This is a genomic window from Nocardiopsis sp. NPDC055879, assembly GCF_053615935.1.
Window position 1 is genome coordinate 107,058 of the sequence record NZ_JBSHCT010000010.1, and the last position, 57,671, is coordinate 164,728.

General features: G+C 69.0%; 48 protein-coding genes (1 of these 48 only partly in view). 22 read left to right on the forward strand and 26 right to left on the reverse strand.

Annotation, left to right across the window (positions count from 1 at the left end):
- Nucleotides 1–102: 102 nt before the first annotated feature.
- The gene (locus ACWGKS_RS13950; protein WP_358506856.1) at nt 103–1,107 is read right to left on the reverse strand and encodes a glycerophosphodiester phosphodiesterase family protein; all 1,005 of its coding nucleotides are present in this window, start codon (nt 1,105–1,107) and stop codon (nt 103–105) included.
- A gap of 98 nt (nt 1,108–1,205) precedes the next feature.
- On the reverse strand, nt 1,206–2,327 hold the full coding sequence (serC, locus tag ACWGKS_RS13955) for a phosphoserine transaminase (protein WP_358506858.1): 1,122 nt from the start codon (nt 2,325–2,327) through the stop codon (nt 1,206–1,208).
- A 223-nt stretch (nt 2,328–2,550) separates the two neighbouring features.
- Between serC and ACWGKS_RS13960 the strand changes: the two genes are divergently transcribed.
- From ACWGKS_RS13960 to ACWGKS_RS13980, 5 genes are all read left to right on the forward strand, one after another.
- A complete protein-coding gene (locus tag ACWGKS_RS13960) occupies nt 2,551–6,279 on the forward strand; it encodes a type 1 periplasmic-binding domain-containing protein (RefSeq protein ID WP_358506860.1) in 3,729 nt (1,242 codons plus the stop codon).
- Between the two features lie 87 nt (nt 6,280–6,366).
- Entirely contained in the window at nt 6,367–7,020 is a 654-nt protein-coding gene (pdxH, locus tag ACWGKS_RS13965; protein ID WP_358506862.1) for a pyridoxamine 5'-phosphate oxidase, read from the forward strand.
- Nucleotides 7,021–7,401: 381 nt separating this feature from the next.
- On the forward strand, nt 7,402–8,100 hold the full coding sequence (locus tag ACWGKS_RS13970) for a metal-dependent transcriptional regulator (protein WP_358506864.1): 699 nt from the start codon (nt 7,402–7,404) through the stop codon (nt 8,098–8,100).
- A gap of 152 nt (nt 8,101–8,252) precedes the next feature.
- Nucleotides 8,253–10,556, forward strand: coding sequence for an ATP-binding SpoIIE family protein phosphatase (locus ACWGKS_RS13975; protein ID WP_358506866.1), 2,304 nt, complete (start codon nt 8,253–8,255; stop codon nt 10,554–10,556).
- 394 nt (nt 10,557–10,950) lie between these two features.
- On the forward strand, nt 10,951–11,682 hold the full coding sequence (locus tag ACWGKS_RS13980) for an NPP1 family protein (RefSeq protein ID WP_358506868.1): 732 nt from the start codon (nt 10,951–10,953) through the stop codon (nt 11,680–11,682).
- Between the two features lie 129 nt (nt 11,683–11,811).
- On the opposite strand, the gene ACWGKS_RS13985 is transcribed toward ACWGKS_RS13980, so the two are convergent.
- Together ACWGKS_RS13985 and ACWGKS_RS13990 are read right to left on the reverse strand one after the other, a co-directional pair.
- Nucleotides 11,812–11,979, reverse strand: coding sequence for a hypothetical protein (locus ACWGKS_RS13985; protein WP_358506870.1), 168 nt, complete (start codon nt 11,977–11,979; stop codon nt 11,812–11,814).
- A 241-nt stretch (nt 11,980–12,220) separates the two neighbouring features.
- Entirely contained in the window at nt 12,221–13,363 is a 1,143-nt protein-coding gene (locus ACWGKS_RS13990) for an acyl-CoA dehydrogenase family protein (protein ID WP_358506872.1), read from the reverse strand.
- A gap of 206 nt (nt 13,364–13,569) precedes the next feature.
- On the opposite strand from ACWGKS_RS13990, the gene ACWGKS_RS13995 reads away from it, so the two are divergent.
- The 3 genes from ACWGKS_RS13995 to ACWGKS_RS14005 all read left to right on the forward strand — a co-directional run bounded on the left by ACWGKS_RS13995 (nt 13,570) and on the right by ACWGKS_RS14005 (nt 17,201).
- Nucleotides 13,570–15,624, forward strand: a complete 2,055-nt coding sequence (locus ACWGKS_RS13995; protein WP_358506873.1) for an MDR family MFS transporter — start codon at nt 13,570–13,572, stop codon at nt 15,622–15,624.
- 105 nt (nt 15,625–15,729) lie between these two features.
- Nucleotides 15,730–16,872, forward strand: coding sequence for an acetyl-CoA C-acetyltransferase (locus tag ACWGKS_RS14000; RefSeq protein ID WP_358506875.1), 1,143 nt, complete (start codon nt 15,730–15,732; stop codon nt 16,870–16,872).
- A 104-nt stretch (nt 16,873–16,976) separates the two neighbouring features.
- On the forward strand, nt 16,977–17,201 hold the full coding sequence (locus ACWGKS_RS14005) for a hypothetical protein (protein ID WP_358506877.1): 225 nt from the start codon (nt 16,977–16,979) through the stop codon (nt 17,199–17,201).
- Between the two features lie 106 nt (nt 17,202–17,307).
- On the opposite strand, the gene ACWGKS_RS14010 is transcribed toward ACWGKS_RS14005, so the two are convergent.
- A complete protein-coding gene (locus tag ACWGKS_RS14010; RefSeq protein ID WP_358506879.1) occupies nt 17,308–18,555 on the reverse strand; it encodes a winged helix-turn-helix domain-containing protein in 1,248 nt (415 codons plus the stop codon).
- A gap of 260 nt (nt 18,556–18,815) precedes the next feature.
- Here ACWGKS_RS14010 and ACWGKS_RS14015 point away from each other — a divergent pair, with 260 nt between their 5' ends.
- Nucleotides 18,816–19,640 carry an exodeoxyribonuclease III gene (locus tag ACWGKS_RS14015; protein WP_358506881.1) on the forward strand — a complete coding sequence of 275 codons (825 nt, stop codon included), beginning with the start codon at nt 18,816–18,818 and terminating at the stop codon, nt 19,638–19,640.
- Complete coding sequence (locus ACWGKS_RS14020) at nt 19,637–20,554, forward strand: ribokinase (protein WP_452522783.1); 918 nt, start codon at nt 19,637–19,639, stop codon at nt 20,552–20,554. The genes ACWGKS_RS14015 and ACWGKS_RS14020 overlap by 4 nt, the downstream gene beginning before the upstream one ends.
- Nucleotides 20,555–20,625: 71 nt before the next feature.
- Here the strand turns inward: ACWGKS_RS14020 and ACWGKS_RS14025 are convergent, their stop codons facing one another.
- Complete coding sequence (locus ACWGKS_RS14025) at nt 20,626–21,228, reverse strand: YceI family protein (RefSeq protein WP_358506885.1); 603 nt, start codon at nt 21,226–21,228, stop codon at nt 20,626–20,628.
- 287 nt (nt 21,229–21,515) lie between these two features.
- Nucleotides 21,516–23,261 carry an arginine--tRNA ligase gene (gene argS, locus ACWGKS_RS14030; protein ID WP_452522785.1) on the reverse strand — a complete coding sequence of 582 codons (1,746 nt, stop codon included), beginning with the start codon at nt 23,259–23,261 and terminating at the stop codon, nt 21,516–21,518.
- 110 nt (nt 23,262–23,371) lie between these two features.
- Here argS and ACWGKS_RS14035 point away from each other — a divergent pair, with 110 nt between their 5' ends.
- Nucleotides 23,372–23,812: a protein-tyrosine phosphatase family protein gene (locus tag ACWGKS_RS14035; RefSeq protein WP_358506889.1), complete on the forward strand. Its 441-nt coding sequence runs from the start codon at nt 23,372–23,374 to the stop codon at nt 23,810–23,812.
- A gap of 25 nt (nt 23,813–23,837) precedes the next feature.
- Here the strand turns inward: ACWGKS_RS14035 and plsX are convergent, their stop codons facing one another.
- Complete coding sequence (plsX, locus tag ACWGKS_RS14040; RefSeq protein WP_358506891.1) at nt 23,838–24,911, reverse strand: phosphate acyltransferase PlsX; 1,074 nt, start codon at nt 24,909–24,911, stop codon at nt 23,838–23,840.
- Between the two features lie 307 nt (nt 24,912–25,218).
- Between plsX and ACWGKS_RS14045 the strand changes: the two genes are divergently transcribed.
- Entirely contained in the window at nt 25,219–26,580 is a 1,362-nt protein-coding gene (locus ACWGKS_RS14045; RefSeq protein WP_358506893.1) for a KamA family radical SAM protein, read from the forward strand.
- A gap of 292 nt (nt 26,581–26,872) precedes the next feature.
- On the opposite strand, the gene ACWGKS_RS14050 is transcribed toward ACWGKS_RS14045, so the two are convergent.
- Nucleotides 26,873–27,106, reverse strand: a complete 234-nt coding sequence (locus ACWGKS_RS14050) for a DUF397 domain-containing protein (protein WP_358506895.1) — start codon at nt 27,104–27,106, stop codon at nt 26,873–26,875.
- A gap of 375 nt (nt 27,107–27,481) precedes the next feature.
- Complete coding sequence (locus ACWGKS_RS14055) at nt 27,482–28,408, reverse strand: helix-turn-helix domain-containing protein (RefSeq protein ID WP_358506897.1); 927 nt, start codon at nt 28,406–28,408, stop codon at nt 27,482–27,484.
- Between the two features lie 286 nt (nt 28,409–28,694).
- Between ACWGKS_RS14055 and ACWGKS_RS14060 the strand changes: the two genes are divergently transcribed.
- Both ACWGKS_RS14060 and ACWGKS_RS14065 read left to right on the forward strand, forming a co-directional pair.
- Complete coding sequence (locus tag ACWGKS_RS14060) at nt 28,695–29,225, forward strand: ATP-binding protein (protein WP_358506898.1); 531 nt, start codon at nt 28,695–28,697, stop codon at nt 29,223–29,225.
- Nucleotides 29,226–29,400: 175 nt separating this feature from the next.
- Complete coding sequence (locus tag ACWGKS_RS14065; protein WP_358506900.1) at nt 29,401–29,760, forward strand: STAS domain-containing protein; 360 nt, start codon at nt 29,401–29,403, stop codon at nt 29,758–29,760.
- 73 nt (nt 29,761–29,833) lie between these two features.
- Here ACWGKS_RS14065 and glmS read toward each other — a convergent pair whose 3' ends face one another.
- Nucleotides 29,834–31,687 (reverse strand): glutamine--fructose-6-phosphate transaminase (isomerizing), encoded by a 1,854-nt coding sequence (glmS, locus tag ACWGKS_RS14070; protein WP_452455498.1) that lies wholly within the window; start codon nt 31,685–31,687, stop codon nt 29,834–29,836.
- Nucleotides 31,688–32,020: 333 nt separating this feature from the next.
- On the opposite strand from glmS, the gene coaA reads away from it, so the two are divergent.
- From coaA to ACWGKS_RS14085, 3 genes are all read left to right on the forward strand, one after another.
- Entirely contained in the window at nt 32,021–32,926 is a 906-nt protein-coding gene (gene coaA, locus ACWGKS_RS14075; protein ID WP_358507052.1) for a type I pantothenate kinase, read from the forward strand.
- A gap of 198 nt (nt 32,927–33,124) precedes the next feature.
- Nucleotides 33,125–35,284: a HelD family protein gene (locus tag ACWGKS_RS14080; protein ID WP_358506904.1), complete on the forward strand. Its 2,160-nt coding sequence runs from the start codon at nt 33,125–33,127 to the stop codon at nt 35,282–35,284.
- Nucleotides 35,285–35,404: 120 nt separating this feature from the next.
- Complete coding sequence (locus ACWGKS_RS14085) at nt 35,405–37,060, forward strand: hypothetical protein (RefSeq protein WP_358507054.1); 1,656 nt, start codon at nt 35,405–35,407, stop codon at nt 37,058–37,060.
- Between the two features lie 7 nt (nt 37,061–37,067).
- Here ACWGKS_RS14085 and ACWGKS_RS14090 read toward each other — a convergent pair whose 3' ends face one another.
- Nucleotides 37,068–37,796 carry a DUF998 domain-containing protein gene (locus tag ACWGKS_RS14090; protein ID WP_452455500.1) on the reverse strand — a complete coding sequence of 243 codons (729 nt, stop codon included), beginning with the start codon at nt 37,794–37,796 and terminating at the stop codon, nt 37,068–37,070.
- 232 nt (nt 37,797–38,028) lie between these two features.
- On the opposite strand from ACWGKS_RS14090, the gene ACWGKS_RS14095 reads away from it, so the two are divergent.
- The gene (locus tag ACWGKS_RS14095) at nt 38,029–38,931 is read left to right on the forward strand and encodes a universal stress protein (RefSeq protein WP_358506907.1); all 903 of its coding nucleotides are present in this window, start codon (nt 38,029–38,031) and stop codon (nt 38,929–38,931) included.
- A gap of 349 nt (nt 38,932–39,280) precedes the next feature.
- A complete protein-coding gene (locus tag ACWGKS_RS14100; RefSeq protein ID WP_358507056.1) occupies nt 39,281–41,089 on the forward strand; it encodes a phosphoenolpyruvate carboxykinase (GTP) in 1,809 nt (602 codons plus the stop codon).
- Between the two features lie 94 nt (nt 41,090–41,183).
- Here the strand turns inward: ACWGKS_RS14100 and ACWGKS_RS14105 are convergent, their stop codons facing one another.
- A complete protein-coding gene (locus ACWGKS_RS14105; protein ID WP_358506909.1) occupies nt 41,184–41,726 on the reverse strand; it encodes a hypothetical protein in 543 nt (180 codons plus the stop codon).
- A 199-nt stretch (nt 41,727–41,925) separates the two neighbouring features.
- On the opposite strand from ACWGKS_RS14105, the gene ACWGKS_RS14110 reads away from it, so the two are divergent.
- Nucleotides 41,926–42,699 carry a bestrophin-like domain gene (locus ACWGKS_RS14110; protein ID WP_452522790.1) on the forward strand — a complete coding sequence of 258 codons (774 nt, stop codon included), beginning with the start codon at nt 41,926–41,928 and terminating at the stop codon, nt 42,697–42,699.
- 5 nt (nt 42,700–42,704) lie between these two features.
- On the opposite strand, the gene ACWGKS_RS14115 is transcribed toward ACWGKS_RS14110, so the two are convergent.
- The 13 genes from ACWGKS_RS14115 to ACWGKS_RS14175 all read right to left on the reverse strand — a co-directional run bounded on the left by ACWGKS_RS14115 (nt 42,705) and on the right by ACWGKS_RS14175 (nt 56,294).
- Complete coding sequence (locus ACWGKS_RS14115; RefSeq protein ID WP_358506913.1) at nt 42,705–43,328, reverse strand: hypothetical protein; 624 nt, start codon at nt 43,326–43,328, stop codon at nt 42,705–42,707.
- Between the two features lie 77 nt (nt 43,329–43,405).
- On the reverse strand, nt 43,406–45,061 hold the full coding sequence (locus ACWGKS_RS14120; RefSeq protein ID WP_452522792.1) for a sodium/solute symporter: 1,656 nt from the start codon (nt 45,059–45,061) through the stop codon (nt 43,406–43,408).
- Nucleotides 45,058–45,483, reverse strand: a complete 426-nt coding sequence (locus tag ACWGKS_RS14125; protein ID WP_358506916.1) for a hypothetical protein — start codon at nt 45,481–45,483, stop codon at nt 45,058–45,060. The genes ACWGKS_RS14120 and ACWGKS_RS14125 overlap by 4 nt, the downstream gene beginning before the upstream one ends.
- On the reverse strand, nt 45,484–46,272 hold the full coding sequence (locus ACWGKS_RS14130; RefSeq protein ID WP_358506918.1) for a LytR/AlgR family response regulator transcription factor: 789 nt from the start codon (nt 46,270–46,272) through the stop codon (nt 45,484–45,486).
- Nucleotides 46,269–47,285: a sensor histidine kinase gene (locus tag ACWGKS_RS14135; protein ID WP_358506919.1), complete on the reverse strand. Its 1,017-nt coding sequence runs from the start codon at nt 47,283–47,285 to the stop codon at nt 46,269–46,271. The genes ACWGKS_RS14130 and ACWGKS_RS14135 overlap by 4 nt, the downstream gene beginning before the upstream one ends.
- Nucleotides 47,286–47,555: 270 nt before the next feature.
- Nucleotides 47,556–49,253 (reverse strand): solute symporter family protein, encoded by a 1,698-nt coding sequence (locus ACWGKS_RS14140; RefSeq protein ID WP_452522795.1) that lies wholly within the window; start codon nt 49,251–49,253, stop codon nt 47,556–47,558.
- A complete protein-coding gene (locus ACWGKS_RS14145; protein ID WP_358506923.1) occupies nt 49,250–49,657 on the reverse strand; it encodes a DUF485 domain-containing protein in 408 nt (135 codons plus the stop codon). The genes ACWGKS_RS14140 and ACWGKS_RS14145 overlap by 4 nt, the downstream gene beginning before the upstream one ends.
- 355 nt (nt 49,658–50,012) lie before the next feature.
- Nucleotides 50,013–50,819 (reverse strand): HAD family hydrolase, encoded by an 807-nt coding sequence (locus ACWGKS_RS14150; RefSeq protein WP_358506925.1) that lies wholly within the window; start codon nt 50,817–50,819, stop codon nt 50,013–50,015.
- Nucleotides 50,820–50,886: 67 nt separating this feature from the next.
- Nucleotides 50,887–51,780, reverse strand: a complete 894-nt coding sequence (locus ACWGKS_RS14155) for an STM4011 family radical SAM protein (protein WP_358507058.1) — start codon at nt 51,778–51,780, stop codon at nt 50,887–50,889.
- A 44-nt stretch (nt 51,781–51,824) separates the two neighbouring features.
- A complete protein-coding gene (locus tag ACWGKS_RS14160) occupies nt 51,825–53,159 on the reverse strand; it encodes an STM4012 family radical SAM protein (protein ID WP_358507060.1) in 1,335 nt (444 codons plus the stop codon).
- 11 nt (nt 53,160–53,170) lie between these two features.
- Nucleotides 53,171–54,019, reverse strand: a complete 849-nt coding sequence (locus ACWGKS_RS14165; RefSeq protein ID WP_358507062.1) for an STM4013/SEN3800 family hydrolase — start codon at nt 54,017–54,019, stop codon at nt 53,171–53,173.
- Between the two features lie 44 nt (nt 54,020–54,063).
- Nucleotides 54,064–55,227, reverse strand: coding sequence for an STM4014 family protein (locus tag ACWGKS_RS14170; RefSeq protein WP_358506927.1), 1,164 nt, complete (start codon nt 55,225–55,227; stop codon nt 54,064–54,066).
- Complete coding sequence (locus tag ACWGKS_RS14175) at nt 55,224–56,294, reverse strand: STM4015 family protein (protein WP_452522798.1); 1,071 nt, start codon at nt 56,292–56,294, stop codon at nt 55,224–55,226. The genes ACWGKS_RS14170 and ACWGKS_RS14175 overlap by 4 nt, the downstream gene beginning before the upstream one ends.
- 177 nt (nt 56,295–56,471) lie before the next feature.
- Between ACWGKS_RS14175 and ACWGKS_RS14180 the strand changes: the two genes are divergently transcribed.
- Both ACWGKS_RS14180 and ACWGKS_RS14185 read left to right on the forward strand, forming a co-directional pair.
- Nucleotides 56,472–57,263 carry a class I SAM-dependent methyltransferase gene (locus ACWGKS_RS14180; RefSeq protein ID WP_452522800.1) on the forward strand — a complete coding sequence of 264 codons (792 nt, stop codon included), beginning with the start codon at nt 56,472–56,474 and terminating at the stop codon, nt 57,261–57,263.
- Between the two features lie 129 nt (nt 57,264–57,392).
- Nucleotides 57,393–57,671, forward strand: partial view of a phospholipase D-like domain-containing protein gene (locus tag ACWGKS_RS14185; protein ID WP_358506932.1) — the 5' portion only. Its footprint extends 960 nt past the window's final position; 279 of the gene's 1,239 nt are visible here — the first part of the coding sequence; its start codon is at nt 57,393–57,395; the stop codon falls past the right edge of the window.

A 57,671-nucleotide genomic window follows, 5' to 3' on the forward strand; every position in this document is an offset into this window, starting at 1 on the left:
CCCCAACCGGCATCGGTGTTTTTGACTTTGTGGTCGACTCCGGCGCCGGAGTCGACCACAAGTACAAGACCACGGGGGATCAGGGCCCGGTGCCGGGACGGTCTAGTCGGTCGGCTGGGGGTCCAGGAAGTGCTCTCGACACAAGAAGGCGTGCCGAGAGAAATCACTGAACACGCCGTCCACGCCGACCTCGAAGAACGCCTCGTACTCGGCGGCGAAACCCCCGTAGTCCTTGGGGTCACCGTCCGAACGCAGGTCGGTGGGCAGGAAGTGGTTCTCGCTGCGGAAAGTGAACGGGTGCACCAGCAGCCCGGCCTCGTGGGCGTCGTCGACCAGGGTGGTGGGCTGACCCAGCGAACCGTCCTCGTTGGTGGTGATGACCAGGCTCTTGTGCGGTCCGATGGCGTGCGCGAACGTCGCCACCTCGGCCAACCCCTCCGGCGTCGTGTAGTGCAGCCAGTGCTCCTCGGTGCCCATCAGGTACACCAGCGGCAGCCCGGTCTCGGCGAGCTTGCGCAGGCTCTCGGCCTCGAAGGACTGGAGGAACACCGGGACCCGGGGCTCCTCGCCGACCAACTCCGCCTCACGCAGCGCCGCGATCAGCTTCGGCTCCAGGTCCAGACCCTGCTCGACGTGGTGGGCGGGGTGCTTGGTCTCGGGGTAGATCCCGACCGGGCGACCCAGCTCCTGGGTGAGGGTCAGGGCCAGCTCGATGACCTCCTGGAGCGTGGGGATCTCGTAGGTGCCGTCCATCACCGCGTTGTCCGGCCGCACCTTCGCCATACGCTCGATCGCGCGCAGGGTCTTGATCTCGGCCAGGGTGAAGTCCTGGGCGAAGAACCCCTCCACCGTGCGCCCGTCGATGGTCCGGGTGACCCTCCGATCGGCGAACTCGGGACGGCCGGCCACGTCCGTGGTCTCGCCGATCTCCTGTTCGTGCCGGCAGATCAGGTGGCCGTCCTTGGTGGCGACCAGGTCCATCTCGATGAAGTCGCCGCCGTGCCTGGCCGCCAGCTCATAGGAGGCCAGGGTGTGCTCGGGCCGGTGACCCGAGGCTCCCCGGTGCGAAATGATCTTGATGGGGATTTCTTGCTTGTTCCTGCGCACAGTCGAACCGTCCTGAGAAACGATGAGCGGTAGTAAGAGGAGGAGGCCGACCCACGCACGGCGGGTCGGCTTCCATTCTCCAAGGTCGTCGGACCGGGTCAGGACAGCTTGGTCAGCACGTGGTCGATGCACTCGGTGAGTGCGTTGACGTCGCTGGGCTCCACGGCCGGGAACATCGCCACACGCAGCTGGTTACGGCCGAGCTTGCGGTAGGGCTCGGTGTCCACGACGCCGTTGGCGCGCAGCACCTCGGCGATCCTGGCGGCGTCGACGTCCTCGGAGAAGTCGATGGTGCCGACCACCTGGGAACGCTGGGCCGGGTCCGCCACGAAGGGCGAGGTGACCGAGGTGCGGTCCGCCCAGTTGTAGAGGATCGAGGAGGACTCGTGGGTGCGCGCCACGGTCCACTTCAGCCCACCCTGCTCGTTCATCCACTCCAGCTGCTCGGCCAGGAGCAGCAGGGTGGCCACGGCCGGGGTGTTGTAGGTCTGGTCCTTGGCGGAGTTGGAGATCGCGGTGGGCAGGGAGAAGAACTCGGGGACGTAGCGTCCGCTCGCGGCGATCTCCTCGACCCGGGCCAGGGCCTTGGGCGACATGATCGCGATCCACAGCCCACCGTCGGCGGCGAAGCTCTTCTGTGGGGCGAAGTAGTAGACGTCGGTCTCGGCGATGTCCACCGGCAGACCACCCGCGCCACTGGTGGCGTCCACGAGCACGAGGGCGTCCTCGTCGGCGCCGGCCACACGCTTGATCGGCGCGGCCACACCGGTCGAGGTCTCGTTGTGGGTGAGGGCGTACACGTCCACGCCGGCCTCGGCGACGGCCTCGCCGTGGGTGCCGGGGGCGGTGCTGATGATCGTGGGCTCCGCCAACCACGGAGCGCCCTGGGCGACCTTGGCGAACTTGCTCGAGAACTCACCGAAGGACAGGTGCTGCGACTTGGAGCGCAGCAGTCCGTGCGCGGCGATGTCCCAGAAGGCGGTGGTGCCGCCGTTGCCCAGGACCACCTCGTAGCCGTCGGGCAGGGAGAACAGGCCGCGCACCCCGGCACGGACCCGACCCACGAGGGACTTCACCGGCTTCTTGCGGTGGGAGGTGCCCATGTAATGGGAACCGGAGGCGGCGAGGGCGTCGAGTTGCGCGGCTCGGACTTTGGACGGGCCGCTCCCGAAACGACCGTCGGCGGGCAGCAGGTTCGCGGGAATCTGAATCTCGGTCACACCGCACAGCGTAGTGGTGGACCCGGTGACGCCGCCGGTCAGGGCGGCGATTGGTCGCGTGAAATCACGTGAACGTCGGTAGGTGCCTTCACACGATTGTTCGGTGTCCGGTATTGGACAGCGACGATTTCGCTTCGCCCGGTGAAAAACCGTTCACCTTGTTGTCTAATGGGGCGCTTCCCAGGGGTGATGAGCGATACGAACGGTGGAAGGGAGGCGCTTCGTGACGGACCGGAACGGCAGCGATCGATCGGATGGCACGCCCCGGAGGGCCGGTGACCTGCCCGGTTTCCTTCAGGTCTTCGAGGCGTTGAGGTCACGTCCGCGATGGGGCCTGCATCGAAGGCTGCGTCGTATGGAGGCCCGCGTCGCCCATCGGCGCCCCGCCGGCAAGGGCAAGGTCCAACGCGGCGATCTGGCCGAACCCCCGCCCGTGCTCGACCTGGTGCTGGACGACGCCACCGATCACGCCGAGGTCCGGCGCATGCTCGTCCAACAGTGCGCCGTAGATCCCGTTTGGCTTCTCCCACCTCGGTCCACCGAGAAGCCGGAGGAGACCAGGGAGCCGGGAAAGGCGCGAATGGCCGACCCCGCCCACGATCCGCGTGAATGGTTCAAGGATCAAGGAACGCGTCCCCTGGGTCCCCAGGCCCGCCCCGAACTGGCCGACACCGTGCCGCGCGGCCTGCCCCGGGGGCGCTACGAGGCACTCGACTCCGACACCGACGTCACCACCGACGAGCTCTACGACTACATCGAACACCTGGTGAACGACGGGTTCGCCTGGAAGGACTCCCCACCGAAACCGAAGAGGGGTCGCAGACCTCCACCTCCGCCACGTCTGCCGCGTCTGAACTCCCTGCTGTGGCTGCGCCGCTGCGATCTCATCGAGATCAGGAGCAGGGCGAGCGGTGACCGATCCGAGAAGACCCCCGAACACGGCCGTCTGGAGAACACCAGCCAGGGGCAGACCGCGGTCATCAACGGGTTGCGCGAGGCTCGCCTGAACTACGCGATCCAGTATCGGGCGGACCTCCTGGACCGCGTCGAACAGGCCGGACACGGTTCGAGCGAGGAAGAACCACCCTCGCGTGGCGAGATCTTCAGCGCCACCGCGCTCGTCCACTGGCGCAGACTCGCGCGGGTCGCCGCCGTCACCTCACGTTGGGTCACACGGATCTCGGGCAAGGCCACCTTCGGGCTGGCGGACGAGAAGATCCTCACCCCGCTGGCCTTCATCGTCTCGCTCGTCGTCACCGCCACCCCCTTCGCCTTCGTGGGTCTGGCCGCCCAGCAGCTCGGTGAGATCGTGTCACTGCTGACCGGCGTGTTCCTGGCGGTCGTGTACCTGCTCACCGTTTTCTTCTTCTTCCTGCCGTGGCGCCCCTACCGGTGGCTCAACCACCACCGGTACGTCATGGACCCGGTCGAGGACGACTCCCGGCAAGCACAGGAACCCGCGCCCGAGGGCCAGGGAAGGGTCGGGCGGCACCGCGCACGCGGTGTGCACCTGCTCAACGAGCTCCACCACCCCCAACGCAACAAGGGGCGGATCGGCGGCGCCGATCCGCGGAAGGGGGCCCACCCACCCGGCACCCATCGCATCGCGGTGAACGCGCTACTCGACGACCTCCACCAGGTCTACGGCGCGAACCGAAGTCGCGGGCGGGCCCGTGCCTCCCGCCCCGTCCTCGTCTACGACCAGCGGGGCCTGGGCCGCGTGGGCCGCTACCTCATCCGATTGATCGAGGACGAACGGCTGCGGCGCGCTCTGCCCGACCCCCTGCTGCTGGTGCAGATCCGGGATCGTGACGGGGAGAAGCCGCTGATCGGCGGTGAGATCGCCGTCGCCAGGTACAAGAATCTGCCGGAGTTCGACGGGACCGACTCGGTCCCCAAGGAGATCCGTGGCTGGCACCGTGAACGCCACCTGTCCGGCGCGCTCGGCGCCCGACGCACCCTTACCCTGCACGTCGCCGGGCGGCCACCGGAGTCGCGGGAGAGGAGCTGGCGGACCGAACCCACGTGGGTGATGACCCGCCCCGTCAAGGCCGCTGCGGTGAGCACGGGCGCGGTCGCGGTGACCGGCTTCCTCGTACTGGCCGGTCTGGTCCTGATCCCGGAGCAAGCACAGGCGCTCCATCCGTGTATCGATGAGGGGTCCTGGGTGCCCCAGGGCATTACCAGGGTCAAGGGCAAGGATCGGAAGGAATGCTATGGGGTGACCTTCGGCGACTTCGTATTCGACGAACGGCTGCGGGAGGTCACCGAGCTGATCGGGGACCAGAACGACGCGGTGGACGACTCGGGGAAGCCCTACGTGACGATCGCCTATGTCGGGGAACTGAGCGCTGCGGATTCCAAGGACGCTAAGTACGTCGAGGACGTTAAGGCCTTCAAGAAGGACACCAAGGACTCCGAGGACTCCTCTCCGGTCGAAAACGACGGCTCCGAGCTGGCAGGGGTCCAGGGCGAACTGCTTGGTCTCGCCTACCAGCAGGAACTACAAAACGATGAACGGGGAAAGGATCGGCCCAACATCAAAATCCTCCTCGGCAACGTGGGGGAGGACTGGACGTACTCCAAGGAGACGGCCAAGGAGATCGTCGATATGGCGAAGGATGAGAGCCTCGCCATGGATCGACCGATCGCCGCCATCGGCTTCGGGCACAGCGTGGTCAACAACAGCTTGGCCATCAGGGAGGTCGGCAAAGCGTCCCTGACGATGATGGGGACCACCGCCACCTTCGACGACGTCGCTCGTTCCGGGGCCGGAGGGCACAATCGCTTCTTCTTTCCGGTGGCGCCGTCCAACAGTCGCATCGCGGCGCAGGCCGCCCAATGGGCCTTAGAGGGTGTCTCTTGGACCGACCCCGAGGGGGCGGAACACGGCCTACCCGAGCATAAGACGGCCGTGGCGCTCGCTGACGCCGAGACCGACGCCAAAAATAATGAGCACGAACAGTACGGTCGGCACTTGGCGCAGGAGTTCATGGAGGCCTTCGTCAAGGGCAGTGAGACAAAAGACGGTGAGATAAATGGAGAGGCCTGGCGCAGCTCGGAGGTCCTCGACTCCGACGAGTACGACAGCCAGGGGGTTCTGCTTTACCAGGACAAAACGACCCTCCGCGAACAACTGAGGGGAATCTGCTCGGATGACCCGCCCGACCTGATCTACTACGCCGGTCGCTCGGAGGACTTCTCCGGGTTCTACAACGCACTCATTCATTCCAAGGGAGCGAAGTGCAGCAGCGGTGAAGTGACCATCCTCGGTGGTGACGACATATCCAAGCACCTCTCCGACGAGGAGCAGACCATCGAGGATTCTGCCGAAACCCATCCGGTCTTCTACACGCCGCTGGCACCCAGCGGCCCCTGGGGAACCGAAGAGGAAGAGGAAGGTCTCAGCGGTAGCGGCCAGGGCTTCTACTCCGCTATGAGTCGACTCGTGTGCGAGCACTACGGGAGAGGGTCCCAGCAGGACTGCGCCGATAAGGAGTTGTGGGATAAGAATCTGCTGCCCGCGGACTGGTTGCCCTCCATTGCCCACGCGGCCATCGGCAACGACGCCCTCCTGGTTATCGCCGACGCCCTGCCTCCCACCGGACCGACCAAGGGGGAACCGGCGAACGACGGGTTGCGGCAGCGGCTCGGTCTCGACCAGCAGCCCTTTCTGCGCACCGATGACGACTACGAGGAGAAGCGGGACGAACTGTACGGCCAGGTCGAGGAGTTCGAAGGGCTAACCGGGGTCTCCGGGTACATCAACTTCGACAACGACAACGACGGCAACTGGCTCGGCGGGCGCATGGTCCAACTGGTGCTCGTCGGCCCCAGGGTCACCGACCAGACCGGCGACGTGCAACGTCAGCACGTCCTCCAACGCTGCGGTACGCGCAATTCCACCACCGTCGAGCCGGGCCCGCAGTGCCTGCCGGTGGACGTGGGGTGATGACGGGCGGCGGGGGAGGACCCGTGGACACGCGGGAGGCGGGGGGCGGCCGGCGCCGCCCGGCCCCGACGCGAGATCATGCCGGGTGTGGACCACCAGAACCCCGCCGAGCTGCGGAAACCGTACATGGGTGAGCCCTTGCGTCGATCGGATCTGGCGGAATCGCCGATGGCCCAGTTCCACCTGTGGTTCGACCAGGCCTGCGAGGCGGGTCTGGCCGAACCCAACGCCATGGTGCTGTCGTCGGTGGAACCGTCGGGCCTTCCCCGGTCGCGCACGGTGCTCATGAAGGGCTATGACGGCTCGGGACTGCGCTTCTTCACCAACTACACCTCGCGCAAGGGTCGTGCCCTGGCCGCCGATCCGCGGGCGTCGGTGGTGTTCCCCTGGCACGCGATCCGCCGCCAGGTGCTGTTCGCGGGTGTGGTGGAACGCCTCGACGACGAGGAGAACGACCGCTACTTCGCGTCCCGACCACGCGGCTCCCAGCTGGGCGCCTGGGCGAGTGAACGGCAATCGCGGCCGGTCGCCGATCGCGAGGAGTTGGATCACCTGTTCCACGAGTTCGACTCGGTGTGGGGCGAGGACGAGGCCATCCCGCGGCCCGAGTACTGGGGCGGGTATCGGCTGATCCCGCAGGAGGTGGAATTCTGGCAGGGTGGTCCGGACCGCATGCACGACCGGTTCCGCTACCTGCTCGGCGCGGACGGGGAATGGACGATCGACCGCCTCGCTCCCTAAGGGAACCGGGTGGCCGGGCCGCTACGGGGTGATGTTGGTCGCTTCGTACATGAGTTCGGGAGTCGTCGAGTCACGATTCGGGACGTGGGCAGGGGTCTTAAGTAGTTCATTTTTCAACCGAATGGCCTGCACACCTGTGACCTCGGTCCCTTGCGTCACATGAGTCTCACGGGTCGTTCGTGTCCGCATCGTGAGACGAAGGGGAAAATCAGGCTCGGCGCGCCAGGATATGCTTGGTGCATCGGTGGTCGCTCCAGCGGTACCTCGGACGTCCCGGTCCCACCCGGCCCCAGGGAATCACGTGGTCCCGGCCTGTGTTGAGAGAGACCTGCCGTGCTTGTCGTGACCGCGCGACGAGCACAGAGCCTTGGGAGGGGAGTCTTGACCGCACACGGGCTGATCGACACCACGGAGATGTATCTCCGTACGGTCTTCGAGCTCGAGGAAGAGGGCATCGTCCCGCTTCGAGCGCGTATCGCCGAGCGCCTGCACCAGAGCGGACCAACGGTGAGCCAGACGGTCGCCCGTATGGAGCGCGACGGACTGCTGCGGGTCGAGAACGACCGTCACCTGGTGATGACCGAGGAGGGGCGCAGGCTGGCCACCCACGTCATGCGCAAGCACCGGCTCGCCGAGCGCCTTCTGGTCGACGTCATCGGGCTGCCCTGGGAGGACGTCCACATCGAGGCCTGTCGCTGGGAGCACGTCATCTCCGAGGAGGTCGAGAAGCGCCTGGTGACGCTGCTCAACGCCCCCTCGGTGTGCCCGCACGGCAACCCGATCCCCGGCCTCGACGAGCTGGGCCTGGAGGGGTACGCCCCCGAACCGTTCACCGACGACTCCATCGTGCCGATGGTGGACGCGGCCTCGAACACGGACACCACCGTCACCGTGCGTCGCATCAGTGAACAGCTCCAGCCGGACGCCGACATCATGCTCACCTTGCGCGAATCCGGGGTACAACCCGGACAGGAAGTGGTCCTTCGGGCTTCGGACGGCGGAGTGCGGATCATCGGCGAGGACGGTCACAGCGACCTCCCCGCGGATGTTGCCGGGCACATCTTCGTCGCCAAGCCGTGAAACGTCCGTACACGTTGATTGGTTGTTCATCGGGATTGTCTCATTGCGCTGCGGGAACGTTGACGGTGTTGCTACGCTCGCCCCAAGGTGCGGTCGTTCGGGGTACCCGGAGCGGGCATGTATGCAGCTCATGACGGCGAGGTGGCGGCTAGATGACACGGTGGGGTGAGCCCTTCCGGGAGAGTGACGCGCTCGCCACGGCAGAGGTCGTGGATCAGGCCGAGATCGCCATCGTCGTCATCGACCGGTTCAGCCTCCTTCGGTACTGGAACCCCTACGCTCGCGAGCTGTTCGGGTTCATGGGCGGTCGTGACCACATCGGCCTGTCCCTACTGGACATCGGCATCCACGAGTCCGACCGCGAACACGCCTCCCAACTGGCCCGCCGCGTCCTTCGCGGCGAACCGTGGGAGGGCACCTTCGCGGTGCTCAAGGGCGACTCCACCTGGATCCACGTGCGAGCGCAGGCCGTGCCCATGCGCGACGACTCGGGCGAGATCGACGGCATAACCCTCATCGCCCGCGAGGCCCTGCGCAGTGGTCGGGTCGAGGAACAGTACGGGCTGCTCGAACGGATCGGCAGCCGCCTGGCCGGCTCCCTGGAGTTCGACTCCACCGTCAAGGGCGTGGCCGGGATCCTCGTCCCCCAGTTCGCCGACCACTGCTTCATCGACCTCTACGACCACGAACGGTTGGTCCGGCAGGTCTCCGTGCACGCCGAGGGCTGGACGCCCCCGCCCCGCACCTGGTTCGACGTCGGGGACGAGGTCCGCTACCCCGAACGCCACTTCGTCACCCAGGCGCTGCGTCGACTCGAAACCGTGGTCAGCAGCGACTACCTGTACGAGAACTCGCCCAACGACCGCTCCGACCGGGTCTCCCGCCAGGTCGGCGTCACCTCCGCGATCGCCGCGCCGCTCCGTGCCCGTGGTGAGGTGCTGGGCGTGCTCACCCTGGCCCTGTCCGGCCTCTCCCCTCGACAGAAGAGCAGCTACGGCGGCTTCGACCGCGACCTGGTCGGCGCCATCGCCTCCCGGGTCGCCCTGGCCATCGACAACGCCCGTCTGTTCGAGCAGGAACGCTCCACGGCGCTGGCCTTCCAGAACAGCCTGTTGCCCGGTGACTTCCCTCCCCTGGACGGGCTGACGGTCGCCAAGCAGTACCTGCCGGCCGGTCCGCTGGAGGCGCACGGCCACGGGGTGCAGACCCAGGTGGGCGGAGACTTCTACGACGCCATCCCCCTGTCCGCCGGACGGGTGGGCCTGGTCATCGGTGACGTGGAGGGCCGCGGCCCGCACGCCGCCGCCGTCATGGGCCAGCTGCGCGCCGCCCTGCGCGCCTTCGCCCAGGCCGACCGCGAACCCGCCGACATCCTGCGCGAGCTGGACGAGTGGGTGCGCCAGCTGGGCACCCCCGACGACAAGGGCGGGGTCTGGATCCCCAGCGTCAGTTGCCTGTACATGGTCTACGACGCCTGGTCCCGGGAGTTGTCCTACGCCAACGCCGGGCACGCGTCGCCCCTCCTCATCAACTCCGACACCGTGGAGACCCTGGACCTGGAGGTCACCGACCGCATGCTCGGCGTTCGCGCCAAGGGCGGGTCGGGGGAGGACATCGTCTACCACCAGGCCGACCTGCGCCTGCCCACCGGCGCGACCCTGGTGATGTACACCGACGGTCTGGTGGATCGCAAACCCGTGGGCGGCAAGTCCGACCCCGAACGTGCCCTGGCGCAGCTGACCGAACGCGTCGCCGAGGTCGCGGACAAGGACGTCGAACAGATCGCCGAGGCGGCCGTGTACAGCGTGCCGGGCGAGCTGGACGACGACACCGCGCTGTTGGTCGTGCGCACGCACTCCGAGGAGTTGGCGCTGCGCGAGGGCTGGTTCCCGTCCGAGGCCTCCACCGTGGGCGAGGCCCGACACCTGGCCGCGGACACCTTCAAGGAGTGGGGCGTCGATCGGGACCAGGCCGAACTGGCCTGCCTCCTTGTCTCGGAGATCGTCACCAACGTGGTCATCCACGCCACCCCTCGCCCCGTGCACCGTGAGTTCACCGGCGGCGGGGTGCTGGACTCGGAGACCCCGCTGGAGGGCGGCGGAGCGCCCGACGAGTTCGACGAGGACTGGAGCGACCTCTTGGAGGCCGTCGCGGAGGAGGACGAGTCCAGCGACGACTCCGGCGACAAGGAGTTCCTGCTCCGGTTGCGCCGTGGCGCCAACGCCGTGTGGGTGGAGGTCTTCGACCACGACCTGCGACTTCCCCGGATCCGCAGCGCCGCCGCCGACGACGAGGGCGGACGTGGCCTGTACCTGGTGGAGCAGCTCGCCAGCCGGTGGGGTTCGCGTCCCACACCGGACGGCAAGGCCGTGTGGTTCGAGATGCCGATGCACGCCCCCGAAGAGGCCGAGGACGTGGCGGCCGACGAGGCGGAGAAGGTCGACGAGGACGTCTGAGCCGGCGTGCGGCGGTGTGCCGGGCGGGTCACCGCCGCACACCGCCGCCCCGACCGACCCGGTCCTTCCGGTCTGCGACCACCACCATCGGCCACGGGGATCTCGAAGTGCCGATTCGATGATTCACCCTCTTTTCCCAGGTGGGGTAACGTGCCCCGTTAAACCTGTTCCGGGTCGCTGAAAAAAGGCCGTCAGAACACCTTGCCTTGCTGTAGTCGGATGGTTACTTTATCCAGTGGTAAACGGACATCCCGCTGCGGAAATGGTGGTGTGTGCATTGTCGTCCGGGGCGGGAAAACTGGTCCTGAGTTCCACCGGTGATTTCGGGGGAGAAAGCCCCGATGGGATCGCCGGCCCCCTTCGGCGACCCTGGGTGTTCGCCAAGAGGGGTGGTGTGTCCCTCCTCGGGGCCTTCGCGATCGTGCTTGCCCTCGCGGCTCCGGCGTTCGCCGAGCCCCCGACCTCCCTGCCCGCGAATTCCTCCGAGGCCGAAGCGAAATGGCAACCGGCCTTCGACTACGACACGGACGGTTGTTATTCGACGCCCGCGATCGGACCCGATGGCAGTGTCGCCGAAGGGTTGAACACCTCGGGGGCACTGAACGGAAACTGTCGCGACCAGTCCGACCTGGACAACACCAATTCTTATTCTCGCGCCAAGTGTGATGACAGTGGTTGGTGCGCCTACATGTACGCCCTCTACTTCGAAAAGGACCAGGTCCTGCCCGGATGCTGTGGGCACCGGCACGACCTGGAACACGTCGTGGTGTGGGTCCTCGACGACGAGGCGCGCCACGTGTCGGCCTCGGCGCACGGAGACTACGACACCCGGGCGGCGGAGGACCTCCTCTGGGAGGGCACGCACCCCAAGATCGTCTACCACAAGGACGGCGCCTCCACCCACGCCTTCCGGTTCGCCGCCGACCACGACGACCCACCCGAGAACCACTACGGGGTCTGGCAGTACCCGGACCTGGTGGGCTGGGACGGCTACCCCGAGGGGATCAGGGACATCCTCGTGAGGGCCGACTACGGCTCCGCGCAGCTCGACCTCAAGGACGAGCGGTTCGGTGACTCGCTCGCCAAGGCCGTTCCCGACGGGATCGACTTCGACCCGTACGCCTGAACCATCGAGGCCGAGGCTCGGGCGGCCGGTCCCCACCCGCCTATGGGATCGTTCGTTCGTGCCTCGCCGATTCTCCGGACGCCGAAGGGCCCGCCTCGTGAGGCGGGCCCTTGGTGTGTTCGACGTCGGTTAGCGCCAGGACCAGGCCCACAGCAGCATGCAGACGAAGATGAAGACCAGGACGATGGCACCGGTCTTCCACGGAATGTGGACCTTCGGACGGAGCTTGCGGACGCCGAGGACCAACAGGATGACCAACAGCCCCATCACGATGAGGCCGTCCCACGCTCCGCTCATGACCGGGACCCTTCCGAACGGGGGTTTAGGGCATGTTCCGCGAATACATACCCTGCTGCGCGGCGCCCCAGCGGCACCGTCACTGCGTTCTCATCAGTCGACAGCCAAACCCGGGCGGGCCCCCGCTGTGCGACACTGCCGAGCTTGCGAGGCCGTGCACAGTAGGGGCACTCCTTCTTCGGCCTTGTGCCGGCACCACTGGATGCGCCGCTCGCGACGGGCAGCATCCACGGAATACGCCCTACAGACCCAGGCCCCGGCCCACGATCTCCTTCATGATCTCGGTGGTGCCACCGAAGATCGTCTGGACGCGTGAGTCCTGCCAAGCCCGTGCCACGGGGTATTCCATCATGTACCCGTACCCACCGTGAAGCTGGAGGCAACGGTCCATGACCCGGTTGCACATCTCGGTGGTCCACCACTTGGCCTTCGCGGCGTCCTCGACGGTGAGCTCACCCCGGTTGAGCAGCTGGACCGCCCGGTCCACGTAGGTGCGGCCCAGGTCCACCTCGGTGGCCGACTCGGCCAGGACGAAACGGGTGTTCTGGAAGCGTCCGATAGGTCGACCGAAGGCGGTGCGGTCACGGCAGTACTCGATGGTGTGCTGGAGCATGAAGTCGGCCGAGGCCACCGCGCAGGTGGCGATGGACAATCGCTCCTGCGGCAGGTTCCGCATCAGGTGGATGAAGCCCTGGCCCTCGGTGCCGATGAGGTTGGCCGCGGGCACGCGCACGTCGTCGAAGAACAGTTCGGCGGTGTCCTGCGCCTTCATGCCGACCTTGTCGAGGTTGCGGCCACGGTCGAAGCCGGGCGTATCGCGTTCGACGCAGATCAGGGAGAAGCCCTGCGCACCCGCCTCGGGGTCGGTCTGGGCGACCACGACCACCAGGTCGGCGTTGATGCCGTTGGTGATGAAGGTCTTGGCGCCGTTGAGCACGAACTCGTCGCCGTCGCGTACCGCGGAGGTCTTGATCCCTTGGAGGTCGCTGCCGGTCCCGGGCTCGGTCATGGCGATGGCGGTGATCAGCTCACCGGAGGCGAAGCCCGGCAGCCAGCGCTTCTTCTGCTCGTCGTTGGTCAGGCCCACCAGGTAGGGGGCCATGACGTCGTTCTGGAGGGTGACGCCGAGGCCTGTGGCGTGGGCACGGCAGATCTCCTCGTTGACGATCTGGTTGTAGCGGTAGTCGTGGACGCCGGTACCCCCGTACTCCTCGGGCACGCCGTGACCGAGCAGCCCGACCCGGCCCGCCCCGACCCACACCTGACGGGGGACGACGCCGTCCTTCTCCCACTGGCCGTGGAAGGGCTGGACCTCCCGCTTGAGGAACTCCGCGACCGATTCGCGGAAGAGTTCCTGGTCGGCGTCGAAGAGTTCCCGCTTCATGTGCTGCTCCGAGGGTGTCGGGGATCACTGTGTTCCCACACGGTAACCGAATCACGTTCGGTTATGAAGGTCGGGAGGCAAGTGGGGGCAAAGTTCCCGTTCCCCCTGGCGGTTCCCCGACCCGAGGAGGAAGGGGCTTCCTAGTGTGGCCGCAGCGGGGGCGCCGGACGGTGAGCGTCGCCTGCCACGATCGGGGAGGCGATTCGATGGCCCGTGGCGGCGGCGCCGACCAGGGCGCGGAGGATCGGCGCGAGCACCAAGGTGCGCGGATCGCGTTGATCATGACCGCCCTGATGCTCACGGTCCTGTTGTCCGCGCTCGACCAAACGATCGTGTCGACCGCGCTGCCGACGATCGTCGCCGACCTGGGCGGGCTCAACCACCTGTCCTGGGTGATCACCGCCTACCTCCTGGCCGTCACCGCCAGCACCCCGCTGTGGGGCAAGCTCGGCGACCAGTTCGGCCGCAAGAAGCTGTTCCTCACCTGCATCGCCGTGTTCCTCGTGGGCTCGATGCTGTGCGGGATCGCCCAGAACATGCTCCAACTGATCCTCTCCCGCGGCTTCCAGGGGATCGGTGGCGGCGGTCTCATGGTGTTGGCCTCGGCCCTCATCGGCGACGTGGTCTCACCACGCGAGCGCGGCAAGTACCAAGGGCTCTTCGGAGCGGTCTTCGGCGTATCCAGTGTCGCGGGCCCTCTCCTGGGCGGGTTGTTCGTGGACCACCTGTCGTGGCGGTGGGTGTTCTACGTGAACCTCCCACTGGGGCTGCTGGCGTTCGTGACGGTCCTGCGCTTCCTGCCCGGCCGTTCGCCCTACGGACGGCAGAACATCGACTACGCGGGCATCGTCCTGCTCGCCGCCACCGCCGTGTGCCTCACCCTGGTCGCCTCCTGGGGCGGGAGCGTGTACGGCTGGCTGTCCTGGCAGATCATCGGCTTGTCGGCGGGCGCGGTGGTCCTCGGCCTGGGCTGGTGGCTCACCGCCCGTCGGGCCACCGACCCGGTCATACCGCTGGGTCTGTTCCGTGATTCCACCGCCGTGGTGGCCATGGCCATCGGCTTCTGCGTGGGCTTCGCGATGATGGGGTCGATGGCGTTCCTGCCGTTGTTCCTCCAGATCGTGCACGGACTGTCTCCGACGGCGTCCGGTCTGCATCTGCTGCCGATGGTCGTGGGCATGCTGATCACCTCCGTCACGAGCGGTCGCCTGGTGACGCACACCGGAAGGTACAAGCCCTATCCGATCGCGGGAATGGCGCTCACCGCGACCGGCCTGTTCCTGATGTCGGGGATGGGGCCGGACAGTTCGCTGCTGGAGATGAGCCTGTACTTCTTCGTCCTGGGCGTCGGCCTGGGCCTGGTGATGCAGGTGGTGGTCGTGGTGGTGCAGAACGCCGTGGCCTACGAGGACCTGGGCGTGGCCACGTCGACGGCCACCTTCTTCCGGTCGATCGGGGGTTCGTTCGGCACGGCCGTGTTCGGCGCGGTCTTCGCCGGACAACTCGCCTCGAACCTGGCCGAGCGCGCGGAGGAGATCCGTCTGCCGCCCGGGGTGAAACCCATGGATCTGGAGTCCGACCCCAGGGCGCTGGATCAACTGTCGCCCGGCGAACAGGCGGGCTTCCTGGAGGCCTACGCCGACGCCATCGACGTCGTCTTCCTGACGGCCGTTCCCGTGGCGATCATCGGGTTCGTGCTGGCGGTGTTCCTGAAGCAGATCCCGTTGCGCACCACCATCACCACCCCGGACCTGGACGAGACCTTCTCCCCGGTGGCGGCGCCGAGCCGGACCACGATCGCTCAGGTCGAGCACGAGATCTACCAGGCCACCGGGGCCGAGGGCGCCGAGACGATGTACGGAAGGTTGCGGGAGGCCGCCGGTCTGGACGTGTCCATCGAGGGCTGCTGGGCGCTCAGCCACCTGGGCGTCAAGGGTCCGCTCTCGGTGGACCAACTGCATCGGTTCTCCGGCCTGGCGGTGTCCCGGTGGAGGAACGTGCACCAAGAACTCTTGGAGAACGGCTACCTGGTCTCCGACAGCGAGCCGTGGGAGTTGAACTGGCGCGGTGAGGACGCCGTCCGCAGACTCTACGAGGCGCAGCGCACCGCGTTGCGCTCCCTGCTCTCGGACTTCGACCCGGACGAGCATCCCGACGTGTTCGAGGTCCTGGAGAAGGTCACCGGGGACACCCTGGGCGATCAACGCGACGCGGGCCGCCTGGGTGACGCCGACGGGGGCCCGGATCGAGAGCGCGGCTGAGCTGGGCCGAGGGCGGGAAGTCGGGGGCGGGGGCTTGCCAGGGAGGTGAAACCGAATACAGTTCGGTTCAATAGGACGTCACATCCCAGCCCCTTGGAGGACCCCGTGGCCGAGGCATACATCGTCGGCGCAGTTCGTACCCCCGTCGGCACCAAGAAGGGCGCGCTCGCCGCGGTGCACCCGGCGGACCTGGGGGCGCACGTCCTCAAGGAACTCATCGAGCGCACCGGGGTCGACCCCTCCGCCGTCGAGGACGTCATCATGGGCGTGGTCAGCCAGGCCGGACCGCAGGCCCTGGACCTGGCCCGCACCGCGTGGCTCTCCGCGGGACTACCCGAGACCGTCGCCGGTGTCACCATCGACCGCCAGTGCGGCTCCTCCCAGCAGTCCATCCACTTCGCCGCCCAGGGCGTCATGTCCGGGACCCAGGACCTCGTCGTGGCGTCCGGTGTGGAGAACATGGGCATGGTGCCGATGGGCTCCAACGTCCAGCACGCCATCGAGAACGGCATCTCGCTGTACGGCGAGGGCTGGATCGAGCGTTACGGGACCCAGGAGATCTCCCAGTTCCGCGGCGCCCAGCTCATGTGTGAGAAGTGGGGCTACAAGCGCGAGCAGCTGGAGCGGTTCGCCCTGGAAAGCCACCGTCGCGCCGCCGCCGCTCTGGAGGCGGGCCACTTCGACTCCCAGATCGCGCCGATCGCCGGCGTCTCCCAGGACGAGGGCGTGCGCCCCGACACCACCATGGAGAAGATGGCCGGACTCAAGCCGCTGCGCGAGGGTTGGGAGCTCACCGCCGCGATCGCCAGCCAGATCTCCGTCGGCGCCGGCGCCCTGCTCATCGCCTCCGAACGCGCGGTGAAGCAGCACGGCCTGACCCCGCTCGCCCGCATCGTCCAGCTGTCGCTGATCGGCGACGACCCGGTCTACATGCTCACCGCGCCCATCCCCGCGACCAAGATCGCCTTGGAGAAGGCCGGTCTGAGCATCGACGACATCGACGTCACCGAGATCAACGAGGCGTTCGCGCCGGTGCCGATGTCGTGGATCGACGAACTGGGCGCCGACCCGGCCAAGGTCAACCCCAACGGTGGCGCCATCGCCCTGGGCCACCCGCTGGGCGCCACCGGTTCGGTCCTGATGACCAAACTGGTCAACGAACTGCACCGCACCGGCGGTCGCTACGGCCTGCAGACCATGTGCGAGGGCGGTGGCCAGGCCAACGTCACCATCATCGAACGCGTCTGACCCGCGCCCCCGAACGGGCCGCGCACCCACGGTGCGCGGCCCGTTCTCGTATCGGATCCAGGAAGCCGCTTGATAGCAGGCATGCAGGCGGTCACGATTCAGGTATGAGTCAGAGCGAGCACCCCACCCGGATGATGCGCGCGGTCACCGACCCGGGCCTGGAGGATGACGAGGCTCGGACGGTCCGAGTCAAACTCGCGCGGGCAGGCCTCCTGGATGAATCGGGTACCCCGCGCTCTCGGCCGAGTCGGGAGGCCGTCGAGAGGGCTCGCCGTGCCGCTGGAGGGGGAACCCCTTTGGAGGGTCTGGTGACGGAAGGCCGCGAGTGAGCGTATTCGCCGACACGTCCGCGATGACCAAGCTCTACGCGGACGAGCACGGAAATCGTGCGGTTCGTGCTCTGGAGCGGTTCACACCGGCGTCCGAAGAGCCCCCTCAGGTCGGGCGTCCCGGCCGGCGTGGGGTGGGGAGCGCCTCGCCGCCCACGCCGTTGTCCAGGCCGAGCCAGTCGGCCATCTCGGCCAGCTGTTCCATGAGCGCCGGCATGGTGTCGGCCGGGGCGTCCTCCTCCAGGGTGATCCGGCGGGCCAGGAGGGTTCCCGACGCGCGGTCGGCCTTGAGGTCGACCCGGGCGACCAGGTCCTCTCCCAGCAGGAACGGCAGCACGTAGTAGCCGTGCACGCGCTTGGCGGCGGGCACGTAGATCTCCAGTCGGTAGCGGAACCCGAACAGCTCCTCGGCCCGGTCGCGTGTCCACACCAGGGAGTCGAAGGGGCTCAGCAGGGCACGGGCCTCGACCTTGCGGGGGATTCGGGCGTCCTTGTGCAGGTAGGCGGTGCGCTCCCGGCCGCGTACGGACACCGGGACCAGTTCACCGGCCTCCACCAGGTCGCCGATGGCGGCGCGGGTCTCGGCGCCCTTGAGCCGGAAGTAGTCGCGCAGATCGGGTTCGGTGGCGATGCCGTGGGCCCGGGCGGCGATGGCCACCAGCTCCCGGTGCGCCTCCTGCGGGGTGGGGTGGGCGAGACCGTGCACCGCGGAGGGCAGCACGCGTTCGGGCAGGTCGTAGCGGCGTTCGAACTGGACGTTGCGTCCGTTGGTGGTGAGGTCGCCGATCCAGAACAGGTATTCCAGGCACTTCTTGACCTCGGACCAGTTCCACCCCCAGTGCTCCTTGGTGCGAGGCGCGTCCTGGGCCAGTGAGCCCTCGACCTCGCGGGCGGTGGCCGGACCGACCCGGGCCACCTCTTCGTAGACGGCCTTGACCAGGTGCGGCTTCTCCTCGCGGATGCCGTTCAACCAGCCGACGCGTTCCTGGGCGCGGTTGCGTTCCATCCGGTGCCGCATGAGCCGGTGGGTTCCGGGTGGCACCAGACTGGCCTCGTGGGCCCAGCACTCGACCAGCCGGGCCGGGCCGGACCCGACGGCGGTGGTGGTCGCCCGGTCCAGCAGGGCGGGGTCGTAGGCGCCCAGGCGGGCGAAGACCGGCAGGTACTGGCTGCGGGCGAGCACGTTCACGCTGTCGATCTGTAGGATCCCGATCCGGCGCAGCACCCGTGCCAGGTGGGCGAGGGTGGGTTCGCCCTTGGGACGTGGATCGGCGAAACCCTGGGCGGCCAAGGCTATGCGGCGGGCCTGGGGTGGGGAGAACTCGGCGTCGCGACGGGGGTGCGGTTCGACCATGCGACCCAACCTAACCTCCGGCACCGACGATCCGAGGTCTTCTCGGTTTCGGAGGGCTTTCCGACCGATCGACGAAAAAACCTTGCGCACAATGCGAACCGTAGGGAAGACTCGGCCGTCCAAGGAAGCGCGACGGAAAACAACCGAGCATGTGCCGGGAGTCGCACGACCCCGGTGCGGAGGACGGCCGCACCGGGGTTTCCTCATGTCAGGGGCCTGCCCGGGGCCGGGACGTCGGCGGGATGACTTAGCCTTCTGCTGTGCGTATCGCGACATGGAATGTGAACAGTGCCCGGGCCAGGGCCGAGCGGATCGGTGACTGGTTGGACCGCAGCGACGTCGACGTCGTCGCCATCCAGGAGACCAAGGCCCGCGATGACCAGTTCCCGGCGTCGGTCTTCACCGACCGCGGCTACGAGGTCGCCCATCACGGCCTCTCCCAGTGGAACGGGGTCGCGATCGCCTCGCGGGTGGGTCTCGACGACGTCCGGATCGGCTTCCCCGGCCAGCCCGGCTTCGGCGACCCCGAGGAACGCGAGGCCCGCGCCATCGCCGCCACCTGCAGTGGCGTCCAGGTGTGGAGCCTGTACGTGCCCAACGGGCGCGAGATCGGCCACCCCCACTACGACTACAAGCTGCGCTGGTTGGAGGCCCTGCGTCAGGCCGGCACCGCCCGCCTGGCCGAGGACCCCCAGGCGCAGATCGCCTACGTGGGCGACTTCAACATCGCCCCCCAGGACGACGACGTGTGGGACATCGCCGCCTTCGAGGGGCTCACCCACGTCACCGAACCCGAGCGCGCCGCCTTCACCGGGCTGGTCGAGGGCGGATTCGAGGAGGTCGTGCGCGAGTACACGCCGGGCCCGGGCGTGTACACCTACTGGGACTACAAGGGGCTGGCGTTCCCCAAGCGCAGGGGCATGCGCATCGACTTCGTGCTCGCCTCGCCGGCGCTCAAGGCCCGGGTGACCGGCGCGAGCATCGACCGCGAGGAACGCAAGGGCAAGGGCGCCTCGGACCACGCGCCCGTCATCGTGGCGTTGGACGGGGCCGACAGTCGGCCCGTCGACCGGGAGAAGAAGTGAGCGACGACGTGAATTCCAGAGTGCCCCGCCTGGCGGTCTTCGGCAGCGTCAACATGGACCTGGTCGCCTACGTGGGACGGATGCCGGGCGGTGGCGAGACCGTCACCGGGACCGACTTCCGTCAGGTTCCCGGTGGCAAGGGCGCCAACCAGGCCGTGGCCGCGGCGCGGGCGGGTGCTCGGGTGGCCTTCCTCGGCGCCGTCGGTGAGGACACCTTCGGGTCGGAGTTGCGCGCCAACCTGGAGGCGGAGGGGATCGACGTCAAGGGACTGCGCACCGTGCCGGGCGTCTCCGGCATCGCCCACATCGTGGTGGAGGGGGACGGCGGCAACCGCATCATCGTGGTCCCCGGTGCCAACGGTGAGGTCTCCGGGGTACCGGAGTCCGACCGCGGGCTGCTGGAGGGCGTCGACGCGCTGCTGCTCCAGTTGGAGTTGCCCATGGAGGCCGTGGTGGCCGGGGCGCGGATGGGTCGTGAGACGGGTGTGCCGGTCTACCTGACCCCCGCGCCCGCGCGTGAGCTCCCCGACGAGCTCCTGGCCGACGTGGACGTGCTGGTCCCCAACCAGCACGAGGCGGCGGCGATCACCGGACACGACGAACCGGTCGCCGCGCTGGCCGCGCTGCTGGAGCGTGTTCCGGAGGTGTTGCTGACCCTGGGTTCGGCCGGGTCGCTGTACGGGCGTCGCGGTGAGGAGCCGGTGGCGGTCCCGGCGCGGCGGGTGAAGGCGGTGGACACCACCGCCGCGGGTGACACCTTCTGCGGGTCCTTCGCGGTGGCCCGGGCCGAGGGGCGTTCTCCGCGAGAGGCGATGGAGTTCGCCGCGACCGCGGCCGCGATCTCCGTGGGACGGCACGGAGCGAGCTCATCGATGGCCACGCGCGATGAGGTGGAGGCCCTGCTCAAGGGCTGAACCGAGGACGCGAGCGTCGCTCTGTCGGGCGCACGACTTGAGGGCCCGGGTGGGTACGGCACCCGGACGGTTCAGGGCGTGTGCCCGATCTGCTTGAGGAAGGGCGCGGGGTCCTGGTTCTGGACGCGGACCTCCAGCACGACGTCGACCAGGTCGCCGACCATCCGGCCGCCCCAGGGGAGCGGGCCGCCGTCTCCCACGCCGAACTCGGACAGGTGCAGCTGGGTGGTGGCGGAGAAGAAGTGTCCGTAGGTGTCGTTCGGGGACACGTAGTCGGGTGCCTCACCGACCCATTCCGCGGCCAGGCTGACGGGACGTGAGCGGCCGTGCAGTTCCAGGTCTCCGTGGACCCGGAAGGAGTTCTGCCGGCGGCTGGGCTCCAAGGAGGTCGAGGTGAAGCGCAGCTTCGGGTGGTTCGTGACGTCCAGGAAGTCGGCCGAGCGCAGGTGGTCGTCCCGGGCCCGCACCCCGGTGTTGACGCTGGCAGTGGCGATCTCCACCTCGACGGAGGAGAGGGTGGGGTTATCGGTCACGTGCAGCTGACCGTACGCGTCGCCGAAGGTTCCCTGAACCCGACCGAAGCGCAGGTAGTGGGCGACGAAGATCAGGCTCGAGTGCAGTGGATCCAGGTACCAGGTACCCGGACCGGGGCCGAAGCCCGCGGCGGCTGTCATAGACGATATCTCCCGCTTGTCTGGTATGGGGCTTTTGTCCACATACTGTAAGTGTGATGTTCCACCGCAACGTGGGGTTCCGGTTCGAGTCACCACGAGAGATTCGACTCGCTCTGTCCGGGAAGTCCCCGAAAGCGACCATGACCAGCGACATCGAACCCCCTGGGAGGGGCTCTCGGACGGTCGGTCCAGGGCGGCCCCGACCGGTTCCGGCCACCGCGGGACGGGAGGGGTCGGAGAACGAGAAAGGGCCGGGGCGTTCACCCCGGCCCTTCGTCCACTCGCGACTACATGTACTCGGGGGACTCCACACCGAGCAGGTCCAGGCCACGCACCAGCACCCGCAGCGCCACCGCGACCAGGGCCAGTCGCGACTCGCGCTCGGCGTCGGTCGCGGCGGTCAGCACCGGGCAGTGCTCATAGAACGCCGTGAGCGTCTGAGCCAGCTCGAACAGGTACGAGGACAGACGGTGCGGCTGTAGCAGGTCGCCGGTCTGTTCCACCACAGGGCCGAAGCCCAGCAGCTTCAGTGCCAGATCGCGCTCGGCGCTCTCGGACACGGTGATCCGACCCTCGATCCCGGCCGGGTCCACCTCGCCCTTACGGAAGATCGAACGGATCCGCGCCTGCGCGTACTGCAGGTACGGGCCGGTGTTGCCGGTCAGCGCCAGCATCCGGTCGAAGTCGAACACGTACTCGGTGTCGTGCGAGACCGACAGGTCCGCGTACTTCACCGCGCCGATGCCGACCTTGCGGGCGATCTCGGCCCGGCTCTCCTCGTCCAGGTCGGGGCGGGTCTCGGCGACCACGGCTGCGGCCCGGTCGACCGCCTCGTCCAGCAGTTGCATGAGCCGGACCGGTTGGCCGCTGCGGGTACGCAGGATCTTGCCGTCCGCCCCCAGCACGTTGCCGATCTGCACGTGCGTGGTCTCCACGTCCTCCGGCAGCCACCCGGCCTTGCGGGCGGTGGACCACACCATCTTGAAGTGCATGGCCTGCGGAGCGCCCACCACGTACAGGACGCGGTCGGCCTTGAGGTCGTCCACCCGGTAACGGATGGTCGCCAGGTCCGTGGTGGCGTAGCCGTAGCCGCCGTCGCTCTTGCGGATGATCAGGGGCACCGGCTTGTCCTCGCGGCCGGTGAAGCCGTCCAGGAACACGCACAGGGCGCCGTCGCTGACCTCGGCGATGCCCTTGGACTCCAGCTCCGCGCACACGTCGGCGAGCATGTCGTTGTAGCTGCTCTCACCGGCCAGATCGTCGTCGGTGAGGGTCACGCCGAGCCGGGCGTACACCTTGTTGAAGTAGACCTTGGAGAGGCCCACCAGCTTGCGCCACAACCGCAGCGTCTCCTCGTCGCCGCCCTGGAGGGCGACCACCCGACGGCGGGCGCGCGCGGCGAAGTCGCCGTGGTCCTCGCCGGAGGAGTCGAACTTGGCGCGGGCCGCCTGGTAGAAGGCGTTGGGGTCGGTGGTGAGCAGGTCGGACTCGGGGGAGTCCTCCCCGACCTCCAGCAGGTGCTCGATGAGCATGCCGAAGGGGGTGCCCCAGTCGCCGATGTGGTTCTGCCGGATGACGTTGTGACCCAGGAACTCCAGGGTGCGGGCCAAGGAGTCGCCCACGACCGTGGTGCGCAGGTGCCCGACGTGCATCTCCTTGGCCACGTTGGGCGCGGAGTAGTCGAGCGGGATGTTCTTCCGCTCCTGAAGGGGCACGCCGACGCGGTCGTCGTCGAGGAGCAGGCGCGCCTGGTCGGCGATCCAGTCCTCGCGAAGCGTGAGGTTGATGAAGCCCGGGCCGCTGACCTCGACGTCACGGCAGACGTCGGAGACGTCCAGGTGCTCCATGATCGCCGCGGAGACCTCGCGGGGCTTTCGGCCCAGACGCTTTGCGAGCGCGAGTGCGGCGTTCGCCTGGTAGTCAGCGAACTGGGACGGGCGGATGACGGGGTCGGTGTCGGCGAACTCGGGACCGAAGGCGGCGCCGAGGGCGGACTGGACCCGTCGCGAGAGTACTTCCTGCGGGTCGGCCATGGCTCCAAGCCTACCGACCGGCCACACCCGTCCCTACTGTTATGGCCCAGGCCACATCCAGGACTTTCGGGGGCTGTGCGGAACCCCGACCCCTCCCTAGGCTTGAAGACATGAGAGACAGGAACCAACTGTGGGATCCGGCCTCCCCCGGAGTCATGCGACTGCCCTCCGGACGCCTGGTGCGCGGTCGCGGACTCGCCCTGCCGCTGCCGGCCGGCCCGCGCCCGGAGTTCGCGGTGTACCTGCTCGACCATGAACCGCCCACGGTCCAGTGGGTGGCCAGGTGGGTGCGCTGGGAGGACTTCGGGCTACCCACGGACGACACGGACACCCTGGAGCGCCTGCGGGAGGCGCTGGAGCGTTCGGGGGAGCAGCGGGTGGAACTGGCCTGTCTCGGCGGCCGGGGACGTACGGGGACGGCGCTGGCCTGTCTGACGGTCCTCGACGGCGTGCCCGCGAAGGACGCGGTGGGTTACGTGCGCGAGCACTACTCGACGCTCGCCGTGGAGACCACCGAACAGGAGGAGTACGTCCGCGGCCTCGCCGTGTAGTTCTGCGCCCTCGGCGGGGGGCCGATCAGCGTTCGTCCTGTGGGCGCCGGTGGAGCCAGACCGGTGAACGGTGGTGCACCCGTCGGCGTATCCGCTCGTCCATCCGCCCGCCCGCCAGGTCGTTGGCGAGCCGACAGGCGTGGGCCACGCTCGTGCGGTTGCTGTCGCCGTGGGCGATCACCACCGTGCCGTTCAGGCCGAGCAGGGCGGCGCCCCCGTAGGTCTCGCTGTCGAAGCGCTCGCGCAGTCGGCGCAACGCGCCTCGTTGCAGCACGGCCCCGGCCTTGGCGATGGTGGAGGAGGTGATCGCCTCCTTCATGGCGTTGAGGGTGAACCCGGCGGTCCCCTCGACGGTCTTGAGCGCCACGTTGCCGGTGTGCCCGTCGGTGACCACCACGTCCACCTTCCCGGTGAGCAGGTCGTGGCCCTCGACGTTGCCCTGGAAATCCAGGTCCGGAACCTCGGCCAGCAGCTCCACCGTGCGGCGGACCAGCTTGTTGCCCTTCCCCGGTTCGGAACCGATGGTCAGCATGCCCACCCGCGGGTTCTCGACGCCGAACGCCGTCTGCGCGTACGCGCAACCCAGGTGCGCGAACTGCACGAGCATCTCCGGCTTGGCGTCGGCGTTGGCGCCGGCGTCCACCAGGATCGTGGGCGTGGGCAGGGTGGGAAGGGTCACCGCCAGCGCGGGTCGTAGGACCCCCGGTCGGGTGCGCAGGCGGACGGTGGAGGTGGCCACGATCCCTCCGGTGGAACCCGCCGAGACCAGGGCGTCGGCGTCGCCGCGTCGGATGAGTCGGCAGGCGACGGCGGCGCTGGACCGGGGGCGCCGCCAGCTGGCCAGGGCGCCCTCGTCCATCGCGATGCTGTCCTCGGCGTGTACGACCGGGATGTCGCGCAGGGCGCCCTCCTCGGCGAGCATCGCCGCGATCTCGGTGCGTCGGCCCACCAGAAGCACGCGAAGGCCCAGGTCGCGGACGGCCGTCACGGCCCCGCGCACGATCTCTCGGGGTGCGTTGTCGCCACCCATGGCGTCCACCGCGATGATCGGCGGTGACGTTCGCGGAGCGGGGGATTCCGCGTCGGGTGTGCCACTCATCGTCGGTTGGTTCCTCACAGTCCGGGGATGCTACCGCGTCACCCTCGTCACGCCTTTATCGGGCGCGTTCGTACACTCATGCGAGGATACTTCCAGAATGTCCAGGTCAGGGCTGGATTTAACGTGGGGTGGGTACAAGACCCCCTGCGGGGGTATATCCGCTCGCCGGCTCCCCTGCTCGGAACACTCCGTGCACGGGAGACAACCGAATTTTCATCCAGAGGTGGTCCACCGGTACCCGTAATGCCGGAGCCACCCGCTCAGGGCTGCCTTCCGGGCACCCTGCCTACCGCAGGAGAGGAGAGGCGTGAGCGTTACGCCTGACGCGGCACAGTCCCCGTCCGCCGGACGTCGGTTTCGTGCCTACACGACGAAACACCTCGACGAGTTCACGGCGCGAGCCGGTCTCTCGACCGATGAGCGGCTCGCGGTCAAGGCGGTGGCACACGTGCTGCCGTTCCGCGTCAACAGCTACGTCATCGACGAGCTCATCGATTGGGACGCCGCTCCAGACGATCCGATCTACCGACTGGTCTTCCCCCAGTCGGACATGCTTCCGAAAGAGGACGTCGCCCGCATCGCCGACCTGCTGAGCGCCGGTGCCGGGCGAAAGGAGCTCAACGAGGCCGCCAACCAGGTCCGCGCCAAGCTCAACCCGCACCCCGCCGGACAGATGGACCTCAACGTGCCCACCATGGGCAACGAGGAGCCCATCCCCGGCATTCAGCACAAGTACAAGGAGACGGTGCTCTTCTTCCCGAAGCAGGGGCAGACGTGCCACGCGTACTGCACCTACTGCTTCCGTTGGGCACAGTTCGTCGGTGACGCCGACCTGAAGTTCGCGTCGGGCGAGATCGACCAGATGGTCGAGTACGTGCGTTCGCACCCCGAGGTCACCAGCGTCCTGTTCACCGGTGGCGACCCGATGATCATGGGCGAGGGGGTCATCTCCCGCTACATCGAGCCGCTGCTGGAGATCGAGCACCTCGAAGCGATCCGGATCGGTACGAAGGCCCTGGCCTACTGGCCGCAGCGCTTCACCACCGACCCGGACGCCGACGACACGCTGCGCCTGTTCGAGAAGGTCGTCGCCTCGGGCAAGAACCTCGCGTTCATGGCGCACTTCTCGCACCCGAACGAGATGCGTCCGGAGCTCGTGCAGGAGGCCGTGCGCCGCATCCGCGCGACCGGCGCCGTCATCCGCACGCAGGCTCCGCTGATCCGCACGATCAACGACGACTCCGCCACCTGGGAGAGCATGTGGCGGACGCACGTGCGGCACGGCATGGTGCCCTATTACATGTTCGTGGAGCGTGACACCGGCCCGCAGGACTACTTCGCGGTGCCGCTGGCCGAGGCCTACGACATCTTCCGTGGTGCCTACCAGAAGGTCTCGGGTCTGGCCCGGACGGTCCGTGGACCGTCCATGTCGGCGACCCCGGGCAAGGTGTGCGTGGACGGGGTGACGGAGATCGCGGGAGAGAAGGTCTTCGTCCTCCACTTCATCCAGGCGCGCGACCCGGAGCTGGTCGGCAAGCCGTTCTTCGCCCAGTACGACGAGAACGCGGCCTGGTTGTTCGACCTCAAGCCCGCCCTGGGCGCCACCCACCTGCCGTGGGAACAGGCCCCGGTCGGCGCCAACGGTCTGGTCGACCCCACTCGCATCTGACACGGAGCGTCGGACGCGTGAGGTTCAAGCGGTCCCGTCGGCCCATCCCTTGGGGCGGGCGGGACCGGGCGAGGTCGGCGGTCCCTTACCGCCGAACGTGCCACGCACCGGAACGACCTCCGATGAACAGACGGAGCCCGGCACCTGGTTTGGGGCCGGGCTCCGCTCGTGTGTACGTCGTGGACGGATGTCGGTCCGCGTGGCACGGGAGTGGACCACGCGGACCTCGACGTACACACGTTCCCGGGCTGGCTCTTCGTGGGGGGGTGGGGTGCCCGGGGTGGGGCGAGGGTCAGCTCAAGAGGGCGTCGAAGTCACCGGTCTTGGCGCCTCGAACGAAGGCCTTGATCTCCTCGGGGGTGTAGACGAGGGCGGGACCCTCGGGATCTCGGGAGTTCCGTACGGCGATGTCGCCGTCGGGGAGGGTGGCGACCTCTACGCAGTTCCCGTCCGGGTTGCTCCAGCTGCTCTTGGTCCAATCGACCCGTAGCCGGTCCGCGGGAACGCCGTTGTAGATCGGATACATCCTCAACCTCCTGGAACTTCGGGGGACTCGCGGGTGGTCCACAGGCGGCTCCAGCGCGCCGCACTCATCGGATCGGGCCGCCACGGTCCCGCCGATCGGGTCGGCCGCGCCACCGGATGGTCCTGATGTCCCCTTGCGAGGCCAAAGCGTAGTGCATGCACGTGCATCCGTGATTGCATCGGCAAGCACTCATGGGTCCGCGCGTAGAACCCCGGTGGAGGAACCGCATGTCAGGCCTAACGCGTGACGGGCGCCGATGGTTCGCCGTTTTCGGATCGTTCTTCACTCGTGGCCGAAGTAGGACACGCGGGGAAAGGACGAAGCCCCGGGCGTGAGACGACCGGGGCGGGTGGGGAAACGGGGGGAAGGTGGTGGTCAGTCGCCGTAGCGCTCCAGGAAGCCTTTGAGGATGCCCTCGGTCTGCGCCGGTAGCGGGGCCTGGGTGGCGAGGTGGTCCATGGTCTGGGCGTAGCCGCTCGTGTCGTCGTACTTGTCGAAGTACAGCGCGCTGTTCAACTGTTCCAGATACACCACGTCGGGCAGTTGCGGCGTGGGGAAGCGCATGATGCTGAACGGGCCGCCCGCCGCGGGGTGACCGCCCATGTCGAACGTGGCGATCTGGATGGTGATGTTGGGTCGCCGGGCCATCTCGATGAGGTGTTCGATCTGCTCGCGCATCACCTTCGAGTCGCCGTAGGGCCGGTGCAGCACCGCCTCGTCGATCACCGCCCACAGCCGCGGGGCGGGGATCTCCGCGTCGGGTCCGTCGGACAGACGACGCTGCCGATGCATGCGCATCTTCACGCGACTGTTCACGTCGTCGTCGGAGGTGGCCGTGCGGGAGAGGCGGATGACGGAGCGCGCGTACCCCTCGGTCTGCAGCAGTCCGGGGACGAACTGCACCTCGAAGGTACGGATCACCGACGCGGCCTCCTCCAAACCGACGTAGACCCCGAACCAGTGGGGCAGCACGTCACCGTACTTGTGCCACCACCCCTGGGCGTTGGCGCTGGAGATCAGCCCCAGGAGGGCCTCGCGCTGCTCACGCTCGTCCACTCCGTAGAGCTTCAGCAGGTCGTCGACGTCACGACGCTTGAAACTGACCTGACCGAGCTCCATTCGGCTGATCTTGGCGTGGGACGCGCGGATGGCGTATCCGGCGTCGTGCCGGGAAATGTCCTTCTCCTGGCGCAGCCGTCTGAGCTGGGTGCCCAACAGAATGCGCAGCACTGTGGGCCCACCACTGGAATTGGCCAGGAAATCCTGTGTGGCCTGGTGGTTCTCGACGGGATCGGCTACCACTTCGCCTCCCTAGGAGTGGTATTGGCGCGAGCGACCGCTCAGTATACCGATGCTGTTCTCGCCTCGACAGGTCTCGACGTGGATTCGGAGTGGGACCAAGGTCCCGTTCTACGAATCAACGGCGATGAGGGTGAATTCTTCGCCAGGCCCCTACCAATAAGGCCGAAGCTTCCTATAGGGTTGCCGAACGTTGATCTGCACGTGCATCTGTGTCTTACGTCTGTAAGCGACATACAGGACACTGCGGAAGCGGACTCGCGAACCGACATCACCCGTGAGGACAGTGATGAACGCAGAGCTGATGCCCTCGGAGCTGCAGACCAGGGCATCCTGGGGCCACCCGGCACTACCGCGGGGTCGGTGGGACGTCGGGCTCGGCGACCTGAGGATCGGACAGGGCACGCTCGGGCTGGGCGCGGCCGCGCACGCCTACGCCGCGGTGCCCACCTCGGTCGGCGCGGCCCGACGATTCGCCGTCAAGTGCCTGAACGAGTGGGGGATGTCCGAGGTCACCGAGAACCTCTGCCTGATCGTCTCCGAACTCGTCGGCAACTCCTGTCGCCACGCCGTCTCCGGACGCGTCCCCGAGGACACCCGTGTCCTCCTCCAACTCCGACCACTGCCCTCCGTCGACGCCGTGGTCTGCATGGTCGCCGACCCCGAGGCGCGAGGGCCGATGCGGGTCTCCGCGCACCAATTCGCCGAATCCGGCCGGGGCCTCGGCCTCGTCGCCGCTTTCGCGCGTGAATGGGGATGGAATCCCATCACCGGACACGGAAAGGTCGTCTGGGCGGAGTGCGGCCCGGACCCCTTCTGACCTCGAAAGGCATCATCGGGCATCTCCCTGGCCCACTCCGGAACGGAAAAAGCGGAAGGGAACGCGGGAGAGCGGTTACGACTCCTCTGGGCGAGTAGGCTGTCAACGCATGTCGGTATTCGACCGGCAGCGATAGACGAACAACCCCACAGACCCCGAACCGTGGGAGTGAGGCGTGGCCGTACTGGACCCCGACCGTGAGCACTTCCCCTGCGATGGCACGACCATCGTGCGCTTGGATGGCGAGATCGACATCGCCACCGCCGAGGAGGCCTACTCCCGGTTGAGCGCCGCCGTCCTGGAGGCGTGCGCGATCGTCGACCTGTCCGACGTCGGCTTCATCGACGCCTCCGGGGTCAACGTCCTCATCGGAGCGGCCCGACTGGCCTCCGGCCGTCAGCGGCACCTGCTGATCGCGGGCGCCCCCCGGCAGCTCCATCGGATCCTCGACGTACTCGAACTGCGCTCCGTGCTGCCGACCCACCCGGATACCCTGGCGGCCCGCGCCACCCACGCCGCATGGGCGGCCCACTGAGCGGTACCCGAAAGGGACGGGGCGTGCCGCCCGGGGGAACACCCCCGTTCGACACGCCCCGCGAGGGACGTTCCTACTCCACGGTCACGCTCTTGGCGAGATTGCGCGGCTGGTCGACGTCGTTGCCCTTGGCCAGGGCCAGCTCACAGGCGAACACCTGCATGGGGATCGTCGAGACGATCGGCTGCAGCAGGGTCGGCACCGCGGGGATCTCGATGAGCACGTCCGAGTACGGTCGGACCGACTCGTCGCCCTCCTCGGCGATCACGATGGTGCGGGCGCCACGGGCGCGCACCTCCTGGATGTTCGACACGATCTTGTCGTGCAGCACGCTGCGGCCCTTGGGGGAGGGGACCACCACGACGACCGGCAGGCCCTCCTCGATCAACGCGATCGGGCCGTGCTTGAGCTCACCGGCGGCGAACGCCTCGGCGTGCATGTACGCCAATTCCTTGAGCTTGAGAGCACCCTCCATCGCCACGGGGTAGCCCACGTGGCGGCCCAGGAACAGGACCGTGTCCGCGTCCGCCAGCGAGTGGGCCAGCTCACGGACCGGCTGGATCGTGTCCAGGACCTTCTCGATCTGCTCGGGCATCGTGGCGAGCTGGGCGATGACGGCGTTGATCTCGTCGCCGAACTTCATCCCGCGGACCTGCGCCAGGTAGAGACCGACCAGGTAGCAGGCGGCCAGCTGGGTGAGGAAGGTCTTGGTGGCGGCCACCCCGACCTCCGGACCGGCGTGTGTGTACAGCACACCGTCGGATTCGCGCGGGATGGTGGACCCGTTGACGTTGCAGATCGCCAGGACCTTGGCGCGCTGCTCCCGGGCGTAACGGACCGCCATCAGGGTGTCCATGCTCTCGCCGGACTGGGAGATGGCGATGACCAGGGTCTGCTGGTCCAGGATCGGGTCGCGGTAGCGGAACTCGCTGGCGACCTCCACCTCGCAGGGGATCCGGCACCAGTGCTCGACGGCGTACTTGGCGATCAGACCCGCGTGGTAGGAGGTACCGCAGGCGATGATGACGATCTTCTCGACGCCGCGCAGGTCGGCGGGGCTCAGACGCATCTCGTCCAGAGTGAGCTGGCCGTCGACGGTCACCCGGCCCAGGAGGGTGTCGGCCACCGCGCGCGGCTGCTCGACGATCTCCTTGAGCATGAAGTAGTCGTAGCCGTCCTTCTCGGCGGCGGAGGCGTCCCAGTCCACGTGGTACTCGTTGACGTCCACGGGGACGCCGTCGTAGTCGGTGACGACCACGGAGTCGGCGCGCAGTTCCACGACCTGGTCCTGGCCCAGTTCCACGGCCTCGCGGGTGTGGGCGATGAACGCCGCCACGTCGCTGGCCAGGAAGTTCTCGCCCTCGCCACGGCCGACGACCAGCGGGGAGTTGCGGCGGGCCGCGACGACCAGGTCGGGGTCGTCGGTGGAGACCGCGACCAGGGTGAAGGCGCCCTCCAGACGCTTGCAGACGTCGCGCATGGCGCCGGCCAGGTCACCGTCGCCCCGGCTCGCCAGCGTGGTGCTGAGCAGGTGGGAGGCGACCTCGGTGTCGGTCTCGGACAGGAACTTGCAGCCCTGCTCCTCCAGCTCCACCCGGAGGGTGGCGAAGTTCTCGATGATGCCGTTGTGGACGATCGCGACCCGGTTGTCGTTGTCGACGTGGGGGTGGGCGTTCACGTCGTTGGGGGCACCATGGGTGGCCCAACGGGTGTGCCCGATCCCGGCGCCGTCCCCGGAGATGGGTCGCTCTTCAAGGGCCTGACGCAGGTTGGCGAGCTTACCGGCTCGCTTGTCCGTGTGCAGGGCGCCCTCGCCCAGCACGGCGACACCCGCGGAGTCATATCCGCGGTACTCCAACCTCGCGAGGCCGTTCACAACGACCTCAAGCGCCGGTTGCGGCCCGACGTAGCCAACGATTCCGCACATGGCCGCCAGCGTAAGTGAAAAGGTGGGCTGGTTCGACCAGTGAGAGGTCCATACCACTCACTGTTTTCGCAGGTCTCGGTATAGACCATTTGGTGTATGCGGAGTGGATCGCGCAGGTGGGGGGACTGGTCTGGTCCACGAGTGGAACCGGTTCCACTCCGTCCGGATCAGGACAAAAAACCTTCGGAGTCGGCGTGGTGAACGTGTGGTTTCGGGAACGATCGCGCACCAGGTCGGCCAATGAGGGGGCCGGCCGCCCGGGACGGCGGAGCGGCTGCTCTAGGGTGGTCAACCGTGTCTCACGTGACGAAGAACGGCTTCTCCTCACCGTACGTGGAGTTGGACCGCCCGGCCTGGGCCGCGCTCCGCGCCTCCACGCCCCTGTCCCTGACCGAAGCCGACCTCAACGAGCTTCGCGGGACCAACGACCCCACCTCCCTTGAGGAGGTGCGCGACATCTACCTGCCCCTGTCCAGGTTGCTCAACCTGTACGTCGGCGCCACCCAGCAGCGGCACGCGGCGGTGCGCGCGTTCCTCGGCGAGTCCGATCGCCCGGCCCCGTTCATCATCGGGGTCGCCGGCAGCGTCGCCGTGGGCAAGTCCACCACCGCGCGGCTCTTGCGCTCCCTGCTCGCCCAGTGGCCCAACCATCCCGACGTCGAACTGGTCAGCACCGACAACTTCCTGTACCCCAACGCCGTCCTTCAGTCCCGCGGACTCATGCGGCGCAAGGGGTTCCCGGAGAGCTACGACCGGCGCGCCCTGGTCAGGTTCGTCTCGGAGATGAAGGCCGGTGCCGAGCGCCTCGACATTCCGGTGTACTCCCACCTGCACTACGACGTGGTGCCCGACGAACGCCAGACGGTTCACCGGCCCGACATCCTCATCGTGGAGGGCATCAACGTCCTGCAGCCCGCCACCGCCGGACGCCTGGCCGTCGCCGACTTCTTCGACTACTCCATCTACGTCGACGCCAAGGTGGAGAACGTCCGCAACTGGTACCTGGACCGGTTCCGGGAACTGCGCCGGACCGCCTTCTCCGACCCGCGTTCCTACTTCCACCACATGGCCACCACCATCGGCGAGGACGAGGCCGTGGATTTCGCGGCCAACACCTGGCGCACCGTCAACGAGGTCAACCTCCTGGAGAACATCCGCCCGACCCGTGGCCGCGCCACGCTCGTGCTGTTCAAAGGCGAGGATCACCGCGTCAGCCGGGTCCGCCTGCGTAAGACCTGAGGGACGAAACCGGCCAAAGGCTGCACAAAAGGGCGGGGTTCGCCCGTTCGGGTAGATTGGATCGTTCGGTCTCGCGACCCCACGGGGTCGTCTGTGCGCGCTCAATGGATCGGAACGAACCGGACCTCATCGGTGACCGGGGCGGGACCCCGCGCACGCGCGAAGCCGCGTCCTGTCCCGCCGACCAGAGGTCCGCCCATGACCACAGCCGATCCCACGACCATGCCTCCCGAGTCCGAACCCGATCCCGAACTCGCATCCGAACGCCGTCATCTCGCGGCGGCCCGCGCCGCCCTGAACCGCATGCGCGAGCACGTCGACGCCACCGAGCTGCTCTTCGGTGACGTGGTCAAGGACAAGGTCACCGACGCCGCCCTGCGCCGCGGCCGTGAGCGTCGACTCGCGGAGCTGACCGACATCCCCGACGCGCCCCTGTACTTCGGACGCCTGGACTTCGACCACGGCACCGTCTTCCTGGAGGAGGACGAAGAGGGCGGGTCCGGACCCCGGGCCGCCGACGAGCCCGACCGGATCCACATCGGCCGACGCCACGTGTACGACGCCGACGGCCGCCCCATGGTCCTGGACTGGCGCGCGCCCATCAGCATCGCCTACTACCGGGCCTCGCCCGCGGACCGGATGCTGGTGCGCATCCGGCGCCGCTACGGGTTCACCACCACGCCCGACGCCGACGGTGAGCCCCGGACGCTCCTCACCGCCTTCGAGGACGAGGACCTCCTGGCCGACCCGGACGCACCGGCCCCCGCCAGTGAGCTCCTCACCACGGAGATCGAACGGCCGCGCACCGGACCCATGCGCGACATCGTCGCCACCATCCAGCCCGAGCAGGACGATCTGGTCCGAGCACCGCTGGAGACCACCCTGTGCGTCCAGGGCGCTCCCGGCACCGGCAAGACCGTCGTGGGCCTGCACCGCATCGCCTACCTGCTCTACACCGAGCGCGCACGGCTCTCCCGCACCGGGGTGGCGATCATCGGGCCCAACCGCTCCTTCCTGTCCTACATCCGCGACGTCCTGCCCGCCCTCGGCGAGGTGGACGTCCACCAGACCACCGTCGTCGACCTGCTCACCCGGGACCTGCCCGAACGGGCCAGGCACGCCCAGGGATGGATCCGCCGGATGGAGACCCCGGATGCCGCGCGGGTCAAGGGTTCCGCGGTCATGGCCGAGGTGCTCCGGCGCGACCTGTGGGCGAACCTGCGCGAACCGGAGGAGACGGTGATGGTGCGCGAGGGCTCGCGCCGGTGGCGGCTGTACCCGGAGGACGTGCGCCCGCTCGTCACCGAACTGGCCGAACGCGGGGTGGCCTACGGTTCGGGGCGTGAACTGCTCTCGCACCGCATGGCGCACGTGATCCTCACCCGAATGGAGGCCGAGGGCCGGACCTGTGACGACCGCACCCACACACGGGTACGCAGGGACCCGGCGATCCGTACGGCGGTCACCGCGCTGTGGCCCAAGGTCGACCCACTGAAGATGGTGCTGGGGCTGTTCACCGACCCCGAACGCCTGGCCCGCGCGGCGGAGGGCCTGCTCACCGCCGAGGAACAGGCCCTGCTGCGGCTGCCGGGCAACCCGCGCGGCCCCAAGTCCGCGAAGTGGTCGGAAGAGGACCTGGCGCTGGTGGACGAGGCGGCGGCGCTGATCGAACGCCCTTCCGGGATGGGGCACGTCGTGGTGGACGAGGCCCAGGACCTGAGCCCGATGCAGTGCCGGGCGATCGCGCGACGCAGTGGTTCCGGGTCGCTCACGGTCCTCGGGGACATCGCCCAGGGCACGAGCCCCTCGGCCGCGCGAAACTGGTCGACGCTCCTGGAACACCTGGGAAAGCCCACCGGCCACCTGCACGTGCTGGACCGTGGCTACCGGGTGCCCGCGCAGATCATCGACTTCGCCGCCCGACTGCTGCCCACCATCGCCCCGGGGCTGGGGGTTCCGTCCGCGGTGCGCCGGTCGCCGGGGGCGCTGCGTCTCTCCCCGGCCGTGGGCGACCCGGCCCCCACGGTGGCGAAGGCCTGCCGCGCCGCGCTCAAGGGTGAGGGGTCGGTGGGCCTGATCGCCGCCGACCACCAGATCGCCGAACTGAGGTCGGCCCTGGCCGCCGAAGGGGTGGAGGCGCCCTTGTTGGGCGAGGCCGGTCTGGACGACGCGCGACTGATCGCGGTTCCGGCGAGCCTGGCCAAGGGCCTGGAGTTCGACGCCGTGGTGGTGGTCGAGCCCGCCGCGATCGTCGAGGCCGAGGAACGGGGAGCCAACCGCCTGTACGTGGTCCTGACCCGAGCGGTGAGTTCGCTGCACGTGGTCCACGGCCGTGCCCTGCCACCCGAACTCACCTGAATTCGGACACGCGTCCGGCCGCGAGGGGACCTTCGACCGGAAATGGTCGGCCCGGGCGAAACCTCGCCGCCACTTTCCACGTCCGACAGGGGCGAGGACACGTGTGAAGGGGGAGCGGTGATGCGGGGAGTCGTCCTCGACGATCTCAGGTATCCGGAGGGGACGGGGGACCCGGCCCTGGACCGACGGCTGTGGCGGGCGTTGGAACAGGCCGGGGCCGATGAACCGGAACGCGCCGGCGAGGATCTGCGCGAACTGCACCGGGAACTCGGCGAGCGGCTGGGCGCCGACCATCCCGACACCCTGTCCGTTCGGGTCCACGCGGCGCTGTGCCTGGAACGGAGGGGCGACCCGGTGGGGGCCGCCGTCGACCTCAGCGGACTATGGGGAGAACTGTCCGTGAGCGTCGGCCCCCTGCATCCCCACATGCTCGCCCTGCAGGCCGAGATCGCCCGGCTGTGGGGAGAATCCGACCTCGTCGACCTGGCGGCCGATGGCTATGGCCGCCTCGTGGACCTGCTCGAACAGGCCCGTGGCGTCGACGACCCCGACTCCCTCGCCGCCCGGGAACGGCAGGCCTGGTGGACCGGGAAGACCGGACAACCGGAAAAGGCCGCGCTCGCCTACGCCGACCTGCTGGACCGACAGCGCCGCGCTCTGGGCCCCAACCACGCCGACGTCCTGGAGAGCCGTGGGGAACTGGTGCGCTGGTACTCCGCCGCCGGCGACCGGGCGAGGGCGGCACGGGTCTGCGCGGACCAGGTCGCCGCCCGAGAGCGCGTCCAAGGCCTCTCCCACCCCGACACCCTCGCCGCCCTCCTCCAGTCGACGCGACTGCACTCGGAGGCCGGGGATCCGGCCGGCGCGGCGCGGGCCTGCGCCGCGCTACTCCGTGCCCGGCTGACGACGAAGCCGCTCCGAGACCGTGAGGTCCTCAACACCCGTCGGATGCTCGCCCATCACCGGGTCGAGGCCGGGGACCTGCTGCGGGCCGAACACGACTACGAGGAGCTCCTTCCGGACCTGGAATCCTCCCTGCCGTCGGACCACCGCATCACCCTGCTGGCCCGGTTCGGCCGTGCCCGCCTGCTGTTCCTGTTGGGCGAGACCGACCTGACCAGGACCGAACTGGCCCAGACCCTCCCCGGCCTGCGGCGGGTGTTGGGGGAGGACCACGAGGACGTACTGGACGCGTGGTTCCTGCTGGCTGCCTCCATGGTCACCACGGGCGAATCGGAGGAGGCGCTCATCGAGGCCGAGGCGCTTCTGCCGCGGCTACGCGACCGGTACGGTCCGCGCCACCACACGACCCTGTTCGCTCGGGCGCATGTCCTGGAGGGACGCGGCGACCCGGCCGCACTCGATGTCTACGGGGAACTGCGTGCCGAGTGGGAGCGAGCCCTGGGCCCCACCCACCCCAACACCCTGCTCGTCCGGCTCCGGCTGGCCACCGAGGGCGACCTGTCCGAGGAGGTCGAGCGGCGCGCGCTCACCGCCCTGTTCGAGGAGTTCCGCACGGCGTTGGGACCGACCCACGGGCTGACCGTCATGTTCCGGGCGCTGCTCATCACCCTGGAGGAGGACGAGGTCACGTCCCTGTCCGAGTTGGGCGAGCTTTACCGGCGGTGCGTGGAGAACCTGGGGACCGACGCCCCCGGCACCCGGGCCGCGTTGGAGGCCTACACCGAGTGGCTGGGGCACGTCGTAGGTCGGGAGAGCGGCCTGGAAGGCCCCGACACCCCCGAGGTTCCGGAGGGTGTCGGGCGGCAGGCGTGACGGCGGGTCAGCTCAGCCGCTCGGGCGCGCGGACCCGGTCGCCACGTCGCTTCCAATGGCCGGGGACCAACCCCACGGCCAGCAGCCACAGGGCGACCGTCACCAGGTGGAGGCGTTCCGCCATCCCCAACGCGACCCCCGGGGAGCCGTCCCCGGACGAGAGGTACACGCCGGCGGCGAGCACCAGGACGACCACGGCGGCCACCGCCTGCGCGGCGGTGATCAGCGCCAACACGATCCAGGAGCGTTCGCCCGCCACGTGCCGGTCCCTGGTGAGCGCGGCCGAGGCCACCAACGCCGCGAGGGTCGCTACCACGGCCAGCGGCGGTTGGAGGACGCTCACGCCGCCCATCCCCTCCACCACGGACTCCACCGCGCACGCCGCGTCGGTGGACACCACACACCGCCCGGGCAGCAGGGACGAGATCAGGGACGTGACGCCGAACACGACCATGGACCACCACGAGATCGTCAGCCACCGGCGCGGTCGCTCGGCGCCCAGTGCCAGCCCGAGGCCGGCTGCGAGCACGACCAGGATCGCGGCGGTCCGATGGGCGCTGTCCAACATCCGCCCGAATGTGGAGTCGGGGTCGGCCAACGCGCCGGTGTCGGAGCCGAGCCCGACAGGAAAGACGACCTCCAGTGCCCACATGCTGTAGACCACGGCGGCCACCACCGCGGCCACACGGCCGTCACGGTGGTCCCAGTGCAGGTGTCCGGTGTTCGAGTGGGACATCGCGTTCCCCATCCGCCGATGACTCGCTTATGTCTCTCGGACGCGACCTGACGTCCGCGCGTTCCGTTCCTGCGGGGACACTGGTCGTCCTGGGACCTTACGTCACCCAACTCGCGGCGGCACTGTTATCCGCGGGTGCGTGTTCAGGCGTCATCATCGGGAAGAGCATGGAAACACCGGCGGGGGACGAAGTTCCCATGGCCGCCGATACCTACGGAAAGGGCGCACGCAGATGAACGGCGCTACCACGACACGATGGATCGTCGTGGGGGTGGACGGCAGCGACTCCAGCAGGCACGCGTTGGAATGGTCGGCGCACCAGGCCATGCTTCGTGGTCTGGGCGTGTTGATCGTCGCCGCCGCGCGCCCGCTGGCCACGGACGGTTTCGACGTGTGGTCGAGCGTCGAGGAACAGGCTCGGGCGACGGAGGGCTCGGGGGCACGAACTCTGCTCGACCACGCGCAGGACTGGGTGTCACGGCTGTTCCCCGAACTGTCCGTGCGTACCCGGATGTCGTTCGACCGGCCCGCCCAGGCCCTGATCACGGAGTCCCACGAACCGGGGGTGGCGGCGGTCGTGGTGGGCTCGCGCGGACTGAGCGGGATCGCCGCGGCGTTCGTGGGGTCGGTGGGCATCGAACTGGCCGCTCGTTCACCTGTGCCGGTCATAGTGCTGCCCCGGGACCACGCCGCCGCGCACGGGGTGCGCAGCCGGGTCATCGTGGGGGTGGACGGTTCCGAGCCAAGCCGTCGGGCGTTGAAGTTCGCCTTCGACCAGGCGGAGTTCGCCGACGCCGACCTGGTGGCGGTCAGCGCCTGGCAGCCGTTGGTGGCGTTCGCCGCCGCGACCGGACCCATCCCGCCGGAACTGTTCGACGACGCGACGGCCGCGGAGGCCGCCAGGCAGGCCCTGGACGAGGAACTGATGGACCTGCGGTTGGCGCGGTCCAACGTCCGGGTGCGCACACGGGTGGTCCGCGCGCACCCGGTGGTGGCCCTTCTCGAAGAGGCCACCCCCGCCGACCTGATCGTGGTGGGCTCGCGCGGCCGCGGCGGGTTCCGCGGCCTGCTGCTGGGCTCGGTGAGCCACTCGGTCCTGCACGGCGCCCGGGGCCCGGTGGCCATACTTCGTTGATCTGCGAAGACCCGACAGTGGTCTAGGCGGTGTTTTTTCGGGCCTCCGCCGGCGCTTCGGCCCAGGGTCGGCGACCCCCGTGTGACGAACAGCACGGTGTGTCGTCGTGGATACGCCTCCGGCCCGCAGTGCAGGGAAAAGCGGCCCCGAGTCGTGCCGGGGCGAGCCCGTCGAGCGCGTGTGGGCGCACCGTGGTCGAGTGCCCGAATCCCTTGCCATGCAGCGGAATCCGATATCTCGCGCGGCCATTATTAGACCACTGGCCTAGACCAATTGGTCAGTTCTGCTCCTCGTCGTTCATCATTCGAGAGATCTCGTCATTCGAAGAGGAGCCGTTGTGACTGCTGACGTGGGTATTGACGTGGGCACCGCCCTGACCGACAACGAAGAACTCATCTCCTGGGTTCGTGACGTCGCGGAGCTGACCAGGCCGGACGAGGTCGTGTGGTGTGACGGCTCCGAGGAGGAATGGACCCGCCTCACCGACCTACTGGTCGAGCAGGGCACGTTCACCCGCCTCAACTCCGAGAAACGGCCCAACAGCTTCTACTGCAAGTCCGACCCGAGCGACGTCGCCCGAGTGGAGGACCGCACCTTCATCTGCTCCGAGCGCGAAGAGGACGCGGGCCCCACCAACAACTGGATCGCCCCGGACGAGATGCGCGACACCTTCGGCGAGGTCTTCAAGGGCGCCATGCGCGGCCGCACCATGTACGTGGTGCCCTTCTGCATGGGTCCCCTCGGCGGTGACATCTCCCAGCTCGGCGTCGAGATCACCGACTCCCCCTACGTCGTCGTCTCCATGCGCATCATGGCCCGCATGGGCACCGCCGCCCTGCGCCTCATCGAGGAGCGCGGCGAGTTCGTCAAGGCCATCCACTCCGTCGGCGCCCCGCTGGAGCTCGGACAGCAGGACGTCGCCTGGCCCTGCAACACCACCAAGTACATCTCGCACTTCCCCGAGACCCGTGAGATCTGGTCCTACGGCTCCGGCTACGGCGGCAACGCCCTGCTCGGCAAGAAGTGCTACGCGCTGCGCATCGCCTCGGTCATGGCCCGTGACCAGGGCTGGCTCGCCGAGCACATGCTGATCCTCAAGGTGACCTCGCCGCGGGGCGAGTCCCACTACGTCGCCGCCGCCTTCCCGAGCGCCTGCGGCAAGACCAACCTCGCCATGCTCCAGCCGACCATCCCCGGCTGGAAGGTCGAGACCGTCGGTGACGACATCGCCTGGATGCGCTTCGGCGCCGACGGACGGCTGCGCGCCATCAACCCCGAGGCCGGCTTCTTCGGCGTCGCGCCCGGCACCGGCGCCAAGACCAACGCCAACGCGGTCGAGACACTGTGGGGCAACAGCATCTTCACCAACGTCGCCCTCACCGAGGACGGCGACGTGTGGTGGGAGGGCCTCACCGAGGAGCCCCCGGCCGGCCTGACCGACTGGAAGGGTCGTCCCTGGACCCCCGAGTCCGGTGAGCCCGCCGCCCACCCCAACTCCCGCTTCACCACCCCGGCCGGGCAGGCCCCGACGATCGCCGACGAGTGGGAGGACCCCGCGGGTGTGCCGATCTCGGCCATCCTGTTCGGTGGCCGTCGCGCCACCGCGGTGCCGCTGGTGAGCGAGTCCCTCAGCTGGCAGCACGGCGTCTACCTCGGCGCCAACGTCTCCTCCGAGAAGACCGCCGCCCAGGAGGGCTCCGTCGGTGAGCTGCGTCGCGACCCGTTCGCGATGCTGCCGTTCTGCGGCTACAACATGGGCGACTACTTCGCCCACTGGCTGAAGATCGGTGCCGGCGCCGACCAGGCCGCGCTGCCCAAGATCTTCTACGTCAACTGGTTCAAGAAGGACGCCGACGGCAAGATCGTCTGGCCGGGCTTCGGTGAGAACAGCCGCGTCATCAAGTGGATCGTCGACCGGCTCGAAGGCGAGGCCGAGGCCGTGGAGACCCCGATCGGTCTGGTGCCGACCGCCGACGGCATCGACACCGAGGGGCTGGACATCTCCGACGAGGACATGAGGTTCGTCCTCGACGTCGACACCGACGTCTGGAAGCAGGAGGCCGCGCTGGTCCCCGAGTTCTTCAAGACCTTCGGTGACAACCTCCCCAACGAGCTCTGGGACGAGTACCACGCGCTGGTGAACCGCCTGGAAGGGTGACCATCCAGGTCGTCCCCTCCCTTTCCGCGCATCGGGGGTCGACCGACTGCGAGGGGGCGCGGGCACGACGGTGCCCGCGCCCCCTCGTCGTGGGTCAGCGACAGGAGACGTGGCCGGTGCGGAACGTCGTGTCCTGCTCAGAGACGTGCATCCGTCCCTGGACGTTGCCGATCGAGGCGATGCCGGTGGTGAAGGACGCGGACCGGCCCGCGGAGATCACCTGGGGCCCGCCCTTGCGTTCCAGCCGACCGATCTGGCCGACGCGCAGCTCCACGGTGATCCGGCTTCCGGAGGCCTTGGAGTAGCTCACCCTCGCGGTGGTGCAGTCGGTGGTCCGGATGGTGAGGGTCCCGTGGGTGAGCGCGGCCGAGTCGGCGGCCAGGGTGCCGACCTCGTCGGGATTCTCCACGGTGTCGGCGTACTCGGGGTTCTCGGCCAGGAAGGTCTCCAGGCTCTCCACATCATCACCGACCTCGTAGAAGCCATCGTCGGTGATGATGACCTCCACGGAGGAGCGCTGCGCGCGATCGTCCTCGGCGACCGCGGCGGAAGGGGCGAGGAGGACCGAGGCGGTGGTCACGGCGGCGAGCGCGGTGAGTCGGGACAAGGGTCCACGGGGGGAGAGGAGGGTGGGCACGGGTGGTCCTTCCGAGGACGCTGGAGTGGGGAGAGCGGCGCTGAGAACGTACCAACCGGTACGTCGGGGTCCAAGGGGCGAGGTCTCGGCGGACGGGGCGGGGGACAAATGCGGGCGTTCACCCGTTCCGGGGGCGGGGCCGGTCGGGGCGTGTTAACGATGACCAGTCGATACCCGTTTCTCCTGCTGGGAGCCCCGATTGTCCACCCTGCTGCTGCTTGCCGCCCTCTTGATCGTCATGGTCGCCGGCGCCGTACTGATCTCCCGACGCCTCCAGGTCGACGATGAGTTCTCCGGCGGTGCCCTGGGCGCCACCATCGCTCCCTGCGTGCTCGCCCTCTACCTCGTGGCCGCCGCCATGGGCGCGGTGATCGCCTGGGAGAACTTCACCACCGCGGAGGACGGGATCGTCGCCGAGGCCGGCGCGGCGCAATCCTTGTACTGGAGCACCACCGCCCTGCCCGAGGACGAGGCCGCCGTGGTTCGCGAGAACCTTCGCGCCTACCTGACGACCGTGGTCGAGGACGATTGGCCGCGCATGGTGGCCGAGGGGGAACTCAGCACCGAGGGGGACGAGGCGATGGCCGAACTGACCACGTCGGTGCGCACGCTCTCGGCGTCCGACTCCGGTGACGGTCTCGACCGATTGACCGCGCGCCAGGAACTCGGCAACCTCAGCGACGCGCGCGTGGCCAGGTCCGACACCGCCGGGGACGACATTCCGACGCTGTTGCTGGTGCTGACCGCCGCGTCCGGCGCGGTGGTCGCGGTGATGCCGTTCGCGATGATCAAGCGCGGTGCCCGGGTGGCCTACCTGTGGGCCGCCGTCAACCTGCTGTTCGTGTTCGCCACCATCGCGCTGCTCTTCTACATCGGTGATCCCTACGCGTCGGCGTTGAAGGCCGACGCCGAGGGGTTGACGGCGGTGCTGGCCACCTTCGAACGCGTCGACTCGACGATCGTCACGCCCTGACCTCCTTACCTTTGCCGGGTGGCGCCGGCGCGGCCGGCACCGGCGGCGGCGACGGCGCCCACCACGGCGATGAGGACCATGGTGCGCATCGGTGTGAAGACCCCGGACGCGGCGTCGGCGGTGGTTCGGTCGGCGGCGACGAGGGGTTCCTGATGGGCGGTCTCGACCACTCGGGCCGCCTCCGCCGGTGTGCGGGGCTCCGCGGGTTCGGCGGGTTCGGGCGCCGGTGGTGTCTCGGGGGCGGGACTCTCGGGCTCGGGCGATCGCGGTGCGGCCGGTTCCGCGGTGGCCGGCGTCGGTGTCGGCGCGGTCGTGGTTTCGGGGACGGGAACCTCGGGGACGAGCCGGCCCGGTTCGGGCACGGGCTCGGGCAGGAAGGCCGGCGGTGACAGCGGGCAGTCGCCCGGACCGATCACGACCGTCACCTCACCCGCGCACACGATCACCCGGTCCGGGCCGGACTCCACATAGGTGTCGGGGGTGTCCACACGGACGTCCTGGGGCCCGGCCGTGACACTCGTGTCGGGGGGCGGGGCGTACCCGGACTCGTCGGCCTGGGCCGCCGCGCAGGAGCACAGCACGACTCCGGCGGCGAACAGGAAGGGAAACGCACGCGGCGGGCGAGGCACGCTACTCCTCGTTGCTGATTATGGACACGGGGTAATCGTACTCCGCCGGGTCCCCTCCCGTCCCGCGAACGGGGTGGTCAGGGCGAGTGCAGGCGCAGGACCGCGTGCTCGGCCCATTCCGGGGGCCGGGTGAAACGTGAGACGACCATCATCGTCAGGAACGCCAAGGGGATGGTCCAAGCCGCCGGTTGGGCCAACAACACGGTCCCCCACCCCGGGAGCGTGGGCAGCAGGATCGACCACCCCACCGCCCCGGTGGCGGTGGCCCCACCCACGATCAGTCCGGCGGCGGCGCCCGGCAGGGTCAGCCGGCGCCACCAGATCCCCAACACCAGCAGGGGACAGAAGGTGGACGCGGCGACGGTGAACGCCCACACCACCAGCGCGTTGATGTCGATCATCTGCGCGGGCAGCGCCAACAGGACGGACACGCAGGCACCGACCACCACGGCCAGCCGCAGGCGGGGCACGCTGCCGTGGAAGAGGTCGTGTGACAGTCCGCCGGCCAGGGCCAGCAACAACCCGGAGGAAGTGGACAGGAAGGCGCCGAAGGCACCCGCGGCGACCATCGCCGTCAGGAGGGTCCCCACCGAACCCGGGACCGCCTGTGCCGGCAGCACCACCGTCACGGTGTCGGTGCCCTGCAACATCACCAACTGTGGGGTGAGCACGCGGCCCAACAGCCCGTACACGGTGGGGAACAGGTAGAACAGCCCCAGCAGCGCGATCACGCCCACGGCCACCCGGCGGGCGACCCGCGCGGTCGGACTGGTGTGGAAACGCATGATCACGTGCGGCAGACCCATACAACCCAGGGTGATGGCGAGCAGCGTCGACCAGGTCTCGAACAGCGGGTAGCCGCCCACGTCCAGCAGGGGCGTGCTCCACCGTTCACCGCCCAGCTCCGGCAGACCCTCGGGGTGCGGGATGGTGGCGCCCTCCGGGAACACGTACTCCGTGCCCTGCTCCACGGAGTGCCCTCCCGCGGCGAGCTCCAACTCCTCGCCGTCGGCGGTGACCACGGTGACCGGTTCGTCCAACGTGAACTCGGTACCGATGGTGAACTCCACCGGCGTGGCCTGTGGGAAGTGCGTACCCCATTCGGGGTGCAGCGCCTCGGAGCGGGTGTCGGCACCGGCGTGCACCACCAGGTAGATCGCCGGCACCGCCAGGAACGTCAACTTGATGATGTAGTGGAAGGCCTGCACGTAGGTGGCCGAACGCATGCCGCCCGCCGCGATGGAACCACTCACCACCAACCCGGCCAGCAGCACCCCGACCCAGTAGGGGGTTCCGCTGACCAGGCTCAACACCACCCCGGCCCCCTTGAACTGGGGGACCAGGTACAGCAGCATGATGATCAGCACCACGCAGCCGCACAGCTTCCGCAGACGGGGCGCGCCCAGCCGGTACTCGGCGAAGTCCGGCACGGTGAAGGCGCCCGAACGTCGCATCGGTCCGGCCACCAACGCGACCACGGCCACGTACCCGGCGGTGAACCCCGCCGCGTACCACATGGTGCCCAACCCGTTCTTGAGCAGCAGTCCGGCCAGGCCGAGCACGGAGGCGGCGGACAGGTACTCACCGGCGATCGCCAGGGCGTTCCAGTTCGGCGACACCCGCCGTGAGGCGACCAGGAAGTCGGAGGTGGACCGCGCGGCCCGCACCCCGTAGATCCCGATGACCAGGCTCGCGACGAGCACCAGGCCGATGGCCAGGACGGCGGAGGTCATGAGGTCCCGTCATCGAGAGGGGGCGGTTCGTCGTCACGGGGCGACCGGTCGACGGCCCCGTCCCGAGCGACGGCCTCGGCCCGGTCCTCCAGACGTTCGGCCGACCGCACGTGCCACAGCGCCAGGCCGAACAACGACGGGTAGATCGCCACGGTCAGCAGCAGCCAGGAGATCGGTACCTCCATCACCCGGAGGTCTCCGAGTGAGGGGAACAGGGAGAAGGCGCCGCTCAGCCCGAACAGCACCAGCCCCAGCAACGTCACGGTGCGCACGGCCTTGCGTCGCTGCGCGCGGAACAGCGCTCGGGCGGCCTCGGTGTCCACGGGTTCGGGTACCGGCTGCAGGTGCTGCACCGGCCGGTTGCCCCTGGCCAACGCGATCCTCGTCTGCGGGCTGGTGAGCTTCTCACGGCGTGGACTCAACTACTGCTCCTTGGCTGTCCCCGGGCGCCCGGTCGCCGAACGGCCGAGCTGGTCGCGCTTGGCCGCCTCCAAGAGTTGGGCGCGCAGATGGCGTCCGTGGCGGCGACTCACGGGCACGTCTCCGGCCGGGGTCCCGGCCACCAGACCGGAGGAGGAGGTCACCCGAAGGTCCCGGACCCAGGGGATGGCGATGAGGAAGCCCCGGTGCACCCGGACGAACCCGGCCGAGGCCCACACCTCCTCCAGGTACGACAGCGACAGCCGGATCAGGTGGGTGCCCTCGGCGGTGTGCAACCGCACGTAGTCACCTTGGGCCTCCACGAACTGCACGTCGTCGCGCTTGACGAACACGGTGCGCCGGCCGGTGTCGATCTGCACCACGTGCAGGTCCTCCGCCGGGGAGGAAGTGGCGTTGGAGTCGCGCAGTTGCGCGATCCGGCCCACGGCCTCGGCCAGGCGCTCGGGACGGATCGGTTTGAGCAGGTAGTCCACCGCGCCGATCCCGAACGCCTCCACGGCGTGCGCCTCCGACGCGGTCACGAACACGATCGACGGCGGCTCCGACATCACGCTCAGCACCCGGGCCACGTCCATACCGTCCAACCCGGGCATGAGGATGTCGAGGAAGGCGGCGTCGATGTTGGTCGTACCCAACAGCCGCACCGCCGAGGCCCCGTTCGAGGCCACCAGGACCTCCGACACCTCGGTCATGTCGCCCAGGAGAGAGGCCATCTCCTGGCGGGTGGACGCCTCGTCCTCCACCACCAGCACACGGAGTTCGGGGTTCATCGCACGACCACCCCGGGTGCGAACCTCGGTACGCGCACGGTCACCTTCGTTCCCTCCCCCAGTGCGGTTTCGATCATCAGACCGTACTCCGGTCCGTAGACCGCTCGCAGCCGCTGGTCCACGTTGGCCAGACCGACGCTACGGGCCTCGGGCCCGGTGCCCGCGAGGAGGGCGCGTGCCAGTTCCGGGTGCATGCCCACCCCGTCGTCCTCGATCTCGATGACGCAGAGCGGACCCTCACCGAAACCGGACACGCTGATGTGACCACGTCCCTCCTTGCGTTCCAGTCCGTGCCGGATCGCGTTCTCCACGATCGGTTGCACCACCAGGAACGGGATGGCGATCGGCAACACCTCGGGCGCCATCCGCACGGTGATGTCCAACCGGTCGTGGAAACGGGCGCGCTGTAGTTCGAGGTAGGTCTGCGTGGCCTCCAACTCGTCGGAGACCGTGGCGTAGTCGCCCTTGTCGGAGAACCCGTACCGCAGGTAGTCGGCGAAGTCCGACAGCAGTTGGCGGGACCGGTCGGGGTCGGTGCGTACCAACGCCGCGATCACGGCGAGGGAGTTGTGCATGAAGTGCGGGGAGATCTGGGCGCGCAGGGTACGCAGATCGGCGGCGGCGATCCGGGCCCGGGCCCGGCGCAGCGCCGCGTGGTCCAGGCTGTCCGAGACCAGCGCCGCGGCCGCCTCGACGTCCGACTCCACCGGTTCGCCGATGGCCACCAACGCGCCGGCGAGTTCGTCGGCCACGTGCAGCGGGACCGCGCAGACCGAGGTGCCGTCCGCCAGGCGGGTACGGGCACTGCCGCCGTACTCGAAGACCTGGGCCAGGACGGCCTCGATCTCCTCGGGCCCGGGACGGACCCCGCTCGCGGTGACCGGCCCGTCCAGGTCGGCCAGCAGGACACCCTCCACGGAGAGGATCCGACGCAGCCTTCTTGCGGCCGCGCCCACGCTGCGACCATGCAACCCGTCCTGGAGGTCGACTCCCAGGGCGTGGACCTGGCGCATCAACTCGACGCTCGCCCGACGATCCGAAGAGGAGGGGCGCCGGGAGGGGGAAAGCCACGACAGCCACCGATACGACACGCACCGATCTTATCCCCGCATAGTGTGTCAACGGTCACGTTGAAGGGGCGCCTTTCCGAATTCACGTGGAATGGCCCGCCACCCCCGGGAGGAGGGGTGACGGGCCGGAACGCACGGTACGCGGTCGGGAGATGGCCACGTTCCGTGCGTGGCCCCCGTAAGCGGCTGATCGGGGACCAGGGGAGAGGCCTACTAGTGGTCGACGGCCTTCTCGGAGCCCGCACCGGTGAGGGCACGAACCTGGAGCATCGCGAACTTGTCGAAGTCCTGCTCCTTGGACATGTACGTGCCGACCACGGCGCACAGGAGGCTGATCGGCACCGACACCAGGGCCGGGTTGGGCAGCGGGAACCAGGCGAAGTCCACGTTCGGCATGAGCGCGGTCTCCGAACCGGACACCACCGGGGAGAAGAACACCAGACCGACGGCGCTGATCAGACCACCGTAGATACCGGCCAGGGCGCCGGAGGTGTTGAAGCGCTTCCAGAACAGGCTCAGCAGCAGGGTCGGCAGGTTGGCCGAGGCCGCCATCGCGAACGCCAGCGAGACCAGGAAGGCCACGTTGAGGTTCTGCGCGAAGATCGCGAGGACGATCGCCACCACGCCGACGCCGATGGCGGCGAAGCGGGCGACCCTGACCTCTTCGGCGCCGGTGGCCTTGCCCTTGCGAAGGACCGAGTTGTAGAAGTCGTGCGCCAGCGAGGACGACGAGGCGATGACCAGACCCGCGACGGTCGACAGGATCGCCGCGAACGCGGCCGAAGCGATGAGCGCCAGCAGGATCGCACCGGCCATCTCGCCGCCGATGCGCTCACCCACCACCGAGGCCAGCTGCGGTGCGGCCGTGTTGCCGGCCGCGTCCTGGGCCGTGATGGCCTCGTGTCCGACCAGGGCGGCGGCGCCGAAGCCCAGCACCAGGGTCATCACGTAGAAGCTGCCGATGAGGCCGATGCCCCAGTTGACGGACTTGCGGGCGCTCTGCGAGTCGGGAACGGTGTAGAAGCGGATGAGGATGTGCGGCAGACCCGCGGTGCCCAGGACCAACGCCAGCCCGAGGCTGATCAGGTCCAGCTTGTTCCACAGGGTCTGGATCGGGTCGCCGGCGACCTCGACCCCGTAGCGCAGACCGGGCTCCAGGAACCCGGCCGCGTTACCGTCCGCCGCCGCCTGGCTGGCGTTGGCGGCGTCGGTCATCAGGGCGCCGAGGTTGAACCCGTACAGCGAGAGGGTCAAGAGCGTCAGCAGCGCGGCGCCGGCCATCAGGATGACGGCCTTGACGATCTGCACCCAGGTGGTGCCCTTCATACCGCCGAAGGCCACGTAGATGGTCATCAACAGGCCGATGACGACGATGCCGACGATCTTCGCGGTCGGCGCGTCCATGCCGAGGAAGGTCTGACCCTCCTGGATGCCCAGGAGCAGGGCGATCAGGGCGCCCGCGCCGACCATCTGCGCGAGAAGGTAGAAGATCGACACGACGACGGTCGAGATCGCGGCGGCCGTCCGCACGGGGCGCTGCTGCATGCGGTAGGAGAGAACGTCGCCCATGGTGTAACGGCCGGAGTTGCGCAGCAGCTCGGCGACCAGCAGCAGGGCCACCAACCAGGCGACGAGGAAACCGATGGAGTAGAGGAAACCGTCGTAGCCGAACAGGGCGATCATGCCGGCGATGCCCAGGAACGACGCGGCGGACATGTAGTCACTGCCGATCGCGAGGCCGTTCTGCAGCGGAGAGAAACCGCGACCGCCGGAGTGGAAGTCGGTGGCCGAACGGGTGTTGCGGCCGGCCCAGATCGTGATGCCGATCGTGGCCGCCACCATCAGGCCGAAGAGGACCAGGGTGACCAGACGGCTGCTGTCACTCATGGCCGCTTCCTGTGCGAGGATCATCGGCCCGCCTCCTGGTCGTTGCCGCCGTTGGCGCCGTTCTGAAGCTCGGTGCGCAGCTCGGTGGCGCGCGTGTCGAAGTTCCGGTTCGCGTACCTCGTGTAGAGGATCGCGATGCCGAAGGTCGAGACGAACTGGAGGATCCCGAAGACCAGTGCGACGTTGACGCCGCCGAACAGTTCGATGCCCATCACGCCGCGGCCGAAGGCGGACATCAGCACGTAGAGCAGGTACCAGGCCATGAAGGCGATACTCATCGGGAAGATGAAGCGGTACAGCCGGTGCTTCAGGTCGATGAACCGTGGATCCGCGTGCATGGTCACGTAGGCGGAATCCTTGATGGGCTCGTCTCCACCCCCGTTCTCGGGTGGGGGAGCCGGGTCCTGCGCGGGCCTGTCGGTTGCCATGGTGTCGGTACCTCCGGGGGGATGGGCGGGACGGTGACGCTGGTCAGGACACATCTCAAAGGTGTGACCTGCGTTACTCGGCACTGTAAGGAGCGACACCCCACATTGAGCAGGGGGCGCGCCCGGGCGCGCGCCGAACGCGGGTGCGAAGCGTCGAGCGGTCGCCCACCGTGCGGTGAACGGTCGCCATCCACGACGAACGGTCGCCGGGTGGTCGTGTCCAGGGTCGTTGGGACTCGTCTTCCGGGATGATCGGCCCCCTCACCCCGCAGGATCCCCGTGCGCACGGCCGTCGAACCGACGTGGCCCCGGCGGACGCTCCGCCGGGGCCACGGTCGTTTCGGCCGGTGGTTCCTCACTCTCGCAACAGTTGCTCCACCACACGTCCCACGCCGTCCTCGTGGCTGGGCGGGGCCACCAGCAGCCCCAGTTCCGGGTCGAGCAGTTCGGGGTGGCCGCTGCGCATCGCGTAGCCGGCGCCGGCCCAGGTGAGCGAGGACCGGTCGTTGGGCATGTCGCCGAAGGCCACGACCTCCTCGCGGGAGACCCCCCATTCCTCGCAGAGCAGTGCCAAAGTGCTGCCCTTGTTCACCCCGGTCGCGCTCACCTCGACCAACCCGGACGAACCGGAGTAGGTCACCTCCGCCAGGGGGCCGATGGACTCGGAGGCGGCGTCGAGCATCAGGTGCACGGGCATGGCGGTGGACCGGGCGAGGAGTTTGGTGACGGGGTTCGCGGCCGCCAGCAGGGCGTCGGTGTCCTCCAACACCTCGGTCACCCAGTCCCGGGGCATCCAGGACTCCAGCGTGTAGTCGGCGTCGTGGTAGAAGCCGACGCCGGTCTCCACCGCGAACCCGACCTCGGGCAGAGCGCCCCGGAGCTTGTCCACGAGGGTTCCGGAGGTGTCGCGGTCGATCGCCCTGACCAGTGGTTCGCGGCCGGGCACCTGGGCGTGGGCACCATTGCCGCAGACCACCGCGGCGCACTCGAACAGTTCGGCGATGGCGGCGGTGTCGCGGGGTGGTCGGGCGGTCACGATGACCACCCGGATTCCGGCGTCGACGGCGTCGTTCAGAGCCCTGAGGTTGCGTTCGGAGACCTCACCTGATCGGCCCAGGAGGGTGCCGTCGAGGTCGGTGGCGATGACACGGGGAAGGACCATGGGACGAATTATGGCCGTCCCCGGTGACGGTTTCGAAGGGGGCGTCGGTACTTCTCACGTGGATGTGTCAGGAGCCGCGGATCGCCGGGATCCGCTCGACCACCCCGCCCCGGAACACGTCGTACAGGTCCAGGGACTCCAGGTGGACGTAGCCGATGTGGCAGTCGCAGGTGGTCAGCGGGCAACCCGAGGGCCCGAGTCGTTCGCGGAAGGACCCGTCGTAGAGGTTGCCCAGGGGGAGGTCCACGAAGTGACAGCGCCGCACGTTTCCGTCCCCGTCAACGGACAGCACACTCTCACCGGTGCGACAGGGAAGGTCACGGCTGGGATGGGGCAGCCGACTGTAGTGGAAGTGCGGGTCGATCCGCTGCCAGGTCGCGGCTTCGGCGTCGGTGTAGGAACGTCCCTCGGCCGCGTTCACCCACAGGTACACCTCGTCGGGCAGGGCGGCGCGCATCCGAGTGGCCGCCTCCACGTGCTCGGGCAGCCCCACCACGCCGACGCTGAACCGCACCCCGAGGTCGATGAGCTCGCGAGCCTTGGCCAGGAACCGCTCGTGGGCGACCTCACCGGGGTGGTAGGTGGTCCACAGCGCCGCCGAGTCGAGGTCGCAGTCGGCGAGCCAGCCCAGGCGTCCGCCCAGGTTGGTCTGGATCGCGACCCGGTCCACGTGCGGCAGTCGGCTGAGCCGGACGATCGCCCGCCGGTACCAGGACCGGACCAGACCCTCGCCCCACGGGGTGAACAGCACCGAGATCCGGGTCCCGGGATCGTGCTCGGCGCGTTCGGCCACCCAGTCGGTGAAACGCTCCAGCGCCGCCCGGTCCACTCGCAGGGTGTCGGGGGAGTCCCGACGCTTGGCGAACGGGCAGTACGGGCAGTCGTAGTCGCAGCTGGCCAGCGGGCCCCGGTAGAGCAGGGTCAGGTGAGCGGGCAGGGCGGCGCGCGCGGGGGGACCCATGGTCGGGTCCGGGAGCGGCACGGCGGAGTCGGACGGCACCGGCCTCACCCCGCCTCGTACTCGGCCATGAGCCGGTTCACCCGTGCCGAGAACAGGTCCGGTCCGATCGAGTCGGAGTGGGCCAGCCCCTCCTCGGTGAGCCGGATCGTCGCGGCGTCGACGGAGTCCTCCCCGGCGACCAGCCACCCGCGCGCGGCCAGCGCGCCGAATTCCTCGGCGAGATCCGCCACCGGGTGGCCGCCGAACCGTTCGGCGTAGGCCCGCGCGTCCAGGCCCTCCACCCGCAACAGCGACTGCAGGACGTGGCGGCGCCGACGTTCCTCCTCGTCCAGGTGGAATCCCACCTCGGCACGGGCGAAGTCCCCGGCGTCGCGCCCCACGTAGTCCTCGATGATCGACCGCACCTTGCCCACGCCCACCGCGTAGTCGAACGAGTAATGGGTGCCCGAGGTGTAGGAGCGCGCCCCGCAGCCCAGCCCCACCATGCCGTCGGTCTGGCAGCAGTGGTCGGGGGCGGTCGTCTCGGCGGCGTCGGCCCGTCGGAACATGCGCATAGACACCTGCTCGTAGCCGTGCTCGCGCAGGTGGTCGCGGCCCCGCCGATACAGGGACAGCCGGTGGTCGTCCCACTCTCGGGCACGACGGCCCAACCCGGTCAGCGGCCGCACGTACAGCGGGTACAGGTAGACCTCCTCCGGCGACCAGGACAGCGCCGTGTCCAACGAGTACCGCCAGGTGTCCGGGGTCTGCCGCTCGATGCCGTAGATAAGGTCGACGTTGAGGTCGGCGTCGGTGCACGCCCGGATGTCGGCCAGGGCGCGGTCCACCTCCGCGCGTTTTTGCGGCCGTCCGGCGGCGTGCGCCTCACTGTCGATGAAGCTCTGCACCCCCATGCTGATCCGGGTGGCGCCGCGCTCGGCCAACACCGCCAGCCGATCCGGGGTCGCGGTGGCGGGCGAGGTCTCCACCGAGGTGGGGATCGCGGTCAGATCCACGCCCAGGGTGCGTTCGAGCAGGTCGTAGACGCGGACCAGTTCCGTGGCGGTCAGGTAGGTGGGGGTGCCTCCGCCCAGGGCCGCGCGGGCGAACGACGCGTCCTCGGGCAGACAGGAGGCGACCACGTCGGCCTGCCGCTCAAGGGCGTCGAGGAAGGCGGTCACCTGCTCGGCCGGGGGAGTGGAGCGGGTGAACAGGTTGCAGAACCCGCACCGCATCTCGCAGAACGGGATGTGCGCGTACAGCGACAGCGCGCTCACGTCCTCGCCCCGCCACAGGTCGGCCAGGTGGGGCCGGTCGTCGAAGGGGCGGTAGGCGGTCTTGTGCGGGTAGGCGTACACGTACGAGCGGTACGGGGAGTCCGCGCGCACGGGTTCGGTCATGGGGACGAGGCTCACGCCTTCTCCTTCTTCTCGTCGGGTGCCGGGGCCTCGGAACGGTAGCCGTGCGGCAGGACCGCGTGGGTGTAGGGAACGGTCCACACGACCTCGTGACCGATCCGGTGCCCGTTATGGCCGTCCTCGCCGTAGGCGGTGCCGTGGTCGGAGCACACGATCGCGAAGCAGGGGCGCCGGGCACTCATGGCCGCCAACAACGGTGGCAGGTGCCGGTCCACGTACTCCAGCGCGGCCGCGTGGCTGGCGCGGGTGTCCCCGGCCTCCCGGGTCGCACCGGGCAGGTGGAACCAGTTGGGCTGGTGCAGGGCGGCCACGTTCAACAGCAGGAACAGGGGGCGGTCGGCGGGGACGTCCTCGCTGATCCGCACGGCGCGTTCGACCTGGTTCTCGAAGGAGTGGGGGTCGGCGACCCCGAACGACTCCTCCCAGTGGCTCTCGGCGAACAGGTCCGGCAGCACCGACCCCAGCGCCGACCGACGGTTGAAGAAGCCCGTGCCGCCCACGCAAGCGGTGTGATAGCCCTCGGCCGCCAGCCCGGAGGCCAGATCGGCGGTCTCGAACGTCCAGGTGCCGGGGGCGGTGGACACGCTGCCGGGGAACGACGCCGCGAACAGGCGCGGATGGGGCCCGGGCGAGGCGGGGGTGGGCAGGAACCCGGACAGCATCGCCAGGTGGGAGGCGTAGGTGAAGCTCCCCGGCGCGTGCCGCTCCTGCCAACCGCCCGCGGGCAGCAACCGGGCCAGGTGGGGCGTGCGCCCGGCTGCGGCGAGTTCGACCGCCACGTCGTATCGCAGCGTGTCCAGGGTGAGCAGCAGGAGGTCGTGCGTGCCCACCACGGTGTTCATGTCCGGGGTGGCTCCCGGCAGGGGCGGCCCGGGGGTACTGGTGTTCAACGGTGTTCCAAGGTGGGTGTCGAGGATGACGGGTCGGGGTGAAGGGGCGGCACCGGGAACCGGCCGGTCGTGAGCGCGTGCAACTGCTCGGCGTGGGTGCCGCGGCCCTCGTGCAGTACCCGCGGGAGCAGGTCGCCGAAGGCGTTCACCTCGCAGATCGTGAAACGGTGCCATCCCGGGGAGAGCATCAGGTCCACTCCCACGTGCAGAGTCGAATCGAACACCTCGGCGGCCGCCTCGGCGGTGGCCATGGCTTCCCGCCACGCGTGCGGTCCCATGGCCTCGCGGAGCGCGTCCACGTCACCACGAGCGTTGCCCAGGTGCAGGTTGGTCAACGGGGAGCGTGAGGAGCGCACCACGACGTGGGTGGCGCGTCCGGCGACCACCAGGACCCGCAGGTCCACCACACGGCCGTCGAAGCCGGCCTTGGGCAGCCAACGTTCCACGTGCAGGCCGTCCGGGGCCAGGGCGTCCACCACGGCCGCCACCTCCGCCTCGGTGGTGTAGGTGCGCAGTCGTAGCGAGTTGAACAGCGCCACCGATCCGTCCCGCGCCCGGGTGAGGTCGGCGGAGGTGACCGCCTTGACCCTGCCCGCCCCACCGGTGGCCAGCGCGATCACCCCGGAGGCCGAGGAACCGTGCGCGGGTTTGACGAACACCCGACGCGCGTGGTGCTCGTCCATGCGTTCGCGCAGGGCCGCGTAGTCGGTGATCGGTCCGGGCAGAGCGTCCGCCACCGCGACCCCGGCCGACGCCAGACGCGCGTGAGCGCGGCGTTTGTCGCACATGTCGACCAGGTCGGTGAGGTCCTGCACCAGGTGTGCGCCGGGGGTCGCGGCCACCAGGGCGGACAGGCGGTCCAACGCGCGGACGAACCCACGGTGCTGGTCGGCCGTGCCCTCGGCCCGGTACGGGTCGGGGTCCGCCGCCCATCCGCGAAGCAGACGGGCAGTGGTGACGTCCTCGCCGGGTGAGTCCACCCGTACCAACGCACCGGGAGGCAGCGACGGCGACCCGGTCGGGTCGGCCAGCTCGTGCCAGGGCAGCACCATCGGCTCGGGCCACCCCGCCTCCCGCGCGGCCGCCACGAACAGCGCGCGGCGCCGGTTTCCGGGCACGCACACCACGACCAGTGGCCGCCCGGCCAGGGGAGTGCTCACTCGGTGACGGAGGGGTAGTAGGCGTACTCGTCGTCGGGGTCGTCGCTGTCGGGAACCTCCCGCTCGGAGAGATCCACCTCCAGGCCCGCGGACGCGAAGGCGGCGCGCACCCGCTCCGTGTCCTCCTCCGACAGGTAGTGGTGACGCAGGTCCAGGCTCTCCAGGTGGGCCAGCGCCGGCACCGAGGCGAGCAGGTGGTCCACGTCCCGGCCGCGCAACGAACCCTCGGAGAGGTCCACGGAGGTCAGCCGGGCGAGCACGGGCGCCTCGACCAGGGCGCGCAGCCACAGGCCGGTGTCCTGGGCGTTGCGCAGGCCCAGGTGGCGCAGGTTCGGGAGGGCGTCGCCGGACAGGACCGGGGCCAGGTCCTCGGGGATGGCGTCACCCCCGTACTGGTCGACGCCCAGCCACAGCTCCAGGTGCTCCAGGTTCGGTAGTCCGGAGGAGAGGACCTGGCGTACGACGGGGCCGGGAAGACCACCGCTCTGCAGGGTCAGGGACCGCAGACCGGTGTGCTCGTCCACCCGCAGGGCCAGCGTGCTCGCGTCCGGGAAACCGCCGCCGTCGCCCGTGCCACGGACCGTCAGTTCCGCCAGGCGAGGGTAGGCGGCCAGGAGCGGCGCCAGATCGGACTGCTGGATCCAGGAGATCTCGGTCTCCTCGAACGTGATGTCACCGAAGAACAGCGAGCGCAAAGCCGGAAAGGCGGCGGCGTGTTCGACGAGCAGGTCCCGCACCCCGGCGGAGGAGACCTCGGGGTCGTCGTACAAGCCCCAGTCACCGATGACCAGTGCGACGACCCGGGTGGTGTCCACGTCGCGGACGAACCGGGTCAAGTAATCGGCGAGTTCCTCACCGTCCTCGGCGACCCGCAGTCGCCAGGCCACGTCGCCGGGGGCGGTCATGGCCTTGTCCATCCGCTCCCGTTGCGGAACGGACGTCGGCGCCTCCTCGTCGTTCCTGCGGGCCTGCCGGGCGGCTTGGCGTAGCAGCTGATCCTCGGCGCCCTCCGACAGGAAGTCCACCACGGGCAGTCCCGCGTACTCGGTGAGGTGTTCGCTGTTCATCGGTTCGCCTTCTTCTCAGGTCCGGAGCCGCTGTCAGGGGATGCGCTATTTCTAGCAGTGGCCGGAGACGATCGAGGCTGTGCCGTGGCCCGGTGATGGCGGCCGGGGCCGGTCGAACCGCCTCCGGGCGCGGCGCTGCGGCGGGACAACTCCACGGGCCGGTGTGAGAGTGGGGCAATGGCTACTCACAGTGAACTCCGGGACTTCTGGGAGCACCGCCTGGAAGAGGACTGGACCGAGAGCGGGGTGGGATACCGAGCGCTCGGGCGGCCCTTCAACAGGTGGATGTACCGGGTGCGGGAGGAGGTCTTCCTCCGTGAGGTGGGCCGACTGGAGCCGCGCGGGGCGCGCGTTCTCGACGCGGGCAGCGGAACCGGCTTCTACGTGGACCTATGGGATCGACTCGGGGCCGACGTGGTCACCGGTTGCGACATGGCCCACGCAGCGGTGGAACGTCTGCGCGGACGCTTCCCCCAACACCGTTTCGTCCGCCAGGACGTGTCCGCCCTGGACGCCTTCGAGGACGCGAGCTTCGACGCCGCCTCGTGCATGGACGTGCTCTTCCACATCACCGACGACGATCGCTACGCGGCGGCCCTGGAGGGCCTGGGCCGGGTGGTACGTCCCGGCGGAGCGCTCGTCATCTCCGAGAACTGCCTGCAACGGCCCGAACAACGTGGGGAACACCAGGTCGATCGCACCCTGGAGACCATCACCTCACTCGCCGACAAGGCCGGGTTCGACGTGGTCCGGCGGGTGCCCATGCTCGTGCTGATGAACGCCCAGGTCGACGCCGCACTGCCCTGGCGCAAGCTCTGGGGCGGGTTCCTGCGGGCGGTCACCGTCACCTCGTTCACCGGTCGGCTGGCCGGCGCCCTCCTCTACCGGGTGGACCGTCGGCTGGTCCGTGGCCGATGGGAAGGACCCACCACCGAACTGCTCGTGCTGCGCAGGCGCGAACGGGACTGACCCGGCCCGCGGCGAGGCGGTTCGTCCGAGGTCCACCGTGCACGGCCGGATACGGTTGGGACACAAACCGTGCCGGGCCGCGCCCCAGGGCGACCCACGGCAGACGGCCTGTTCCGGGGAGGCGACCGTATGCTGAGACGTTCGACCGTCATGACCTGGGTTCGGCGAGGGCTCTTGGGGCTCCTCGCCACTCAGATCGCCGTGGTGGCGACCCTTGTCGGGATCGACCACTGGCGAAAGAAGGTGCGCCCGCACCGGGTGAACTTCCCCCGTACCGAACCCACGTCCCTGCCGCTCGGGGGCAACACCACCACCGTCTACACCTATGGCGCCGACCTGTTCGAGGACATGCTCGGGGCCATCCGTGGTGCCCGCCGTCGCGTCCTCTTCGAGTCCTTCATCATCAAG

Excerpts from the sequence above, each read along its gene's own strand:
- ACWGKS_RS14005 (WP_358506877.1), top strand. The coding sequence starts at position 16,977 with ATGAGTCAGAGCGAGCACCCCACCCGGATGATGCGCGCGGTCACCGAC.
- ACWGKS_RS13985 (WP_358506870.1), bottom strand. The coding sequence starts at position 11,979 with ATGAGCGGAGCGTGGGACGGCCTCATCGTGATGGGGCTGTTGGTCATC.
- ACWGKS_RS14090 (WP_452455500.1), bottom strand. The coding sequence starts at position 37,796 with ATGTCCCACTCGAACACCGGACACCTGCACTGGGACCACCGTGACGGC.
- ACWGKS_RS14160 (WP_358507060.1), bottom strand. The coding sequence starts at position 53,159 with ATGACCGAACCCGTGCGCGCGGACTCCCCGTACCGCTCGTACGTGTAC.
- ACWGKS_RS13975 (WP_358506866.1), top strand. The coding sequence starts at position 8,253 with ATGACACGGTGGGGTGAGCCCTTCCGGGAGAGTGACGCGCTCGCCACG.
- ACWGKS_RS14150 (WP_358506925.1), bottom strand. The coding sequence starts at position 50,819 with ATGGTCCTTCCCCGTGTCATCGCCACCGACCTCGACGGCACCCTCCTG.
- ACWGKS_RS13995 (WP_358506873.1), top strand. The coding sequence starts at position 13,570 with ATGGCCCGTGGCGGCGGCGCCGACCAGGGCGCGGAGGATCGGCGCGAG.
- glmS (WP_452455498.1), bottom strand. The coding sequence starts at position 31,687 with ATGTGCGGAATCGTTGGCTACGTCGGGCCGCAACCGGCGCTTGAGGTC.
- ACWGKS_RS14095 (WP_358506907.1), top strand. The coding sequence starts at position 38,029 with ATGAACGGCGCTACCACGACACGATGGATCGTCGTGGGGGTGGACGGC.
- ACWGKS_RS14035 (WP_358506889.1), top strand. The coding sequence starts at position 23,372 with ATGAGAGACAGGAACCAACTGTGGGATCCGGCCTCCCCCGGAGTCATG.
- ACWGKS_RS14135 (WP_358506919.1), bottom strand. The coding sequence starts at position 47,285 with ATGCGCCAGGTCCACGCCCTGGGAGTCGACCTCCAGGACGGGTTGCAT.
- ACWGKS_RS14140 (WP_452522795.1), bottom strand. The coding sequence starts at position 49,253 with ATGATCCTCGCACAGGAAGCGGCCATGAGTGACAGCAGCCGTCTGGTC.
- ACWGKS_RS14120 (WP_452522792.1), bottom strand. The coding sequence starts at position 45,061 with ATGACCTCCGCCGTCCTGGCCATCGGCCTGGTGCTCGTCGCGAGCCTG.
- ACWGKS_RS14085 (WP_358507054.1), top strand. The coding sequence starts at position 35,405 with ATGCGGGGAGTCGTCCTCGACGATCTCAGGTATCCGGAGGGGACGGGG.
- ACWGKS_RS14155 (WP_358507058.1), bottom strand. The coding sequence starts at position 51,780 with ATGGGTCCCCCCGCGCGCGCCGCCCTGCCCGCTCACCTGACCCTGCTC.
- ACWGKS_RS14060 (WP_358506898.1), top strand. The coding sequence starts at position 28,695 with ATGAACGCAGAGCTGATGCCCTCGGAGCTGCAGACCAGGGCATCCTGG.
- ACWGKS_RS13990 (WP_358506872.1), bottom strand. The coding sequence starts at position 13,363 with ATGAAGCGGGAACTCTTCGACGCCGACCAGGAACTCTTCCGCGAATCG.
- ACWGKS_RS14025 (WP_358506885.1), bottom strand. The coding sequence starts at position 21,228 with ATGACAGCCGCCGCGGGCTTCGGCCCCGGTCCGGGTACCTGGTACCTG.
- ACWGKS_RS14145 (WP_358506923.1), bottom strand. The coding sequence starts at position 49,657 with ATGGCAACCGACAGGCCCGCGCAGGACCCGGCTCCCCCACCCGAGAAC.
- ACWGKS_RS14165 (WP_358507062.1), bottom strand. The coding sequence starts at position 54,019 with ATGAACACCGTGGTGGGCACGCACGACCTCCTGCTGCTCACCCTGGAC.
- ACWGKS_RS14175 (WP_452522798.1), bottom strand. The coding sequence starts at position 56,294 with ATGAACAGCGAACACCTCACCGAGTACGCGGGACTGCCCGTGGTGGAC.
- plsX (WP_358506891.1), bottom strand. The coding sequence starts at position 24,911 with ATGAGTGGCACACCCGACGCGGAATCCCCCGCTCCGCGAACGTCACCG.
- ACWGKS_RS14010 (WP_358506879.1), bottom strand. The coding sequence starts at position 18,555 with ATGGTCGAACCGCACCCCCGTCGCGACGCCGAGTTCTCCCCACCCCAG.
- ACWGKS_RS14050 (WP_358506895.1), bottom strand. The coding sequence starts at position 27,106 with ATGTATCCGATCTACAACGGCGTTCCCGCGGACCGGCTACGGGTCGAT.
- ACWGKS_RS14080 (WP_358506904.1), top strand. The coding sequence starts at position 33,125 with ATGACCACAGCCGATCCCACGACCATGCCTCCCGAGTCCGAACCCGAT.
- ACWGKS_RS14180 (WP_452522800.1), top strand. The coding sequence starts at position 56,472 with ATGGCTACTCACAGTGAACTCCGGGACTTCTGGGAGCACCGCCTGGAA.
- argS (WP_452522785.1), bottom strand. The coding sequence starts at position 23,261 with ATGGCCGACCCGCAGGAAGTACTCTCGCGACGGGTCCAGTCCGCCCTC.
- ACWGKS_RS14130 (WP_358506918.1), bottom strand. The coding sequence starts at position 46,272 with ATGAACCCCGAACTCCGTGTGCTGGTGGTGGAGGACGAGGCGTCCACC.